Annotated in this window: 42 protein-coding genes (1 of these 42 running past the window's edge); 33 read left to right on the forward strand and 9 right to left on the reverse strand. The window is 66.5% G+C overall.

All coding sequences use genetic code 11. The features are described 5' to 3' along the window. Positions 1-34: 34 nt before the first annotated feature. The 13 genes from BFE01S_RS00005 (at position 35) to BFE01S_RS00065 (ending at position 20,158) form a co-directional block, all read left to right on the forward strand. The gene (locus BFE01S_RS00005) at positions 35-1,204 is read left to right on the forward strand and encodes a tetratricopeptide repeat protein (RefSeq protein ID WP_042336916.1); all 1,170 of its coding nucleotides are present in this window, start codon (positions 35-37) and stop codon (positions 1,202-1,204) included. A 229-nt stretch (positions 1,205-1,433) separates the two neighbouring features. Next, the gene (locus tag BFE01S_RS00010; protein WP_028223813.1) at positions 1,434-2,009 is read left to right on the forward strand and encodes a helix-turn-helix domain-containing protein; all 576 of its coding nucleotides are present in this window, start codon (positions 1,434-1,436) and stop codon (positions 2,007-2,009) included. A 413-nt stretch (positions 2,010-2,422) separates the two neighbouring features. Continuing rightward, entirely contained in the window at positions 2,423-5,161 is a 2,739-nt protein-coding gene (locus BFE01S_RS00015) for a TonB-dependent receptor (protein ID WP_028223814.1), read from the forward strand. Positions 5,162-5,402: 241 nt separating this feature from the next. Continuing rightward, positions 5,403-7,262 carry an extracellular solute-binding protein gene (locus tag BFE01S_RS00020; protein WP_245620995.1) on the forward strand — a complete coding sequence of 620 codons (1,860 nt, stop codon included), beginning with the start codon at positions 5,403-5,405 and terminating at the stop codon, positions 7,260-7,262. Positions 7,263-7,324: 62 nt separating this feature from the next. Then, on the forward strand, positions 7,325-9,250 hold the full coding sequence (locus BFE01S_RS00025) for an extracellular solute-binding protein (RefSeq protein ID WP_028223816.1): 1,926 nt from the start codon (positions 7,325-7,327) through the stop codon (positions 9,248-9,250). Between the two features lie 16 nt (positions 9,251-9,266). Next, positions 9,267-10,319, forward strand: coding sequence for a microcin C ABC transporter permease YejB (locus BFE01S_RS00030; protein WP_028223817.1), 1,053 nt, complete (start codon positions 9,267-9,269; stop codon positions 10,317-10,319). Further along, on the forward strand, positions 10,273-11,388 hold the full coding sequence (locus BFE01S_RS00035; RefSeq protein WP_028223818.1) for an ABC transporter permease: 1,116 nt from the start codon (positions 10,273-10,275) through the stop codon (positions 11,386-11,388). Before BFE01S_RS00030 ends, BFE01S_RS00035 begins: the two co-directional genes overlap by 47 nt. Beyond that, entirely contained in the window at positions 11,388-13,019 is a 1,632-nt protein-coding gene (locus BFE01S_RS00040; protein ID WP_028223819.1) for an ABC transporter ATP-binding protein, read from the forward strand. Before BFE01S_RS00035 ends, BFE01S_RS00040 begins: the two co-directional genes overlap by 1 nt. Beyond that, complete coding sequence (locus tag BFE01S_RS00045) at positions 13,016-14,452, forward strand: TldD/PmbA family protein (protein ID WP_028223820.1); 1,437 nt, start codon at positions 13,016-13,018, stop codon at positions 14,450-14,452. Before BFE01S_RS00040 ends, BFE01S_RS00045 begins: the two co-directional genes overlap by 4 nt. Continuing rightward, entirely contained in the window at positions 14,452-15,819 is a 1,368-nt protein-coding gene (locus BFE01S_RS00050; RefSeq protein ID WP_028223821.1) for a TldD/PmbA family protein, read from the forward strand. Before BFE01S_RS00045 ends, BFE01S_RS00050 begins: the two co-directional genes overlap by 1 nt. 56 nt (positions 15,820-15,875) lie before the next feature. After that, positions 15,876-16,403, forward strand: a complete 528-nt coding sequence (locus BFE01S_RS00055; protein WP_028223822.1) for a GNAT family N-acetyltransferase — start codon at positions 15,876-15,878, stop codon at positions 16,401-16,403. A gap of 5 nt (positions 16,404-16,408) precedes the next feature. Next, complete coding sequence (locus tag BFE01S_RS00060; protein ID WP_042336895.1) at positions 16,409-16,969, forward strand: GNAT family N-acetyltransferase; 561 nt, start codon at positions 16,409-16,411, stop codon at positions 16,967-16,969. A 21-nt stretch (positions 16,970-16,990) separates the two neighbouring features. Then, positions 16,991-20,158, forward strand: coding sequence for a multidrug efflux RND transporter permease subunit (locus BFE01S_RS00065; protein ID WP_028223824.1), 3,168 nt, complete (start codon positions 16,991-16,993; stop codon positions 20,156-20,158). A 68-nt stretch (positions 20,159-20,226) separates the two neighbouring features. On the opposite strand, the gene BFE01S_RS00070 is transcribed toward BFE01S_RS00065, so the two are convergent. Then, positions 20,227-20,817 (reverse strand): helix-turn-helix domain-containing protein, encoded by a 591-nt coding sequence (locus BFE01S_RS00070; protein WP_028223825.1) that lies wholly within the window; start codon positions 20,815-20,817, stop codon positions 20,227-20,229. Positions 20,818-21,555: 738 nt separating this feature from the next. Here BFE01S_RS00070 and leuC point away from each other — a divergent pair. From leuC to BFE01S_RS00165, 18 genes are all read left to right on the forward strand, one after another. After that, complete coding sequence (gene leuC, locus BFE01S_RS00075; RefSeq protein ID WP_028223826.1) at positions 21,556-22,965, forward strand: 3-isopropylmalate dehydratase large subunit; 1,410 nt, start codon at positions 21,556-21,558, stop codon at positions 22,963-22,965. Positions 22,966-22,969: 4 nt separating this feature from the next. Further along, complete coding sequence (locus BFE01S_RS43805; protein WP_156966852.1) at positions 22,970-23,110, forward strand: lipoprotein; 141 nt, start codon at positions 22,970-22,972, stop codon at positions 23,108-23,110. Between the two features lie 85 nt (positions 23,111-23,195). Next, positions 23,196-23,846 (forward strand): 3-isopropylmalate dehydratase small subunit, encoded by a 651-nt coding sequence (leuD, locus tag BFE01S_RS00085; RefSeq protein WP_028223827.1) that lies wholly within the window; start codon positions 23,196-23,198, stop codon positions 23,844-23,846. Positions 23,847-23,895: 49 nt separating this feature from the next. Next, on the forward strand, positions 23,896-24,963 hold the full coding sequence (gene leuB, locus BFE01S_RS00090; RefSeq protein ID WP_028223828.1) for a 3-isopropylmalate dehydrogenase: 1,068 nt from the start codon (positions 23,896-23,898) through the stop codon (positions 24,961-24,963). Positions 24,964-25,299: 336 nt separating this feature from the next. Beyond that, complete coding sequence (gene asd, locus BFE01S_RS00100) at positions 25,300-26,421, forward strand: aspartate-semialdehyde dehydrogenase (RefSeq protein WP_028223829.1); 1,122 nt, start codon at positions 25,300-25,302, stop codon at positions 26,419-26,421. Between the two features lie 263 nt (positions 26,422-26,684). Beyond that, positions 26,685-29,099, forward strand: coding sequence for a FimV/HubP family polar landmark protein (locus BFE01S_RS00105; RefSeq protein ID WP_156966853.1), 2,415 nt, complete (start codon positions 26,685-26,687; stop codon positions 29,097-29,099). Between the two features lie 19 nt (positions 29,100-29,118). Next, on the forward strand, positions 29,119-29,925 hold the full coding sequence (gene truA, locus BFE01S_RS00110; protein WP_028223831.1) for a tRNA pseudouridine(38-40) synthase TruA: 807 nt from the start codon (positions 29,119-29,121) through the stop codon (positions 29,923-29,925). Positions 29,926-29,972: 47 nt separating this feature from the next. Beyond that, positions 29,973-30,653, forward strand: coding sequence for a phosphoribosylanthranilate isomerase (locus BFE01S_RS00115; RefSeq protein ID WP_028223832.1), 681 nt, complete (start codon positions 29,973-29,975; stop codon positions 30,651-30,653). A 74-nt stretch (positions 30,654-30,727) separates the two neighbouring features. Continuing rightward, on the forward strand, positions 30,728-31,921 hold the full coding sequence (gene trpB / locus BFE01S_RS00120; RefSeq protein WP_028223833.1) for a tryptophan synthase subunit beta: 1,194 nt from the start codon (positions 30,728-30,730) through the stop codon (positions 31,919-31,921). A 21-nt stretch (positions 31,922-31,942) separates the two neighbouring features. Continuing rightward, positions 31,943-32,863, forward strand: coding sequence for a DNA-methyltransferase (locus BFE01S_RS00125; protein ID WP_028223834.1), 921 nt, complete (start codon positions 31,943-31,945; stop codon positions 32,861-32,863). A 65-nt stretch (positions 32,864-32,928) separates the two neighbouring features. Further along, the gene (gene trpA / locus BFE01S_RS00130) at positions 32,929-33,753 is read left to right on the forward strand and encodes a tryptophan synthase subunit alpha (RefSeq protein ID WP_028223835.1); all 825 of its coding nucleotides are present in this window, start codon (positions 32,929-32,931) and stop codon (positions 33,751-33,753) included. 104 nt (positions 33,754-33,857) lie between these two features. Beyond that, positions 33,858-34,730, forward strand: coding sequence for an acetyl-CoA carboxylase, carboxyltransferase subunit beta (gene accD, locus BFE01S_RS00135; protein WP_028223836.1), 873 nt, complete (start codon positions 33,858-33,860; stop codon positions 34,728-34,730). Positions 34,731-34,933: 203 nt separating this feature from the next. Then, positions 34,934-36,244 (forward strand): bifunctional tetrahydrofolate synthase/dihydrofolate synthase, encoded by a 1,311-nt coding sequence (folC, locus tag BFE01S_RS00140; protein ID WP_028223837.1) that lies wholly within the window; start codon positions 34,934-34,936, stop codon positions 36,242-36,244. Between the two features lie 84 nt (positions 36,245-36,328). Continuing rightward, a complete protein-coding gene (locus BFE01S_RS00145; RefSeq protein WP_028223838.1) occupies positions 36,329-37,240 on the forward strand; it encodes an SPOR domain-containing protein in 912 nt (303 codons plus the stop codon). Positions 37,241-37,247: 7 nt separating this feature from the next. Next, on the forward strand, positions 37,248-37,742 hold the full coding sequence (locus tag BFE01S_RS00150; RefSeq protein WP_028223839.1) for a CvpA family protein: 495 nt from the start codon (positions 37,248-37,250) through the stop codon (positions 37,740-37,742). Between the two features lie 95 nt (positions 37,743-37,837). Further along, the gene (gene purF, locus BFE01S_RS00155) at positions 37,838-39,385 is read left to right on the forward strand and encodes an amidophosphoribosyltransferase (protein WP_028223840.1); all 1,548 of its coding nucleotides are present in this window, start codon (positions 37,838-37,840) and stop codon (positions 39,383-39,385) included. A gap of 265 nt (positions 39,386-39,650) precedes the next feature. Further along, complete coding sequence (locus BFE01S_RS00160; RefSeq protein WP_028223841.1) at positions 39,651-40,847, forward strand: O-succinylhomoserine sulfhydrylase; 1,197 nt, start codon at positions 39,651-39,653, stop codon at positions 40,845-40,847. A gap of 90 nt (positions 40,848-40,937) precedes the next feature. Beyond that, on the forward strand, positions 40,938-41,795 hold the full coding sequence (locus BFE01S_RS00165) for an MOSC domain-containing protein (RefSeq protein WP_028223842.1): 858 nt from the start codon (positions 40,938-40,940) through the stop codon (positions 41,793-41,795). Between the two features lie 48 nt (positions 41,796-41,843). Here the strand turns inward: BFE01S_RS00165 and BFE01S_RS00170 are convergent, their stop codons facing one another. Then, positions 41,844-42,644, reverse strand: a complete 801-nt coding sequence (locus BFE01S_RS00170; protein WP_042336901.1) for an AraC family transcriptional regulator — start codon at positions 42,642-42,644, stop codon at positions 41,844-41,846. 44 nt (positions 42,645-42,688) lie between these two features. Then, on the reverse strand, positions 42,689-43,030 hold the full coding sequence (locus BFE01S_RS00175) for an FKBP-type peptidyl-prolyl cis-trans isomerase (protein WP_028223844.1): 342 nt from the start codon (positions 43,028-43,030) through the stop codon (positions 42,689-42,691). 289 nt (positions 43,031-43,319) lie between these two features. On the opposite strand from BFE01S_RS00175, the gene BFE01S_RS00180 reads away from it, so the two are divergent. After that, the gene (locus tag BFE01S_RS00180; protein WP_028223845.1) at positions 43,320-44,075 is read left to right on the forward strand and encodes a sensor histidine kinase; all 756 of its coding nucleotides are present in this window, start codon (positions 43,320-43,322) and stop codon (positions 44,073-44,075) included. A gap of 63 nt (positions 44,076-44,138) precedes the next feature. Then, positions 44,139-45,545, forward strand: a complete 1,407-nt coding sequence (locus tag BFE01S_RS00185; RefSeq protein WP_028223846.1) for a hemolysin family protein — start codon at positions 44,139-44,141, stop codon at positions 45,543-45,545. 31 nt (positions 45,546-45,576) lie between these two features. Here the strand turns inward: BFE01S_RS00185 and treY are convergent, their stop codons facing one another. The 6 genes from treY to treS form a co-directional block, all read right to left on the reverse strand. After that, entirely contained in the window at positions 45,577-48,531 is a 2,955-nt protein-coding gene (gene treY / locus BFE01S_RS36820; RefSeq protein ID WP_042336902.1) for a malto-oligosyltrehalose synthase, read from the reverse strand. Beyond that, positions 48,528-50,747, reverse strand: a complete 2,220-nt coding sequence (gene malQ, locus BFE01S_RS00195; RefSeq protein ID WP_028223847.1) for a 4-alpha-glucanotransferase — start codon at positions 50,745-50,747, stop codon at positions 48,528-48,530. The genes treY and malQ overlap by 4 nt, the downstream gene beginning before the upstream one ends. Beyond that, entirely contained in the window at positions 50,744-52,657 is a 1,914-nt protein-coding gene (gene treZ / locus BFE01S_RS00200; RefSeq protein ID WP_028223848.1) for a malto-oligosyltrehalose trehalohydrolase, read from the reverse strand. The genes malQ and treZ overlap by 4 nt, the downstream gene beginning before the upstream one ends. Before the next feature lie 14 nt (positions 52,658-52,671). After that, a complete protein-coding gene (glgX, locus tag BFE01S_RS36825) occupies positions 52,672-54,897 on the reverse strand; it encodes a glycogen debranching protein GlgX (protein WP_042336905.1) in 2,226 nt (741 codons plus the stop codon). A gap of 69 nt (positions 54,898-54,966) precedes the next feature. Then, positions 54,967-57,183: a 1,4-alpha-glucan branching protein GlgB gene (glgB, locus tag BFE01S_RS00210; protein WP_028223849.1), complete on the reverse strand. Its 2,217-nt coding sequence runs from the start codon at positions 57,181-57,183 to the stop codon at positions 54,967-54,969. Continuing rightward, on the reverse strand, positions 57,176-57,671 hold the final stretch of the coding sequence (gene treS / locus BFE01S_RS36830; RefSeq protein ID WP_042336907.1) for a maltose alpha-D-glucosyltransferase. Its footprint extends 2,936 nt past the window's final position; the window shows 496 of its 3,432 coding nt (coding positions 2,937-3,432); its start codon lies off the right edge, out of view; it ends in the stop codon at positions 57,176-57,178. The genes glgB and treS overlap by 8 nt, the downstream gene beginning before the upstream one ends.

Below are 57,671 nucleotides of genomic sequence, written 5' to 3' on the forward strand. Positions count from 1 at the left end.
CCTTCCTGATCGTTTGAAGAAAGCCGCGCTTGCGCTGGCCGTGAGCGGGTTCTCGGCGCTGGCCGTGCTGCCCGTGGCAGCGCACGCGGCGGACGCACTGCGCCCGGACGTGGCCAGGCCGCTGAACGACGCGCAGACGCTGTACCGCGCACACCGCTACCAGGACGCGCTCGCGAAGATCGCGCAGGCTGCGGCCGTGCCGAACAAGACGCCGTACGAGACCTACATGGTCGAGGAAATGCGCGGCGCCGCGGCCATGGCGGCGGGCGACAACGGCGTGGCGGCTCAGGCCTACGAGTCGCTGCTCTCGGGCGGCCAGCTCAAGGGTGCCGACGAGCAGCAGACCACGGCCGCGCTGGCCGGCATCTACTTCCAGCAGAAGAACTACGCGCAAGCGATTCGCGTGGCGCAGCGCTATCAGAAGGCGGGCGGCACGGACCCGCAGATGGCGACGCTGCTGGTCGAGTCGTACTACCTTTCGGGCGACTACGCGAGCGCCACGCGTCTCTTGAACGCGAGCGTCGATGCGCAGGTGCGTGCGGGCCGCGCGCCCGACGAAGCGCAGCTTCAACTGCTCGGCACCTGCGCGCAGCACGCGAACGATCAGACCGCCTATCGCGGCGCGCTCGAAAAGCTGGTGGCGTATCACCCGAAGCAGTCGTACTGGGATGACCTCCTGCATTCGATCAAGAGCAAGCCGGGCTACCTGGGCGCGCTCGACGTGGACACGTACCGTCTGCGCCGCGCAACCGGTTCGCTCACGAGCGCCGACGACTACATGGAGATGACGCAGCTCGCGATCGTTGCCGGCTCCACGGCCGAAGGCAAGCAGATCATCGATCAGGGCTTCTCCTCGGGCGTGCTGGGCCACGACGCGCAGACCGATCGCGAGAAACGCCTCCAGGCGCTCGCGGACAAGCGCGCGCAATCGACCACGGACCAGAACGGCAACACGGTTGCCCCGTTCGATGCCGCGTTCAACCAGGTGTTCGCGGGCCAGGCCAAAGCAGGCCTCGCAACCATGGAAGCGCTCATCGCGAAGGGCGGCCTGCCTCACCCGGATCTCGCGCAACTGCGTCTGGGCGAGGGGTACTACTTCGCCGGGCAGAAGGCGCGCGCGGTTCAGGTATTCAAGACCGTGAAGGGCACCGACGGCAGTGCGGACCTCGCCCAGTTGTGGATTCTGGTGGCATCGAAGTCGTAATGCCGGGTGGCGGGCGGCAGGCATAGCCGCTCGCCGCTACCGAAGGCAGGGTGGTAGACCACAATCTAGAGTAAGGAGTCCAAATCGACTGGGTGCGAATAACCGGTCCCAGGATTTCCGTCAAGAGACATCTGGTTCCGGTGCGCGAAAGCGAGGGGCAGTGTGTCTTCTTTGAGGAAAACAATTTGGCAATATCAAACTAATTTTGACGCGTGGTTTCTGGCTTGCTATGGTTTCGCCACTCGATAACAAGGCAGTTGTAGCAGCAACGATCGGCAGCAGGATTCGGGCGCTGCGCCAGCGGCTGCGGCGCACCCTGCAGGAAACGGCCACGATGGCGGGGATTTCGAAGCCGTTTCTATCTCAGGTGGAGCGAGGACACGCCACGCCTTCGATCGCGACGCTTTCGGGCATCGCCAGGGCGCTGGGCGTCACCGTGCAGTATTTCGTCGAAAACCAGGACAAGGCGCAGGCCGTATCCCGGGGCGACATGCTGAAATTTTTCGGTTTCGCCGGGTCGGCCAACCAGTTTGGCCGGCTCACCAACTCGGGGGCGAACCGGCTGCTCGAGGCGCATCTCGTACGGATGCCCGCGGGCGAAGCGGCATCGGAAGTCGCGACTTCCGCCGTGGAAGAGTTCATGTACGTCATGAGCGGCGAAGTGCAGCTCAAGCTGGAAGGTAAGACATTCGTGTTGCAGGCGGGTGACACGGCGCACTACGAATCGTCGGTGCCGCACGAATGGGTCAATACGGCCGACGAGGAAAGTGTGTTTGTCTGGGTCGGCACGCCAAAGCTGTTATGAGCGGTGCAGGGGGCGGTCCGGGGCAGGTTCCGGATGCCGTAGTTCAGTAGTGCGAATGAAAATGTAAGGTAAGGCATTCCGGGCGGAAAGGTCGTAAAGACGTGGTCGAGGCTCAACAGGGGCCGCCCGGGAGACGTATAAGCAAACGTCGGTTCGAGGGATGATGCAATCCGGTTGTAAGAACGTGAAGTGAATGAGTAGTCCGATTCGAATAGATGTTTGTGTGATGCACCGTGTCGTCGATGTTGCACGGACGAAAGACGTTCCGCAGCGCATGGATCGGCCGGAGGCGGATCCACCTCAGCAAAAAAGGGCGCGGCGCGACAGCGTCGTCAAATCTGGCAGCGGGGTTCACGAGACCTTGCTTCGCATAAACCGAAGTGGGCGTGACTGACGAGTGAGAAGGGGAAAAAGTGAAACAAAGGGTACTGGCGCTAGCCATTCGAAGAATAATCTGGGCTGAAGTAGCCTTGTCCGCGGCCATTGCCGCACCAGCGTTCGCGCAGAGCCAGCCGGCTGCAGGTGGCGGCGCGGCGACACCGGCGGCGCCTGCGGCGATCACCACGGCGCAGGCCGACACGGGTGCTGCGGGCGCAACTGCAGGCACGGCCGGCAACGCGAATGCCGGCGCGGCGGCTGCGACGAGCGACAAGAACGTCAAGAAGCTGCAGGCGTTCCAGGTGACGGGCTCGCTGATCCGCCAGGCGGACAAGACCGGGTTCAACCAGGTCCAGGTCATCAATTCGAAGCAGATTCAGGATTCGGGTGCGAAGGACGTATCCGACTACATGCGCCAGATCTCTGCCAACTCGGCTAATAGCTGGGGCGAATCGACGTCGGACAGCTTCGCTGCCGGCGGTTCGGGTATCGCACTGCGCGGCCTGAGCGAAAAGTACACGCTGGTGCTCGTCGATGGGCAACGTGTCGCGCCGTTCGCATTCGCGGTCAACGGCACCGACCAGTTCTTCGACCTGAACACGCTTCCGCTGGACATCGTCGACCGCATCGAAGTCGTGAAGACCGGTGCCGTGTCGCAGTACGGTTCGGACGCTATCGGTGGTGTGGTCAACATCATCACGAAGCATAACTTCCAGGGCCTGCAGCTCGACGGCAGCTACGGCGGCGCCACTCAAGGCGGCGCGGGCACGACCAAGTTCGGCATTCTCGGCGGCTTCGGCAACCTGACGTCGGACGGTTTCAACGTCACCGCGACGGCGAGCTACTACAAGTCGAATGGCTACACGCTTGCCGATCGCGACACGACCGAGAATCAGGACTTCAGCAACAAGCCGTTTGGCGGCAGCAACCAGCAGCCGTCTTACCTCCTGAACCCGACCACGGGTTTCGCCACGCCCTACGGCTGCACGAATTCCGTACCGTACGGCAACAGCATCATTGCCACGCAGCAGAGCAACGGTGCGATTAGCGGCGGCAACGTGTGTCTGAAGAACGTGGCTCAAGACGTGTCGATCGAGCCGATGACCGAGCGTCTGAACGCCAAGGTCCACGCCGACTTCAAGATCAACGACCAGACGACGGCATACGCCGACATCTGGGAAAGCAACAACACGACCACGGTCAACGATGGTCCTGTCGTCATCAACAACGGCACGACGTACAACCCGGCCACGAATACCGTCAGCCCGAAGATCTTCACGGTGCCGGGCAGCAATCCGTACAACACGACTGGCATCGACCAGGAGCTGTTTGGTTTCTTTCCGACCACGTACAGCTCCACCACCGATGCGAACTTCTGGCGCGCTGCGACGGGCGTGAAGGGCACCTTCTCGACCTACAATCGCGACTTCGACTGGAATGTGGGGTACACGCATTCCATGAGTACGGTGAGCAACACGTACGGCAGCGTGATCAACGCGCCCGCGCTGCAGGCCGCGCTGAATGACGGCTCGATCAACTATGTGAATCCGGCGGCTACGCCGACCGCGCTTCAAAGCGTCCTGACGACCGCGAACAATCTCGGCATTTCCAAGCTCGACGCTCTCGACGCCACGCTCTCGACGCCGAATCTGTTCCATCTGCCGACGGGCGACATCGGCGCGGGTCTCGGTGCGCAGTTCGCGCACGAAAGCGAGTTGATCGAGGAAGGCGCGAACTACGTTAATGGTACTGTGTTCAGCCCGAACCTGCAGGAAGTGGCCGGCGAGCGCAACGTGGCCGCCGTGTACTATCAGGTCGACATTCCGCTGATCAGCAAGATGCTGACCTTCAGCCAGTCGGGCCGCTACGACCACTACAGCGACTTCGGTGGTGCGTTCTCGCCGCGCTTCGCCCTGCGTTTCCAGCCGATCCAGCAGATCACGACCTACGCTTCGTATAGCCGCGGCTTCCGCGCGCCGGAATTCCTCGAGAATACGAATTCGTCGAACATCGGTATCATGGCGATCGGCCCGAACGGCCAGGACGAAAACGTCATCACGAAGGGCAATCCAGATCTGGCTCCGGAGCGCACAAAGAACTACAACATCGGCTTCGAGCTTTCGCCGACGCGTAACACCGACGTAGGCTTCGACTGGTACAAGATTCACGTCGACAATGCCATCGGCACGCAGCTCGACCCGTCGGCTACGGTGTACAACCCGGACGGCTCGATCGGGTACATGGTCAACCAGTATGCGAACCTGGGTTCGTTCGATACCGACGGCTTCGAAGCGACGTTCGCGCAATCGCTGCCGACGAAGATCGGTACGTTCAAGCTGACAACCGACTGGGCGTACGTATGGCACTTCAAGATGAACGGCATTGGCGGCCTCGCTTCGACGGTTGACGGCGCCGGTAATGACCTGACGCTGGCACAGCCGTTCGGCGGTTCGTTCCCGCGCTGGAAGGGCAACACGGATCTGTCGTGGAACTTCCACCACTGGAATGCGGATCTGGAGTGGCAGTACACGGGCCCGTACTCCAACGCACTGGGTCTGAACTACTCGACGGCTTCGTATAGCGTGTTCAACCTGAACGTCGCCTACACCGGCTTCAAGCACTGGACGCTCTACGGCGGCATCAACAACATCTTCAACAAGGCGCCTCCGTACGATCCGATCTGGACCGGCCAGATCGACCAGACCGGTTACGACCAGTCGCTGTACACGTACATGGGTCGCTACCTGCAAGCTGGCGCCACCTACAAGTTCTGATGGCCTGACGCTTAAAGCCTGAAGAACGAGACCGCTCCGGCCTTTCGTCCCGAAAGACGGAGCGGTTTTTTTAACCACGGATTTTCTTCAAGACGTATTCAGACGGTTCGGTATTTCGGCTGGATGGGAAGAAAAGTGCCTTGGCCACAAGCCTCGTCACCGAGTTAGAGCGATGAAGCTACAAGTGATGCTCCAGCCTTCGCAGGCGCTTGCTGAAATAATTGCGCAATGGCGTGCCGCCATGCGCATGGCCGCCGGCGTGGCGGCGCTCGTGACGCTCGCGCTGCCCGCTCATGCAGCGCCGGCAATCGCCCAGTACGACCAGCCCAAATACCCAACCGGCTTCACGCATTTCGACTATGCGGATCCGGACGCGCCGGATTCCGGCACCCTCACGTTTCCGAACTACAACCAGCTGCAAAGCTACGACTCGCTCAATCCCTTTCTGCTGCGCGGCGCGCCCGCACCGGACATCCAGAACCTGATGTTCGACACGCTCATGCAGCGCAGCTGGGATGAACTGGCCTCCGAATACCCGCTGATTGCCGACGACGTGGAAGTGGCGCCCGACCTGAGCTCGGCGACCTTCCACATCAACCCGGCCGCGCGTTTCTCCAACGGCGACCCCGTCACGGCCGCCGACGTCAAGTATTCCTTCGATATCCTGAAGAGCCCGCAGGCGTCGCCGATGTTCAACTCGCAGTTCTCGGTGTTGAAGAGCGCGACGGTGATCGACCGCATGACGGTGCGCTTCGACTTCAACCGCAAGGAACGCGACGCACCGCTGATCGCGGGCGACCTGCCGGTGTTCTCGCCGAAGTGGGGCATGCGTGCCGACGGCACGCGTCCGTCGTTCGACCAGATTTCGAACGTGCCGCCGATTGCGAGCGGCCCGTACCTGATCGAGCAGCGCAAGAACGACAAGCAGATCACCTATCGCCGCAACCCGGACTACTGGGCGGCGAACCTGCCTTCGCGCCGCGGCATGTTTCGCTTTTCGCGCATCACGTTCCTGCTGTATGCCGACATCTACACCACGCTCGAAGCGTTCAAGGCCGGCGACGTGGACCTGAACGTGGAGTACAGCGCGACGCAATGGGCGCGCAAATACGTGGGCAAGAACTTCCGCAACGGCATGTTGAAGAAGGGCGAATTCCCCGACGGTCCCGCGCAGATGCAGGGGCTCGTCATCAACATGCGCAGGCCGATGTTCCAGGACATCCGCGTGCGCCGCGCGCTCGGACTCGCGTTCGACTACGACTGGATGAACCGCATGATGTTCTACGGTCAGTACCGGCGTAACGAGAGCTACTTCGACGCGAGCCCGTTCGCGGCAACCGGCATGCCGAGCGCGAAGGAACTGGCGCTGCTCGAACCGTACCGCTCCGAAGTGCCGGCCGCCGTGTTCGGGCCGATGATCCAGCAGCCCAGCACGCTGCCGCCCAACTCGCTGCGCTCGAATCTGCGCGAAGCGCGCGATCTGCTCGAACAGGCCGGCTGGCACTACCGCGACGGCGCGCTGCGCGACGCGAACGGCACGCCCATGTCGGTCGAGATTCTCGACGACGAGCCGGGCATGGACCGCCTCTATCTGCCCTATATGCAGGCGCTCAACCTGATCGGCATTCACACGACGTTCCGCGAGATCGATGCGGCGCTCTATCAGAAGCGTATCGACAATTTCGACTACGACCTGACGACCTATCTGTATCCGCCGGTGACCATTCCGGGCGCCGAACTGGTGCGCCGCTTCGGCAGCGCGGCGGCGTCGCAGGTTGGTTCGGAGAACTATCCGGGCATCAAGTCGAAGGCCGTGGACGGTTTGATCCAGGACGTGCTCAAGGCGGGCACGCTCGACGATCTGGAGTCGGCAACCCGGGCGCTGGACCGCGTGCTGATCAACTCGTACTACATGGTGCCGGAGTACTATGCGCCCAATACGCGCGTGGGCTACAAAACCGGTTACAGCCATCCGGCCGTGGTGCCCACTTCCTACCAGGATGTGGACTGGCTGATCGACTACTGGTACGACGCGCGCGCGCACGGCGCCGCGGGCGTGGAGACTGCCGCGGCTGCGCGCCCGGCCAGTGCGGCTCAATGAGTGGCTCAAGGAGCGGTTTGATGAGCGGCTCGGTGAATAAACAGGAACCGATGAGGAATCTGATGAAGCGACGCTTGCCGTCCCTGGCGCCCGCAGCCCGCGAAATCGGGCAGCAGTTGCGCGCGGCGGCCCTTGTTCCCGCCGTGGCGGCAGTGGCGTTCTGCCTGTTCGGCACGTTCGCCGCTCCAGTGCAGGCGCGGCCCTCGATCGCCCAGTACGACCAGCCGAAGTATCCGGACAATTTCACGCATTTCGATTACGCGAACCCGAACGCACCCGATACCGGCAAGCTGAACTTCGAAAACTACAGCGAGCTGCAAAGCTACGATTCGCTCAATCCGTTCCTCGTGCGCGGCGCGCCGGCACCGGACATCCAGAATCTGATGTTCGACACGCTGATGCAGCGCAGCTGGGACGAACTGGCTTCCGAATATCCGCTGATTGCCGACGACGTGGAAGTGGCGCCCGACCTGAGCTCGGCGACCTTCCACATCAACCCGGCCGCACGCTTTTCGAACGGCGACCCGATCACGGCCGCAGACGTCAAGTACTCCTTCGATACTCTCGCGAGCCCGCAGGCCTCGCCGCTCTTCAACACGCAGTTCTCGGTCATCAAGAGCGCGACGGTGATCGACCGCCTCACGATCCGCTTCGACTTCAGCCGCAAGGAACGCGATGCGCCGCTGATCGCGGGCGACCTGCCGGTGTTCTCGCCGAAGTGGGGCATGCGCGCCGACGGCACGCGCCCGCCGTTCGACCAGATTTCCAACGTGCCGCCCATCGCGAGCGGCCCGTACCTGATCGAGCGGCGCAAGAACGACAAGCAGATGACCTACCGCCGCAACCCGAACTACTGGGCGGCGAACCTGCCTTCGCGGCGCGGCATGTACCGCTTCCAGGAGGTGGAATTCAAGCTTTACACGGACCACTACACGGCGCTGGAAGCCTTCAAGGCCGGCGACGTCGATGCGCGCATGGAATACTATTCGATGCTGTGGGCGCGCAAGTACGTGGGCAAGAATTTCCGCAACGGCATGCTGGCGAAGGCGACCTTCCCGGACGGCCCCGCGCAGATGCAGGGCCTGTTCTTCAACCTGCGCGAGCCGAAGTTCCAGGACCCGCGAGTGCGCAAGGCGCTCACGCTCGGGTTCGACTACGACTGGATGAACCGGATGCTGCTGTACGGTCAATACCGGCGCACCAACAGCTATTTCGACGCGAGCCCGTTCAAGGCAACCGGCATGCCGAGCGAGAAGGAACTGGCATTGCTCGATCCGTACCGCAAGGATCTGCCGCCGGCCGTGTTCGGCCCGATGATCCAGCAGCCCAGCACGCTGCCGCCGAATTCGCTGCGGGCCAACCTGCGCGAAGCGCGCGACCTGCTCTCGCAGGCCGGCTGGCACTATCGCGACGGCGCGCTGCGCGACGCCAATGGCACGCCGTTCACGGTGGAGATTCTCGACGACCAGCCGGGCATGGACCGTCTCTGCCTGCCGTATCTGCAGGCGCTTTCGCTGCTCGGCATCCAGACGAGTTTCCGCGAGGTGGACAGCGCGCTCTACGAGAAGCGGCTCGACAATTTTCAGTACGACATGACGACCTATATCTACTCGCCGGTCACGATTCCGGGCGCGGAGCTGCTGCGCCGCTTCGGCAGCGCGGCGGCGGATCAGGTCGGTTCGGAGAACTATCCGGGCATCAAGTCGAAAGCCGTGGACGGCCTGATCCAGGACGTGCTCAAGGCCAATACGCTCGACGACCTGGAAACGGCCACGCATGCACTCGACCGCGTGCTGATCAACGAGTACCTGGTCGTGCCCGAGTACTACCTGCCCAACGCGCGCATCGGCTACAAGACCACGCTGGGTCATCCGCAAACCGTGCCGATGTCCTACCAGTACGAGGACTGGATCATCGACTACTGGTATGTGAAGTCGCCGCAGCAACAGGCCGCGAATGCCGCGGCAGCCAGTTCCGCATCACACTGAGCAACGAGGATCACCCATGTTCGCTTACATACTCCGACGATTGATGCTGATGGTGCCGACATTGATCGGCGTCGTCACGCTGACTTTCGTCGTCACGCAGTTCGTGCCGGGCGGCCCGGTGGAGCAGATGGTGACGCAGTTGCGCCACGGCGCGAGCCGCGGCGGCGAAACCGGCAGCGGGGGCGGCGGCTATCACGGCAGCCAGGGCGTGGACCCGCAGCAGATCGAGCAGATCAAGAAGCAGTTCGGCTTCGACAAGCCGCCGCTCACGCGTTACCTCCTGATGCTCAAGAACTACGCCACGTTCGATCTGGGCCAGTCGTACTACCAGCACGACAGCGTCTGGAACGTGATCCGCTCGAAGCTGCCCGTCTCCATCACGCTGGGCTTGTGGACGGTGTTGCTCACCTACCTCATAGCGGTGCCGCTAGGCATCGCCAAAGCGGTGCGCAACGGGTCGCGGTTCGACACCATCACGAGCGCCCTCGTGCTGGTGGGCTACGCGATACCGGGCTTCGTGCTGGGCGTGCTGCTGCTGATGCTGTTTGGCGGCGGCACGTTCTGGCAGCTCTTTCCGATGCGCGGCCTCACGTCCGATAACTTCGACGACCTGAGCACGATCGGCAAGGTGCTGGATTACCTCTGGCACATCGTGCTGCCGGTGACGGCCTCGGTGGTCGGCAACTTCGCCATCGTCACGATCCTCACCAAGAACACCTTTCTCGAAGAGATCGGGCGCCAGTACGTGCTCACCGCGCGTGCGAAGGGGGCGCCCGAACGCGACGTGCTCTGGAAGCACGTGCTGCGCAATGCCGCGATTCCGCTCTTGACGGGTCTGCCCGCAGCATTCGTCGGAGCGTTCCTGAACGGCAACCTGCTGATCGAAACGTTGTTCTCGCTGGACGGCATGGGCCAGCTTTCCTACGACTCGGTGATCCGCCGCGATTACCCCGTCGTGCTCGGATCGCTGTTCCTGTTCACGCTGATCGGCCTTATCACCAAACTCATCGCTGACGTCTGCTATGTCCTCGTCGACCCCCGCATCCAATTCAACCGCCTGGACCACTGAGGCGTCGGCGGCCACGGCACCGGTGGCCTCGGTCTCTCCCTGGCGTCGTACGTGGCTGCGCTTCAAGGCGCAGCGGCTCGGCTACTGGAGCCTCATCCTCTTCACGGGCCTGTTCGTCATCAGCCTGCTCGGCGAAGTGCTGGCCAACGACCGTCCGCTTCTCGTGCGGTACGACGGCCACTACTACTTCCCGATCGTGAAGGAGTACCCGGAAACGCTCTTTGGCGGCGACTTCCCGGCGAAGACGAACTACCTCGATCCGTACATCCGCGATCGGCTTTCGGCGGGCAGCAACTTTGCGATCTACCCGCCGAACCACTTCCATTACGACACGATCGACTACTTCGCCACGCAGCCTTTCCCGGCGCCGCCGTCGTCCACCAACTGGCTCGGTACGGACCAGTTCGGGCGCGACGTGCTGTCCCGGCTGCTGTACGGCTTCCGTCTTTCGGTGCTGATGGCCATGGCGCTCACCGTGTCGGGCGTGCTGGTGGGCGTGCTCACGGGGGCGATACAAGGCTTCTATGGGGGGCGTACCGACCTGATCGGGCAGCGGCTGATCGAAATCTGGGCCTCCATGCCCGATCTGTATCTGCTCATCATTTTCGCCTCGATCTTCGAGCCCACCTTGTGGCTGCTCTTCATCCTGCTGTCGATGTTCGGCTGGCTCGTGCTTTCCGACTACGTGCGCGCCGAGTTCCTGCGCAATCGTTCGCTCGACTACGTGAAGGCCGCGCGCACGATGGGGCTTTCGAACTGGCAGATCATGTGGCGGCATATCCTGCCCAATAGCCTGACGCCGGTGATCACCTTCCTGCCGTTCCGCATGAGCGCGGCGATTCTCTCGCTCACGAGCCTCGACTTCCTGGGGCTGGGCGTGCCGCCGCCGACGCCGAGTCTTGGCGAGCTGCTGCAGGAGGGCAAGAACAATCTCGACGCATGGTGGATTTCGATTTCGGCATTTGCGGCGCTCGTCATTACGCTGCTGCTGCTGACCTTCATGGGCGATGCGCTGCGTAACGCGCTCGACACGCGCTCGAAGGGCTCGGCATTCGGAGGGGGCAAGTAATGAGCAGCACGTTGCTGGAAATCGACCGCTTCTCGGTTCGCTTCGGCGAAAAGGTGGCGGTGCAGGAACTGAGCCTGTCGATGCAGCGCGGCGAGCGCGTGGCGCTCGTCGGCGAATCGGGCTCGGGCAAGAGCGTGACGGCGCTCTCCATTCTCCGCCTGGTCGACCAGGCGAAGCTCTCCGGCCGCATGCTGTTCGACGGCGAAGACCTGCTGCAGAAAACCGAGCAGCAGATGCGCGGCATTCGCGGCGCCGCTATCGCCATGGTGTTTCAGGAGCCGATGACGGCCCTGAATCCGCTCTACACGATCGGCAAGCAGATTGCCGAAAGCCTGCGCCTGCACGAGGGCCTGCGGCCCAACGAAGCGCGGGCGCGCGGCATCGAACTGCTGCGGCGCACGGGCATTCCCGAGCCGGAGCGCCGCATCGACAGCTTCCCGCACCAGCTTTCGGGCGGCCAGCGCCAGCGCGCGATGATCGCCATGGCGCTCGCGTGCCGTCCGCGTTTGCTGCTCGCCGACGAACCCACGACGGCGCTCGACGTGACGGTGCGCCAGCAGATCGTCGATCTGCTGATCGAACTGCAGGAGCAGGAAGCCGCCGATCGCGGCATGGCCGTGCTGCTGATCACGCACGACCTGAATCTCGTGCGCCGCTTCGCGCAGCGCGTGGCGGTGATGGAGAAGGGCGTGCTCGTGGAAACCAACACCACGGAAGCGCTGTTTTCGAATCCTCAGCACCCCTACACGCAGCGGCTGCTCGACAGCGAGCCGAAGCGCGCGGTGGACCCGGTCGAGCCGGACGCGCGCCGCATTCTGGACGTGAAGGGCGTGGCCGTGGACTACCACACGGCCGGCAAGGGCTGGCGCTCGCTTTTCGGCGGCACGAAGTTCCGCGCCGTGCACGAAGCGGATCTGAGCCTGCGCCGTGGCGAGACGCTCGGGATCGTGGGCGAATCGGGTTCGGGAAAATCGACGCTGGCGTTCACCGTGCTCGGTTTGAACCGGCCGGCACAGGGCGAGATCCTGATCGACGGCTTGCCGCTTTCGACGCTGCGCAATCCCAAGTCGCGGCGCGATCTGTATTCGCGCATGCAGGTGGTGTTCCAGGATCCGTTCGGTTCACTCTCGCCGCGCATGACGGTGGAGCAGATCATCGGCGAAGGGCTCGTTGTACACCGGCCGGAGATCGACGCGGCGGCGCGCCGTGCGCGCATCGGCTCGCTGCTCGAAGAAGTGGGGTTGCCGGTGGAATCGATGCTGCGCTACCCCCACGAATTCTCGGGCGGCCAGCGCCAGCGCATTGCCATTGCGCGTGCGCTCGCGGTGGAGCCCGAGCTGATGGTGCTGGACGAGCCCACGAGCGCGCTGGACGTTTCGATCCAGAAGCAGGTGCTCGCACTCCTGACGAATCTGCAGAAGAAGTACAAGCTGAGCTACCTGTTCATCACGCACGACCTGGCCGTGATGCGCGCCATGGCGCATCGCGTGATCGTGATGAAGGCAGGCCGCATCGTCGAGCAGGGCGATACGCTCGACGTGCTGCACGCGCCCACGCATCCCTATACGCAGGCGCTGCTCGCCTCTTCGATGGCGCAGGGTCCCGCTGAGATTTCGGAGAAACTCGCATGATCGACGAGCGCTGGGCGAGCGCAGCGAAGGCGCTCAAGAGCAGTGCCGACTTCTGGTCGCTGCGCGTGGTGGACGAGCAGATCGACGACCACGAAGTGCGCAACGATGTCGTACAGCCGCTGCGCACGGTGCACGAGCGCGGCGCGATGCTGACCGCCTGGGCAGGCGCCGGCGCGGGCTATGCGGCCACGGCCGACCTCAGCGCGGCGGGGCTGCAGCGCGCGCTCGACATTGCCACCGCGCGTGCGCAGGCGAGTGCGGCATACTCGCTGATCGACCATCGCAAGATTGCCCGCCCATCGGGCAGCGGCCGCTACGCTTCGCCGAACGCCGACGCGCCGCTTCTCACGCGCCGCGAATGGCTCGAACGCCTCTCGCACGAAAGCGCGGCGGCGAAGCTGGACGCGCGCATCGTGGAGCGCGTGGCCAGCATGCACATCGCGCAGGCGGACCAGCTCTACCTCACGAGCGACGGCGTGCGCATCGAACAGCGCTTTCGCTTTCTGATGCCGCAACTGAGCGTTGCGGCGCACGCCAGCGGCGACACGCAGGTGCGCACGCTGGGCGGCAACTACGGCACGCTCGCGCAGGGCGGGCTCGAAATTCTCGCGCGCTACGGCTTCGAAGGCTCGGGCGCGCGCGTGGCCGACGAGGCGCTGCAACTGCTTGCCGCGCCCAACTGCCCCTCGGGCAAGCGCGACCTGCTGCTGATGCCGGACCAGATGATGCTGCAGATTCACGAGTCGATCGGCCATCCGCTCGAACTCGACCGCATCCTCGGCGACGAGCGCAATTTCGCGGGCTGGAGCTTCGTGAAGCCGGAGATGTTCGGCAGCTACCAGTACGGCTCCGAACTGCTGAACGTGACGTTCGATCCCACGCTGCGCGAAGAGGCCGCCACCTATGCCTGGGACGACGACGGCAGTGCGGCGACGAAGCAATACCTGATCCGCGACGGCGTACTGGAGCGGCCGCTGGGCGGTGCGCTTTCGCAGCAGCGCGCGGGCCTGCCGGGCGTGGCGAACTCGCGCGCCTCGAACTGGAACCGTCCGCCCATCGACCGCATGGCGAACCTCAACATCGAACCGGGCAGCCAGACGCTGGATGCGATGATCGCCAATATCGAGCACGGCATCCTGATGTCCACGAACACGTCCTGGTCCATCGACGACCACCGCAACAAGTTCCAGTTCGGCTGCGAGTACGGCCGCCTGATCGAAAACGGCAAGCTCACGCAGGTCGTCAAGCATCCTAACTATCGCGGCATTTCGGCGAGCTTCTGGCGCAGCCTCTCTGCCGTGGGCGACGCGGGCACGCGCGAGGTGTTCGGCACGCCCATGTGCGGCAAGGGCGAACCGGCCCAGGTCATACGCGTGGGGCACGCCTCGCCCGCCTGCGTGTTCAGCAACATCGACGTATTCGGAGGCGCCTGATGAACGACGCGCTCTTCACGCGGGCCGGGTCGCCTGCGCGGGTTGACTGGCACACGCACTTCACGACGCTTGCCGGGGCCATCGACCGCCTGGTGCAGCCGGGCGAAACGGCGCTCACGTCGTTCGCGGGCGAACAGTCGGACTTCATTCGCTTCAACGGCGGCAAGGTGCGCCAGACGGGCCAGGTTTCGCAGGGCCGCCTCACGCTGCGCCTGATCGACGGCGCACGCCAGGCGTATTCCACGCTCGACATTTGCGGCGACGCGGACCAGGACCTGCGCGAAGTGGGCGCGACGCTGGAGACGCTGCGCGCGGGTCTGCGCGATGCCCCCGACGATCCGCACCTGCTTTACGACACCACCTCGTGGCAGCGCTCCACGCGCCGCACGGGCCGTCTGCGCGACCCGCACGCACTCGTGCAGGTGGTGGCCGAGTGCGCGCACGGCCTCGATTTCGTGGGCTTCTACGCGGGCGGCATGCTCGCGCGCGGCTTCGCCTCCACGCGCGGCAGCCGCGGCTGGTACGAAGTGGAGAGCTTCAACTTCAGCTGGTCGCTCTATCACCCGGGCGGCCGCGCGATCAAGACGACCTACGCAGGCGACAACTGGGACGACGCCGTTTTCGCCCGCAAAGTGCAGGAGGCCGCAGCGCGTCTGCCCGTGCTCGCGCTCGCACCGCGTGCGCTCGGGCCGGGCCGCTATCGCGCATGGCTCGCGCCCGCCGCGCTCGAAAACCTGCTGGGCGTGACTGCGTGGAGCGGTTTTTCCGCGCGCGCGCAGGCGTCGTCGCTGAGTTCGCTGTACCGGCTGCACGCCGGCGAGGTGGCGCTTGACCCGCGCGTGTCGCTGACGGAAGATCTCGACCTCGGCATCGCTTGCGCATTCAATGAGGATGGCTATCTTCGCGAGAGCGTGCCGCTGATACGCGAGGGGCGCAGCGCCGGGCAGTTGACGAACGCACGCACCGCGCGGGAGTACGGCCTTGCGCCCAACGGTGCGCCGGCGAGCGAGGCGCCTTCGTCGCTTGCCATGGCGGGCGGCGATCTGGCCGAGGCGGATGTGCTTGCGGCGCTCGGCACCGGTCTCTATGTCGGCAACCTCTGGTACGTGAATTACTCGGACCGCATGAGTTGCCGCCTGACCGGCATGACGCGCTTCGCGACGTTCTGGGTGGAAGAGGGACGTATTGTGGCGCCGGTCGATGCAATGCGTTTCGACGACAGTCTGTATGGCCTCCTGGGCGAGAAGCTGGAGCGTGTGGGCGCGCAGCCCGAACTGCTCCTCTCCGACAGCTCGTGGGGCGAGCGCGCAACGGGCGGCATGAAACTGCCGGGCGTGCTCGTCAGGGAGTTCGAACTGACGCTTTAAGGCGTCCTCCCCCTCACGGGCGGCCCGCGACGGCGCGAACAATAAGGAAAAGAACGATGCAGTCGAGGATACCCGAGGAGCTCGTCGTGCGGGCCATGCGCCCAGGCGATGCCGAAGCGTTTCATGCTCTGCAGCAATGCCCGTCCGTGCTGCGCGGGCACGCGCACGCGCCGTACGCCACGCTTGCCGAAACGCGCCAGTGGCTGGAGAAACTTGCCGCGCCCGCCGTTTCCATCGGGGCGTGGGTGGGCGAAACGCTCGTCGGCCAGGTCGAACTGCACCCGCAGAAGATCCGGCGCTCGCACGTGGGCCAGATCGCGATTCGCGTGCACGACGCGTGGCAGCGGCGCGGCATCGGCAGGCACCTGATCGGGCAGGTGCTCGATCTCGCCGACAACTGGCTCGGCCTGCGCCGCCTCGAACTGCATGTGTTCACCGACAACGCAGCGGCGATCGCGCTCTATCGTCAATGCGGGTTCGAAGTGGAAGCGCGCTTTCGCGGCTCGGTGCTGCGCGAGGGCGTATTCGCCGATTCGTTCCTGATGGCGCGTCTCGTTGCGCCCCTGCCGTTCGCCACGGAGTGACCGCCATGCCTCACGACCCGACCCCGTTGCCCGCACGCCTGCCGGCAGGCGCCATTCGCGTGCGCGCCAGCGAGCCGGCCGATCTCGAAGCCATGGCCGCCGTCATGAATATGCCCGGCGTGCGGTTCGGCACGCTTTCCACCGGCTACCGCACGCCCGAAGCGCTGCGCGCATGGTACGACCGCCACTCGCAGGGCTCCATCGTGATCTGCGCCGAATACGAGGGGCGCATCGTCGGCAATGCGGGACTCGAAGTCGGGCAACTGCGGCGCTCGCACTGCGCCACGCTCGGCATCGGCATTCACGACGCCTTCCAGGGGCGCGGCGTGGGCAGTGCGCTGATGCGCGCGCTCGTGGACTACGCGGACGGCTCGCTCGGCCTGCGCCGGATCGAACTGGAAGTGTTCGCCGACAACGCGGCGGCCATCGCGCTCTACCGCAAGTTCGGCTTCGTCGAGGAAGGCCGCGCGCGCGGAGGCTCGATCCGCAACGGCACACTCGCCGACACGCTGTACATGGCGCGCTACGCCGACGCGCCGCCTTTCGCCGAACCTTCATCCTCATAACTTGACCTGACGGACGCGCGCGTGCCCTTTTTCTTCATCAACAGACCGGTTTTTGCGTGGGTGGTCGCACTCGCCGTGGTGGTGGCGGGCATGCTGGCCATTCCCTCGCTGCCGGTTGCGCAATATCCGCGGCTCTCGCCGCCGCGCATCGTGATCGCCACGGAGTTTCCGGGCGCCTCGGCGGAAGAAGTGGACAACAACGTTGCGAGCATCATCGAGGAAAGTCTCGACGGCGCCGAAGGTCTTCTGTACTACGAAACGACTAGCGACGCGCTCGGCAACCTCGAAATCGACGTGACGTTCACGCCGGACACGAATCCCGACATCGCGCTCGTGGACGTGCAGAACCGCCTCAAGCAGGTGGAGGCGCGTCTGCCGCAGTCCGTCGTGCAGCAGGGCATCGACGTGGAGAAGGCGTCCAATACGTTCCTGATGCTCGTGGCGCTCACCTCCACCGACGGCACACGCGACTCCGCGCAACTGAGCGACTACCTGAACCGCTACATCATGCGCGACCTGAAGCGCGCGCCGGGCGTGGGTTCGGCTGAGCTCTGGGATGCCGACGAGGCCATGCGCATCTGGCTCGATCCGATCAAGCTGCGCGAGTATGGCTTCACCGCCGCCGACGTGAATGCCGCCATCGCGGCGCAGAACTCGCCGGTTACGGCGGGCACGCTCGGCAACGCGCCGTTCGTGAACGGCCAGCAGACCACCGAGTCCGTGAGCGTGAAGGGGCAACTGGACACGCCCGAGGAGTTCGGGCAGATCGTGCTGAAGGCGAAAACGGATGGTTCGCTCGTGCGGCTGCGCGACATCGCACGCGTGGAGATCGGGCGCGACGACTATTCGTTCTACTCGCGCCTGAATGGGCGTCCGGCGGCCACTGTTGGCATTCAGCTCGGACCGCGCGGCAACGCGCTCGAAACCTCGAACGCGATCCGCGCGCGCCTCGCCGAACTCTCGAAGCATCTGCCCTCGGGCGTCGCCATCGAAGTGCCGTTCGATACGGCCTACTTCGTGCGCGTGGCGATCCGCGAGGTCGTCATTACGCTGCTCGAAGCCGTGGTGCTGGTGTTCGCCGTGATGTGGCTGTTCCTGCGCGATCTGCGCTCCACGCTCGTGCCGACCGTCGTAATACCCGTCACGCTGATGGGCGCGTTCGTCGCGTTGTACGCGGGCGGAATGTCCATCAACGTGTTCACGATGTTCGGGCTCGTGCTCGCCATCGGCATTCTCGTGGACGATGCGATCGTGGTGGTGGAGAGCGTGCACCGCGTGATGCACGAACGCGGCCTGCCGCCGCGCGAGGCCACGCGTGTGGCCATGAAGCGCATCGGCGGGGCGATTGTCGGCGTGACGGCCGTGCTGACCGCCGTGTTCGTGCCGATGCTGTTCTTCACCGGCAACGTGGGCGGCATCTACCGGCAGTTCGCGGTAGCGATGATCGCGTCGATGCTCGTGTCTTCGTTCATGGCGCTTTCGCTCACGCCGGCATTGTGCGCGAATCTGCTGAGGATGCCGAAACATATGCGGCACGGCACGCGGCTGGCCGGTGCGAAGGGTGGCGTGGCCGGTCACGCCGCGCGCGCGTCGCGCGGCTATCGCACGTTCGTCGCGGCGATGCTGCGCCGCGCGCCGCGCCTACTCGTGATCTATGCCCTGCTGTGCGCGGGCCTCGGGCTGCTCTACTGGAAGTTGCCGCAGGGCTTCCTGCCCACCGAGGACGAAGGCCAGCTTCAGGTGATGATCCAGTTGCCCGCCGGGTCCACCCAGGCGCGCACGTTCGAAGTGGTGAAGCGCGTGGAGGCGATCCTGCGCAAGCAGCCGGCCGTGGGCAACGTGACGAGCGTGGTGGGCTGGAGCTTTTCGGGCAGCGGGCAGAACGTGGCCATGGCGTTCGTGGAGCTGAAGCCGTGGGGCCAGCGCAGCGAAGACGCCGAGACGCTGCGCGATGCGCTCAACGACCAGTTCGGATCGATACTCGACGGCGACGTGGATGCGGAACTGCCGCCGCCCGTGCCCGGCATCGGGCACTCGGAGGGCTTCACCTACCGGCTCGAAGATCGTGGCGGCGTGGGCATGGACGGGCTCAAGGCCGCGCGCGACCAGTTGATCGGTCTGGCGGGCAAGAGCCACGCGCTGACCAACGTGCACTCCGAAGATTTGCCCGACGCGCCGCGCGTGGAGCTCGATATCGACCGCAACAAGGCCTACGCATACGGCGTGCCGTTCGATCACATTGCCGACGTGCTCGGCAGCACGTTCGGCTCGAACTACGTGAACGATTTTCCGGCGGGCGGCCGCATGCGCCGCGTGATCGTGGAAGCCGACGCGCCGACGCGCATGGACTATAGCCAGTTGCTCGATCTGCCCGTGCAGAACACGGCGGGCGGCACGGTGGCGATGTCGTCCATTGCCACCACCCACTGGACGCTCGGCCCCGTGATCCTGAGCCGCTACAACGGCTATCCGTCGCTCGACGTCACGGGGCGCGCCGCGTCCGGCCACAGTTCGGGCGAGGCGATGGCCGAGATCGAGCGGCTCGCGCTCGCGCTGCCCGTGGGCGTGTCGGGAGAATGGACCGACACGGCGTTCGAAGAGGCCGAAGCCGCTCGGCAGACGCCGCTCCTCATCGGTCTCTCGCTGCTCGCGGTGTTCATGGTGCTGGCGGCGCTCTACGAAAGCTGGATCACGCCGCTTTCGGTGCTGCTGGTCGTGCCGCTCGGCGCCATCGGCGCGGTCTCGGCAATGCTGCTGCGCGGGCTGCCCAACGACATCTACTTCAAGGTGGGCATGGTGACCGTGATCGGCCTTGCGGCGAAGAACGCAATCCTGATCGTGCAGGCCGCGAACGTGCGCCGCTTGCGCGGCATCTCGCTCGGTGCTGCGGTGGTGGGTGCGAGCGCGGAGCGTCTGCGGCCCATCGTGATGACCTCGGCTGCGTTCCTGCTGGGCGTGCTCCCGCTCGTGCTTTCGCGGGGCGGCGGCGCGGAGAGCCGGCATTCGATCGGCACGGGCGTGTTCGGTGGCGTGATTGCCGCGACGGTGCTCGGTCTCGTGTTTACGCCGGTGCTCTACTACGTGGTGGCGTCGCGCGTGCGCGGCAAGCACGCGGAGGGCGTGGCGACGCGCGGCCGCGAGGTGCGCGTTTCGGAAGCGGAGGAAGACAACGAAGCAGAACTGCGCTGAGCGCGCAAGAGCCCGGCGGCGGGGCATCCCGCGCCGGACGCGCAGGATATGCCGGACGCAGCGCCCGTCTAGAAGAGGCGCGGCGTGCCTACCCAGACAAGCACGGTTTCCTGGCCGGACGTATTGGTCCACGCATGCGGAACCGTCGATTCGTAGTGCGCACTATCTCCCACGCCGAGCACGAACGACTTGCCTTCGAGCGTGAGCGTCACCTCTCCCGAGAGCACGTGCAGGAATTCTTCGCCCGCGTGCGTGGTGACTTCGCTTGGACGGTCGTCGCCCGGCGGCATGCGCACGAGGATCGCTTCGAGCTGGCGGCCGCCCGAGGGATTCGTCAGGCGTGCGTACAGATCGGTCGAGTCGGCGAAGCCGAAGAACTTGAGGTCCTGGCCGCGGCACACGCAGCCGGCTTCGGTGGGCGTATCCACGAAATAGCTGACCGGCACGCCCAGCGCCTTGGCGATGCTCACGAGCGAGGTGATCGAGGGGCTCGCGAGATCGCGCTCCACCTGCGAAAGAAACGGTTTGGACAACTGCGCCGCCGTGGCGATGTCGTCGAGGGTGCGGCCCTGACGCTGGCGCAACCCGCGGATCTTGCTGCCCACGGAGACGACGCTTTGTGAAACGACGCTGTGTGATTCGACGGCTTTCGAAACCATAACGGAACGTAATTGTCTGAGAAATGCGCTATGAACCGGAAACGTCGCCGCCGGAATGACATGATTATGGCGCGTTCCATTCGAATTTCTGGCCGCTATATCTCCGGCATACCAGATAGCACGCAATTCCCGGTATGCGGCGGAAAATCAGCCGATTACGATTTTAAATGGCAGGGAGTCCCCAAAAGTTTAATTCTAGTTCTCGCCATGTGGGTATGCGAACGAGGGGGATCGGACTCCGGCAGGCCGGGGTTTTGGCCCGTTGACTTGCCGTGCGTGGTGCATGGCTCGTAGTCATGCACCGTGCGAGCATAGCATTAATTGCGTGTCTAAAAAATAACCGGTAAATACGTGCGCCATGGCGTAATAGAAGCGTAACCGGAGCCCGTCGGGTTTGCGGGATCCGCCTCATTGCCGAAGATTGCCGATTGTTCACCGGCAGCAAACGTTTCGCTTAACGCCCCTTGCTTTGTTGCAATAGTCTGACTGAGCGGCGGCGGCTTGCGCAAGCCAGGTGAAATACTCCGCGCACTTTCCCGGAAGAGTCTCCACCCTCTCCCCGGCCCGCTTCTCCAGTGCTCCGCGCGCTGCCGGGTAACGCCGATACAGGTATTGACACTACCACCCAACTCACTGTTTTTTATGGATTTTTTCTGTGATGTCCTGCATGGGGCGGGCCTCGCGTGGCATAATCGTCGAACACCGTAATGCCCGGCAGTCACTCATTCCCCGCATATCATGGCAAAGACGCTCTACGACAAACTGTGGGACTCCCATGTGGTCCACACGGAAGAAGACGGTACGACGCTCCTCTATATCGACCGTCAACTGCTGCACGAAGTCACCAGCCCTCAGGCCTTCGAGGGCCTGAAGCTGCACGAGCGCCCGGTCTGGCGCATCAGCGCGAACCTGGCGGTCTCCGACCATAACGTGCCCACCACCGACCGCAGCCACGGCATCGCCGATCCCGTTTCGAAACTGCAGGTGGACACGCTCGACGCGAACTGCGATGCCTTCGGCATCACGCAGTTCAAGATGACCGACCAGCGCCAGGGCATCGTCCACATCGTCGGTCCGGAGCAGGGCGCAACGCTGCCGGGCATGACCATCGTGTGCGGCGATTCGCATACGTCCACGCACGGCGCGTTCGGCGCGCTCGCGCACGGCATCGGCACCTCGGAAGTTGAACACGTGCTGGCCACGCAAACGCTCCTGCAGAAAAAGAGCAAGAACCTGCTGGTGAAGGTGGAAGGCCAGTTGCCGCGCGGCTGTACCGCGAAGGACATCGTGCTCGCCATCATCGGCAAGATCGGCACGGCGGGCGGCACGGGCTACGCCATGGAATTCGGCGGCTCGACCATTCGCGCGCTCACCATGGAAGGCCGCATGACCGTGTGCAACATGGCGATCGAAGCGGGCGCGCGCGCCGGCATGGTCGCCGTGGACGACACGACCGTGGAGTACCTGAAGAACCGTCCGTTCTCGCCGCAGGGCGCGGAGTGGGATCAGGCCGCGGCCTACTGGAAGACCTTCCGCTCCGACGAAGGCGCGCACTTCGACCGCGTGGTCGAACTGAATGCCGCCGACATCGTGCCGCAGGTCACGTGGGGCACCTCGCCGGAAATGGTCACCTCGATCGACGGCCGCGTGCCCGATCCCGAGCGCGAGAAGGATCCGGTCAAGCGCGATGCGATGGCGCGCGCGCTGCAATACATGGCGCTCGAACCGAACATGCCGATCGAGTCCATCAAGCCGGACAAGATTTTTATCGGTTCGTGCACGAACGCGCGCATCGAAGACATTCGCGCGGCCGCTTACGTCGTGAAGAAGCTCGGCCGCCGCGTGGCGCCGAACATTCGTCTCGCGATGGTGGTGCCGGGTTCGGGCCTCGTGAAAGCGCAGGCCGAGCACGAGGGGCTCGACAAGGTGTTCACCGACGCGGGCTTCGAATGGCGCGAGCCGGGCTGCTCGATGTGCCTCGCGATGAACGCCGACCGGCTGGAGCCGGGCGAGCGTTGCGCCTCCACCTCGAACCGCAACTTCGAAGGCCGTCAGGGCGCGGGTGGCCGCACCCATCTCGTGAGCCCGGCCATGGCCGCGGCGGCTGCCATCGAAGGTCATTTCGTCGATATTCGCAAGCTGGGGTAAGGGTATGAAAGTAACGATTTTCTGGCGTCGCGTGGCGCTCCTCTCGCTGGCCGGCGCGCTGCTCGCGCTAACGGGCTGCAACACGGTGGCGGGTGTCGGCCAGGACATCAGCGACTCCGCGCGCACCGTGCAGCACGCGCTGTAAGCGCGTTCGCCGCATTGCGCGCTCCGGCGCGGCCGGGCGGCGTTCGCGCGCCCGGCTCACCCTGCATCCTTCAGGATCACGGATCATGGATAAATTCATCGTACACACCGGCGTCGTGGCGCCGCTCGATCGCGAAAACGTCGATACGGACGCGATCATTCCGAAGCAGTTTCTCAAGTCGATCAAGCGCACCGGCTTCGGCCCGAACGCGTTCGACGAATGGCGCTACCTCGACCATGGCGAGCCCGGCCAGGACAACTCGAAGCGCCCGCTCAACCCGGACTTCGTGCTGAACCAGCCGCGCTATCAGGGTGCCTCGATCCTGCTCGCGCGCAAGAACTTCGGCTGCGGCAGCTCGCGCGAGCACGCGCCGTGGGCGCTCCAGCAGTACGGCTTTCGCGCGATCATCGCGCCGAGCTTCGCCGACATCTTCTACAACAACTGCTTCAAGAACGGCGTCCTGCCGATCGTGCTCACCGAGCAGCAGGTGGATCATCTGTTCAACGAAACGTATGCGTTCAACGGCTTCCAGCTGACCGTCGATCTCGACAAGCAGGTCGTGCGCACGAGCGATGGCAGCGCCGAATATCCGTTCGAAGTGGCCGCGTTCCGCCGCTACTGCCTCTTGAACGGCTTCGACGACATCGGCCTCACGCTGCGTCACGCCGACAAGATCCGCCAGTACGAAGCCGAGCGCCTCGCGCGCCAGCCGTGGCTGAACAACCGCGTGCTCTGATCGTTTGCCCGAATCCAACGTACAACGAAACAAAACGAGGAATCCCAGCATGAAGATTGCAGTGCTGCCGGGCGACGGCATCGGTCCCGAGATCGTGAAGGAAGCCGTCAAGGTGCTGAACGCACTGGGCGAAAAGTTCGAGATGGAAGAAGCGCCCGTGGGCGGCGCGGGCTACGAGGCGAGCGGCCATCCGCTGCCCGAAGCCACGCTCGCGCTGGCGAAGTCGGCCGATGCGATCCTGTTCGGCGCCGTGGGCGACTGGAAGTACGACTCGCTCGAACGCGCGCTGCGTCCCGAGCAGGCCATTCTCGGCCTGCGCAAGCATCTCGAACTGTTCGCGAACTTCCGCCCGGCGATCTGCTATCCGCAGCTCACGGGTGCGTCGTCGCTCAAGCCGGAAATCGTGTCGGGCCTCGACATCCTGATCGTGCGCGAACTGAACGGCGACATCTACTTCGGCCAGCCGCGCGGCGTGCGCGAAGCGCCGGACGGCCTCTTCAAGGGCGCGCGCGAAGGCTTCGACACGATGCGCTATGCGGAACCCGAAGTGCGCCGCATCGCCCATGTGGCCTTCCAGGCGGCGCAGAAGCGCCAGAAGAAGCTCACCTCGGTGGACAAGGCCAACGTGCTGGAAACGTCGCAGTTCTGGCGCGACATCATGATCGACGTGTCGAAGGAGTATCCGGACGTCGAACTGTCGCACATGTATGTCGATAACGCGGCCATGCAGCTCGTGAAGGCCCCGAAGGCGTTCGACGTCGTGGTGACGGGCAACATGTTCGGCGACATTCTCTCGGACGAAGCGGCCATGCTCACGGGCTCGATCGGCATGCTGCCCTCGGCCTCGCTCGACAAGAACAACAAGGGCCTGTACGAGCCGTCGCACGGCTCGGCCCCGGACATCGCCGGCAAGGGCATTGCCAATCCGCTTGCCACGATCCTGTCGGCCGCGATGATGCTGCGCTATTCGCTGAACCGCGCGGAGCAGGCCGATCGCATCGAGCGTGCCGTGAAGAACGTGCTCGAACAGGGCTACCGCACGGGCGACATCCTCACGCCGGGGTGCCGGCAGGTGGGCACCGTGGCGATGGGCGATGCGGTGCTGGCTGCGCTGTAAAAAAAGTAGCAGGAAAAGGGCATGCCTTCGAGCGTGCCCTTTTTTCTTTATTGGGCTTGATCGCGGTATTGCATGCGCGTCGTAAATAGCGCAAGTTGCGGGTTTTCCCGCGCGAATTAGCGGTTTTCGTGTATATTGTTCCGATGGCGACGATCCCCCAGATCACCTTTATTTCGAAACTCCACGGCACGGCCCGTGCGATTTCGCTCGCCATTACGACGAAAGCCATTACCAAAACGATCACCATTCGTTGATCGCTCGTCGTGCCCGCTCATCTTCCCCGCGCGGCCACGCCGGGCGAGTGAAGCGGGGAAGTGTCCATTTCAAGGGTAAGTCATGAACGTAGGTCTCGTAGGTTGGCGCGGCATGGTCGGCAGCGTGCTGATGCAGCGCATGCAGGAAGAACGTGATTTCGACCTGATCGAGCCGGTGTTTTTCAGCACCAGCAATGCAGGCGGCGCGGCACCGTCGTTCGCCAAAAACGAGACTCGGCTCAAGGACGCCAACAGCGTCGACGAGCTCAAGAAGTGCGACATCGTCATCACCTGCCAGGGCGGCGACTACACGAATGACGTGTATCCGAAGCTGCGCGCGGCGGGCTGGAAGGGCTACTGGATCGACGCGGCTTCGGCGCTGCGCATGAAGGACGATGCGGTCATCATCCTCGACCCGGTCAACCTGGACGTCATCAAGGACGCGCTCGTCAAGGGCCAAAAGGATTTCATCGGCGGCAACTGCACGGTGAGCCTGATGCTGATGGCGCTCGGCGGCCTGTTCCGCGAAAACCTCGTGGACTGGATGACGGCCATGACCTATCAGGCCGCTTCGGGCGCCGGCGCGCAGAACATGCGCGAGCTGCTCGCGCAGATGGGCACGCTCAACGGTGCGGTGAAGGACGATCTGGCCAATCCTTCGTCGGCGATTCTCGACATCGACCGCAAGGTGCTCGCCGCCATGAACAGCGAAGCCATGCCGACGCAGCACTTCGGCGTGCCGCTCGCGGGCTCGCTGATTCCGTGGATCGACAAGGATCTCGGCAACGGCATGTCGAAGGAAGAGTGGAAGGGCGGCGCCGAAACCAACAAGATTCTCGGCAAGCCGGCCATGGGCCAGCCGGGCTCGATTCCGGTGGACGGCCTGTGCGTGCGCATCGGCGCGATGCGCTGCCACTCGCAGGCGCTCACGATCAAGCTCAGGAAGGACGTGCCGCTCGACGAGATCGACGGCATCCTCGCTTCGGCCAACGACTGGGTGAAGGTCGTGCCGAACCAGCGCGAAGTTTCGATGCACGAGCTTTCGCCGGCCAGGGTGACGGGCACGCTCACGGTGCCGGTGGGCCGCGTGCGCAAGCTCGCGATGGGCGGCGAGTATCTGTCGGCGTTCACGGTGGGCGACCAGCTGCTGTGGGGTGCCGCCGAGCCGCTGCGCCGCATGCTGCGCATTCTGCTCGACAAGTGAATCATTTAAACTACGCGGCTAATGACGCGTAGAGACGATGGAAAAGCGCCGCGCCAGCCGCGGCGCTTTTTTATTTTCGTCGGCTGGAGTCAGCGCTCGGGCGTTGACTCCGGTTCCATGCCGCACAGCGGCGGTTACGCACTACCTGTATCTGATTCGTCGACAGCCGCGCGAGCGGTATGCCAGGGCATCTGATGATTGTTCGATTTGATTCTGTTTCCGTCGCCATGAAGCGGCGGGCAGCCCGCGCCGCGGCAGCGGCGGTGTTTTTTGCACTGAGCGGCGTGGCCGGCGCGCAAGGCGGCAGCGCCGCGGCGGCGGCGAGTGCGGTGCCGGCTGCATCGTCGGCAGCGGCGGCGACAGCGGCTTCGGCTGCTGCGCCTGCCGCACCCATTGTCGGCCAGTACCCGGTTCATCCAGGGGAGTCCATCCACGACATCGCCGTGGACCTCACCCAGTCCCACGACAAGGGCCTGCTCGCGAACGTGAGCCAGGCGCTGTTCGATGCCAACCCCGGCGCGTTTGCCAGACACGATCCCAGCCGGCTGAAGATCGGCTCGGTGCTGAATGTTCCGGGTGTGCCGGGCGTGGTGGCCGGCGCTTCCGGCGTGACGGCGGCTTCGGCGCCTGAGGCTGCCTCGGCAGGCGCCACCAGCGCGACTGGCGGCGCTTCCGCGAGTGCGCCGGCTGCCGCGGCTCCAGCGGTTCCCGCCAGCGCGCCGGCCGTTGCTGCGGCAGGTGCCAGCGCCTCCGCGGCCGCCGCGGCCGCCCCGGCTAGCGCGGTATCCGCTGCGGCCGCCAGCGCAGCAACGGGCGCGACAGCCAGCGCGGCGGCCGCCGCATCGGCAGCGCAAGGTGCTGCAATGGCGGCGTCGGGCGCTTCGGCCAGTACGGCTGCGAGCCAGCCGGCCGCGGCCAGCGGCGCGAGCGATACGCATGTCTGGAGCGGCTCGATCGAAGCTGCTCCGGCCAGCGCGGCTTCCGGGGCGGCGCTCGCGCAAGCGTCGTCGCCGCAGGCGGCCGTTCCCGTGTCGAGCCTCCAGCAACTCCTGGCGCTCAAGAACCGCGTCTTGATGGCGTTGCAGAAGCACGGCATCGGCAAGCCCGCGCAGCCTGCGGCCGCGAGCAGCGGCGCGCCTGCCAATGGCGGCCCCGCGCCGAATGCTGCCGTGGGTGCGGCAAGCCCGGCACCGGGCGCTGCGCAGCCGGAACTCTCGCCGGTGCTGCTGGGCGTTGTGGCGGCGATCGGCGTGGTGGTCCTCCTGCTGATCGTGCGTTTGCTGACGCGCAAGCGTAAGAAGCCCGTGGAGACGGCCGATGACGTGCCGCCGACCGTGCCGGACTCGCCGGTCGCGGGCGGTGCTGTCGAGCCGCCGGTAATGAAAACGGCGGAGGTGCCCGCAGCGGCTGTTGCCGCTGGCGTTCCCGCAGCCCCCGCCGAAACCCCGCGCGAGACAGGCATTGCGCCGGCCGCGCCGCAGGCAGAGCTCACGCCTGAACTGCCGCAACTCGACGAAACCATCGATCACGCCACCGACGCCGCCAGTCTTTCGGCTGCCGCGTCGCTCGGTGGCGAAGCGTTGCCGCCCGCGCCCTTCGAAGCTGTAGAAGAGGCGCCGCAGCAGGCCAGTCCCGAGGCGCCGCATACGGACCACGCGGCGCATGACTTCCCCACGCCCACGCACGGCGTGGAGCCCGGCGAACCGGAAACGCTCGCGGACGCCAGCGAAGCCGCCGGCTTTGCCGCTGCCGCCGAACTGGGCGCATCGGCGTTGCCGCCGGAGGGCTTCGGGGTGCAGCCGCCCTTAGGCGAAGCGGAAGAGTTGGTGCGCGCGGCAGAGCCGGACTTGCCCGAGGCAGCGCAAGAGCCGACGCACGAACCTGCGCAAGAGCCGCAGCACGAATCTGCGCAAGAGCCGCAGCACGAACCCGCGCAAGAGCCGACGCACGAACCCGTGCAAGAGCCTGCCGCCGAACCTGCGCCGCCCCCGCATGTCGCCGAGCCCGACCTGCCCACGCTGGACCTTGGCACCCCATACACGGCCCCGGCCCCGGAACTGCACCTGCCCGGCGAACCGGCCCATGCGCCGCAACCTGAAACCGCGCAGCCCGAAGCCCCGCCTTTCGCAGAACCCGCATCGCCCGCAGTTGCCGCAGAAGGCATGAATTACGCAGCCGTACCGCCCGAGTTCCCGCAAGATGCCGTAAGCGCCCTCGGCGGTATCGACATGTCGCTGCCCCCCCGGGTTGCCGATCCAGCAGCAGAGCCGGCCGCCTCGCACGCGCCGCTTTCCACGGAACCGGTGAACTCGCCGGAAACGACGGCAGCCCAGGCCGTGCCGTTCTTCGATCCGCCCGCGCCGCCGGCCGGCGAAGCCATCGAAGCGGGCACCGCGGGTCCGGGCGCCATCGCGGGCCTCGGTGCGCCGCGGTTCGGCGCGCTGACACTCGACTTCGACCTGAACCTGCCGCCCGATTCGGCCGAGCCGCTGCCCGTTTTCACGCCGGAGCAACTCGCACGCATCGCCCGCAACAAGCTCGAACTCGCGCACGAATACATCGCGCTGGGCGATCTTTCGGGTGCGCGCTCGCTCATCAACGAGGTGATCGAATCGAACGATCACGGCACGCGCGCCGACGCGCAGGCGTTGCTCTCGACGCTCGCGCCGCTCTCCTGAGCGGAGCGCGCCAGATCCCATGCGTATCGCGCTAGGCATCCAGTACGACGGCGCCGCGTTCTGCGGCTGGCAATCGCAGCCGCACGGCAAGACCGTGCAGGACGCGCTCGAGCGCGCGCTGCGCGAATTCGCCTGTGTGCCGCTGCAGACCGTGGTCGCGGGCCGCACGGACACGGGTGTCCACGGTCTGGGCCAGGTCGTGCATTTCGACACTGGCCTCGACCGCACGCCGTTTTCGTGGGTGCGCGGCACGAACGCGTTTTTGCCGTCCACGGTGGCCGTGCAATGGGCCGAGCCCATGCCGGAGACCTTCCACGCGCGCTTTTCGGCCTTCGAACGCACCTATTTCTATGCGCTGTACGTGAATCCGGTGCGCTCGCCCATGCTCTCGGGCCGCGCGGGCTGGATCCACACGCCGCTCGACGTGGATGCGATGCGCGAGGCTGCCGCGTGCCTGATCGGCGAGCACGATTTTTCGGCGTTCCGCTCGTCGGAGTGCCAGTCGAAAACGCCGGTCAAGCATCTCCATCAGATCGACATCCGGCCGCAGGGCGACTTCATCCACTTCCGCTTCCGGGCCAACGCGTTCCTGCACCACATGGTCCGCAACCTGATGGGGTGCCTCGTGGCGGTGGGGCGCGGGCGCTACCCGGCGGCGTGGATGGCCGAGGTGCTGGCGGGCCTCGACCGCACGAAGGCCGCGCCCACGTTCATGCCCGACGGCCTGTATCTCGCCGAGGTAGGCTATCCTGACGAGTTCCGGGTACCGGGCCCGCATACGGCCAGCGTGCCGTGGAGCCAGATCTGGTCCGGCGGCGCCGGCTGACGCGCAACGAATTCGCCGTTACTTCGCACAAGTCACCTTTATCTGCCATGAACGCAGCCGATCCCATCGCCACCCAGCACCGCACGCGCATCAAGCTGTGCGGGCTCTCGACGCCCGAAGCGGTTGCCCATGCCATCGACCTCGGCGCCGACGCGATCGGCCTCGTGTTCTATCCGCCCAGCGCGCGCGCGGTGAGTGTGGCGCAGGCGGTCGAACTCACGCACGACATTCCGCCGTTCGTTTCGGTGGTGGGCCTCTTCGTGAACGCGACGCCGCAGTGGATCGGCGAAGTGGCGAGCAACGTTTCGCTCACGCTTTTGCAGTTCCATGGCGACGAAACGCCGGCGCAGTGCGAATCGCTCGCCGCCGTTGCCGGTTTGCCCTGGTTGCGCGCACTGCGCGTGGCGGCCGATACTCGGCAGGGCGATTTGATAGAATCGGCCAACAGTTATTCATCAGCCAGCGGCCTCCTGTTCGACACGCATGTCGAAGGGTACGGCGGCGGCGGGAAGGTTTTCGATTGGTCACTTATCCCCGCAGGGCTCGCGCGTCGGGCCGTTTTGAGTGGTGGCTTGAACGCGCAAAACGTCAGTGATGCGATCCGCCAGGTGCGTCCGTTCGCGGTCGATGTCTCCAGTGGCATCGAGGCGCCGGGCGCGAAGGGCGTGAAGGATCACGCCCGCATGGCGGCGTTCGTGCGCGCAGTGCGCGAAGCGGACGCGGGATAATCCGGGGGCAACCCCCTTGGGCTGGCAGGGCTTCGCGCAATGCGGGAGCACCACGCCGGCCGAGCGAGTGACTTATGTACAACTTACCCGATGAACGTGGCCATTTCGGCCCATACGGCGGCGTGTTCGCAGCCGAAACCCTCATGCAGGCGATCGACGAACTGCGCGACGCCTACGCGAAATTCAAGGACGATCCCGACTTCGTCGCCGAATATCGGCGCGAGTTGAAGCATTTTGTCGGCCGTCCGTCGCCGATTTACCATGCCCAGCGCTGGAGCGAGAAGGTGGGCGGCGCGCAGATTTATCTCAAGCGCGAAGACCTGAACCACACCGGCGCCCACAAGGTGAACAACGTGATCGGCCAGGCGCTGCTCGCAAAGCGCATGGGCAAGCCGCGCGTGATCGCCGAAACGGGCGCGGGCCAGCACGGCGTGGCCACCGCCACGATCGCGGCGCGCTTCGGCATGGAGTGCGTGGTCTACATGGGCGCCGAGGACGTGCGCCGCCAGGCCGCGAACGTCTACCGCATGAAGCTGCTGGGCGCGACCGTCGTTCCCGTGGAGTCGGGTTCGCGCACCCTCAAGGACGCGCTCAACGAAGCCATGCGCGACTGGGTCACCAACGTCGAAAACACCTTCTACATCATCGGCACCGTGGCGGGCCCGCACCCGTACCCGATGATGGTGCGCGACTTCCAGCGCGTGATCGGCGACGAATGCCGCGTGCAGATGCCCGAAATGACGGGGCGCCAGCCGGATGCCGTGATTGCGTGCGTAGGCGGCGGATCGAACGCGATGGGCATCTTTTACCCGTATATCGACGACACTTCGGTGCAGTTGATCGGCGTGGAGCCGGCCGGCGACGGCCTGGAAACGGGCCGTCACGCGGCCTCGCTCGCGGCCGGCACGCCGGGGGTGCTGCACGGCAACCGCACCTATCTGCTGCAGGACGAAAACGGCCAGATTATCGAGACGCATTCGGTTTCGGCCGGCCTCGACTATCCGGGCGTGGGCCCCGAGCACGCGTGGCTCAAGGACAGCGGCCGCGCGCAGTACGTGACCGTCGACGACGAGGAAGCGCTGCAGGCGTTCCACGATTGCTGCCGCATCGAAGGCATCATTCCCGCGCTTGAATCGAGCCACGCGCTGGCGTATGCGGCCAGGCTCGCGCCGACCTTGCCCAAGGACAAGATTCTGCTGGTGAATCTGTCGGGCCGGGGCGACAAGGATATGCACACGGTCGCCGAGCGATCGGGCATCCAGTTCTAGGCGCGGGAAGAGACGCAAGCGATGCGCGACGAGTTCGACGAGCCGCAAGTTCCCGCGCCCGAGGGCGCCCTGACCGGTACGGTTGCCGCGGAGACCTCCGCCGCGCCGCCGCTGGCCGGAGCGCTGCCGGTCGTGCCGGATGCCATCCGGCTCCTGAACCGCGATTTCCTGACCGATGCGGCGAACCTGCCCGATGCCTCGATCGACCTGATCGTCGCCGACCCGCCCTATGGGCTCGGCAAGGACTACGGCAACGACTCCGACATGCGTTCGGGCGAAGATTTTCTCGCCTGGACCTATGAATGGCTCGAGCTGGCCATCCCCAAGCTCAAGCCGAGCGGTTCGCTCTACGTGTTCTGCACCTGGCAGTACGCGCCGGAAATCTTCGTCTTCCTCAAGACGAAGCTCACGATGATCAACGAGATCGTCTGGGACCGGCGCGTGCCGAGCATGGGCGGCACGACGCGCCGATTCACCTCGGTGCACGACAACATCGGTTTCTTCGCGGTGTCGAGGAATTACTACTTCGATCTCGATCCCGTCCGCATCCCTTACGATGCCGTCACGAAGAAGGCGCGTTCGCGGAAAATATTCGAAGGCAGCAGGTGGCTGGAGCTCGGCTACAACCCCAAGGACGTCTGGTCGGTTTCGCGGCTGCATCGCCAGCACGCGGAGCGCGTGGATCATCCCACCCAGAAGCCGCTTGAGATCGTCGAGCGCATGGTGCTCGCGAGCTGCCCGCCGGGCGGCCGCGTGCTGGACCCGTTCATGGGCAGCGGCACCACGGCAGTCGCCTGCGCACGCCAGAAGCGCGAATTCGTCGGCTATGAAATCAACGAAAGTTACTGCGCGATCGCGCGCGAACGCGTGAGCGCGGCAGCGGCTGCTTCGGCCGCCGCGGCTTCCGCGTCCGCCGTGCAGCCCGCTGCGGCAGGCGCCTGATGCGCCGCCGCCGCTGCCGGACGCGATTTGCCGCGCAGTAACCCTTTGAAGCAGAGGACCCTGAAATGTCCCGTATCAAGAACACGTTCGACGCGCTGGCCGCCCAGCGCAAGAAAGGCCTTATCCCGTTCATGACCGCCGGCGATCCCGATCCGGCGCGCACGGTCGAATTCATGCACGCGCTCGCTGCCTGCGGCGCGGACGTGATCGAACTGGGCGTGCCGTTCTCGGACCCGATGGCCGACGGCCCCGTGATCCAGCAGTCGTCCGAGCGCGCGCTCGCGAAGGGCGTCACGCTCAAGAGCGTGCTGGCCGACGTGAAGCGCTTTCGCGAAACCGACCGGACAACACCCGTGGTGCTGATGGGCTACGCGAACCCCATCGAGCGCATGGGCGCCGAGGCATTCGCCGCGGCGGCGAAGGAAGTCGGCGTGGACGGCGTGCTTGTGGTGGACTACCCGCCCGAAGAGTGCGTCAACTTCGCCGAAAAGATGCAATCGTCGGGTATCGATCCGATCTTCCTCATCGCGCCCACTTCGACCGAAGCGCGCATTGCCGAAGTCGGCCGCGTGGCGAGCGGGTATGTCTATTACGTCTCGCTCAAGGGCGTGACGGGCGCCGCGAATCTGGACGTCGCGAGCATCACGAGTAAAATCCCGGCGATCCGGGCGCACGTGCCGCTGCCGGTGGGCGTGGGCTTCGGCATCCGCGACGCGCAGACGGCCGCCGCCGTGGCCGCCGTGAGCGATGCCGTCGTGATCGGCAGCCGTATCGTGCAGTTGCTGGAGCAGGCGCCGCCGCAGGAAGCCGCCGAAACGCTCAGGCAGTTCGTCGCGGGCATTCGAGACGCGATCGACGGCGTTGCGGGCGGTAATCGTCAAGAGCGTTAAGCGAGTTGCCGGACCTGCGGTAAAATCCATTTTTCGCCATGCGCGGTCGGGGTCGGAACCCGGCTCGTCCGCGCCGCGCATCACGAATCAAGGAAGGAAACTCAATGAGCTGGCTCGATAAACTGCTGCCGCCCAAGATCAAGCAAACCGATCCGAAAAGCCGCAAGAGCATTCCGGAAGGTCTGTGGATCAAGTGCCCCTCGTGCGAGGCGGTGCTGTACCGCAACGACGTCGAGGCGAACCTGCACGTTTGCCCGAAGTGCGATCACCACATGCGCATTGGCGCGCGCGAGCGCCTGGACGGGCTGCTGGACCCGGAAGGCCGCTACGAGATCGGCCAGGAAATCGTGCCGGTCGATGCCCTCAAGTTCAAGGACAGCCGCAAGTACCCGGATCGCCTGAAAGAGGCGATGGACGAAACCGGCGAAACCGACGCCATGGTGGTGATGGGCGGCGCGATCCACACGCTGCCGGTGGTGGTGGCGTGCTTCGAGTTCGCGTTCATGGGCGGCTCGATGGGCTCGGTGGTGGGCGAGCGCTTTGCGCGCGGCGCGCAGAATGCGCTGGAGCAGCAGGTGCCGTTCATCTGCTTTACGGCCTCGGGCGGCGCGCGGATGCAGGAAAGCCTGCTGTCGCTCATGCAGATGGCCAAGACCACGGCCATGCTCACGAAGCTCGCCGATGCGAAGCTTCCGTTCATCTCCGTGCTGACCGACCCGACCATGGGCGGCGTTTCGGCCAGCTTCGCGTTCCTCGGCGACGTGGTGATTGCCGAGCCGAAGGCGCTGATCGGCTTTGCCGGCCCGCGCGTGATCGAGCAGACCGTGCGCGAAAAGCTGCCGGAAGGCTTCCAGCGTTCGGAATTCCTGATGCAGAAGGGCGCGATCGACATGATCGTGGACCGCCGCAAGCTGCGCGAAGAACTCGCGCAACTGATGGCCATTCTGTCGCGCCAGCCCGCCGACGCCGTGGCCTGACGCTCGGCCTGGCCCGGCCCGGCCCGCAAGCCGGGAGTGCCTGCGGCACCGTGTCGCAGGCTCCGGCAACCCGGCGATTCCCCCGCGCGCCGCAAGCGAAAGCAAGCGGCGCGTTGTCATTTCCGGGATAATGCCGTTTTTTCCAGCGGGCCCGATGCGCCGCCGTCCGAAGCGGCAGCTGCCCGCATTGCAAGCGATATCCGATGAGTACCTTTCCCACCCTCGATGCGTGGCTCACGCACCTCGAAACTGCGCATCCGGTCGGCATCGACATGGGGCTCAACCGGATACGGCAAGTCAAAGAGGCGTTGCAGCTAAAGTTCGACTGTCCGATCTTCACGGTGGGCGGCACGAACGGGAAGGGCTCGACCTGCGCGATTCTCGAAACGATCCTGCTCAAAGCCGGCTATCACGTGGGCTGCCATACGTCGCCGCACCTGCTGTCGTTCAACGAGCGCGCGCGCCTCGACGGCCAGCAGGCGAGCGACGCGGATCTGCTGCCGCACTTCGAAGCCGTGGAAGCCGCGCGTCTTTCGCTGCCGCAACCCGTTTCGCTCACGTACTTCGAATTCACGACGCTCGCGATCATGCATCTGTTCGCCTCGCGCGGGCTCGATGCGGTGGTCCTGGAGGTGGGGCTCGGCGGGCGTCTGGATGCCGTGAACGTGCTCGATACCGACTGCGCGATCATCACGAGCATCGACATCGACCACACCGAGTACCTCGGCGACACGCGCGAGAAGATCGCCTTCGAAAAGGCCGGCATCTTCCGCCCTGGCAAGCCCGCCATCTGCGCCGATCCGCTGCCGCCGCAATCGCTGATCGATCATGCCGAAGCGATCGGCGCCGATCTGTGGCTCTTCGGCCGCGATTTCCGCTATGAAGGCCAGGCCGGCAGCGAGCGCCAGCAGTGGAACTACGTGGGCCGCACGCTGCGCCGTTCGTCGCTGGCCTATCCGGCGCTGCGCGGGGCCAACCAGCTGATCAACACCTCGGCGGCGCTTGCCGCGCTCGAGGCGATGCGCGACCGCTTGCCGGTCTCGGCGCAGGACATTCGTCTCGGCCTCGCCAACGTCGAACTGCCGGGCCGCTTCCAGGTGCTGCCGGGCAAGCCCGCGGTGGTCCTCGACGTGGGCCACAACCCGCATGCCGCGGCCGTGCTGGGGCAGAATCTGGGCGGCATGGGCTATTTTCCGTACACCTACGCCGTGTTCGGCGCGATGCGCGACAAGGACATTGCCGGTGTGATCCAGCATCTGAAGGGCGAGATCGATCACTGGTGCGTGACCGACCTGCCCGGACCGCGTGCGGCATCGGCGCAACAACTCGAAGCGGTGCTGCGCGAAGCCGGGGTGGAAGACGGCCCGGACAGCAGCGTGACGGGCTACGAATCGCCCGCGGCGGCATTTCAAGATGCGCTAAAACGCGCATCCGAAAATGATAGAATTGTCGTTTTCGGTAGTTTCGTGACCGTTGCCGGCGTGATGGCCTGGCGAAAGTCGCGGCAGCACTGATCTGATCGCACGGCACTTGTTGGGCAGCTGGGCGCTACCAAGCCACGCAGACACCAGGCCAAAGCGGGCCAAAAGCAGCCATACATGGGAATTTTCTCGTTCGGCAAGAAAGACGAAGCGGCGCCCCGACGGCGCGGCGCCGAAGCCGGCTCGGGCCGGCGTAGCAGCCAGAACACGCGCGTGGAGCGGCGCAGCCGCCGGCCGGACCGGTCGGGCGATGCCGAAGCGATGCTGCTCGATCCCACGCTGCCCGAAAAGCAGCGCGCGCGCCGGCGGCTCGTCGGCGCGATCGCCCTCGTGGTGGCGGCTATCGTGATCCTGCCGATGGTGCTCGATTCGCACCCGAAACCCGTGACCGACGACATCGCGATCGACATTCCGAGCCGCCCGGCCACGGCCGACGACAAGAACGCGGCTCGCGACGACGCGGACGACACCCAGGCCGGCGTCGCGCCGGACAACCCCGGTGCATCGGGGCTCGCAGCAACGGCTGCCGCCGCCTCGGCGCCGACCACCCAGACAGCCCAGAACGCCAACACGGCGGCCACACCCTCGAAGAGCGCCGCTCCGGCGCAGAGCCAGGCCACCGCCTCCAGCAAGACCTCGCAGAACACGCAGACCGCCCAGGCGAGCACCGCCCCCAAAACCGCGGCCAGGCCGGCCGCGCCTTCGGCGACGACCCCGGCGGCTTCGAACCAGGAGACCGATTCGGGCAACGGCAACGCGGGCAACGGCGGCTCGCCGGCCACGCCTCCCGGCGCACGTTTCGCGGTGCAACTGGGCTCGTTTGCGAACGATTCGGCCGCGCGCAACTGGGTGACGAAGTTGAAAGCGGCCGGCGTACCCGCATATACCGAACAGCGCAAGCAGCCCGACGGCTCGACGCGCACGCTCCTGCGCGCGGGGCCGTTCCCGGATCGCGCGGCGGCTTCGGAAGCGATTGCGAAGGTGCGCGGCGCCGGTTTGATGTCGGGGTCGAACGGAGCAGCGGAATAAGCCGCCGATGTTCACTGCATTCGACTACGCTGTAATGGCGGTGATCGGTTTATCGGCGCTGCGCGGGGCGTGGCGCGGATTCATCGGCGAAATCTTCGGATTGATAGGGTGGGTGGCCGCGTTTCTCGTGGCATGCCGCTATGTGGAACGCGTGGTGCCGTGGATTCCGGCGCACTGGCCGGGCGGGGCCCTGACGCAGTGGCTGATCGCCTTTGCGCTGATCGTGATTGGCGTGGTGCTGGTGGCGGGCGTGGCGAATGCCCTGCTGGGGCGCCTCGTGCAGGTGAGCGGACTGTCCGGCGTGGACCGGTCGCTCGGTTTGATGTTCGGCCTCGTGCGAGGCGTCGTGCTGGTGCTGATTCTCGTCGTCCTCGGCGGACTGACCGAGCTGCCCCAGCAGGACTTCTGGCGCAATGCGCTGCTGCGGCCTTATGCCGAGCAGGGCGTGCACGAACTGAAACCGCTGCTGCCCGAAACGCTCGCGAGCTACGTTCGCATCTAGCGCAGACAAAGCGCAAGCAGCCTGCCCGCGCGGCGCAGGCCCGGCTCCGGCCGCCCGCCGCTGCTACCGATTCTCGCTTCTTTGAAGGACCTGCCATGTGTGGCATCGTAGGCGTAGTTTCCCGCTCTCCCGTCAACCAGCTTCTTTATGACGCGCTGCTGCTCCTGCAGCACCGCGGCCAGGACGCGGCCGGCATTGCCACCGCGGATGGCAGCACCTTCCACATGCACAAAGCCAACGGCATGGTGCGCGACGTGTTCCGCACGCGCAACATGCGCAGCCTGCCGGGCACGAGCGGCATCGGCCAGGTGCGCTATCCGACGGCCGGCTCGGCGTCGAGCGAAGAGGAGGCCCAGCCGTTCTACGTGAACGCGCCGTTCGGCCTGATCCTCGCCCATAACGGCAATCTCACGAACTGGCAGCAGCTCAAGGAAGAGATGTTCCGCGTCGATCGCCGGCACGTGAACACCAATTCCGACACGGAAGTCCTGCTCAACGTGCTCGCGCACGAACTGCAGACGGCCAGCTCCGGCCTCGAGCTCGATCCGGCGGCGCTCTTCAAGGCCGTTTCGGGCGTGCACAAGCGCGTGCGCGGCTCGTACGCCATCGTCTCGCTGATCGCCGGCTACGGCCTGCTCGCGTTCCGCGACCCGTTCGGCATCCGCCCGCTGTGCATCGGCAAGCTGGAAACGCCGGAAGGCACGGAGTGGATGGTGGCGTCGGAATCGGTGGCGCTCGAAGGCATCGGCTTTGAGTTCGTGCGTGACGTGGCGCCGGGCGAAGCCGTGTTCGTCGACTTCGAGGGCAACTTCCACTCGCAGCAGTGTTCGGCAACGCCGAGCCTGAACCCCTGCATCTTCGAACTCGTGTACCTCGCGCGTCCGGATTCGGTGCTCGACGGCGTGCCCGTGTACAACGTGCGTCTGCGCATGGGCGACTATCTCGCCGAGAAGGTCCGGCGCGAACTGCCCGACGTGAGGATCGACGTGGTCATGCCGATTCCCGATTCGTCGCGCCCCGCGGCCATGCAGGTGGCGAAGAAGCTGGGCGTGGAATACCGCGAGGGCTTCTTCAAGAACCGCTACGTGGGCCGCACCTTCATCATGCCGGGCCAGGCGATGCGCAAGAAGTCGGTGCGCCAGAAGCTCAACGCCATGGGCATCGAGTTCAAGGGCAAGAACGTGCTGATCATCGACGATTCGATCGTGCGCGGCACCACCTCCCACGAAATCGTGCAGATGGCGCGCGACGCGGGCGCGACCAAGGTGATCTTCGCTTCGGCGGCGCCGCCCGTGAAGTACCCGAACGTCTACGGCATCGACATGCCCACGCGCGGCGAGCTCGTCGCGCACGGCCGCACGGACGAGGAAGTGGCGCGCATCATCGGTGCGGACCACCTCGTGTATCAGGACGTCGAAGCGCTCAAGCAGGCGGTGCGCGACATCAATCCGGAGCTCAAGCAGTTCGAAGCCTCGTGCTTCGACGGCGACTACATCACCGGCGACATCACGAGCGCCTACCTCGACAAGATCGAGACCGCCCGCCTCGCGCCGCAGGCGCAGTCGGACCGCGATGCCGCGAGCGAAGCGCTGGAGGGCGGCGCGGCGCGCTCGCAATTGCACCTGCAGTTGTCGGTCGAATAAGCCGCGCGCGACGGGAGGCGCGGCACTTGCGCGTTTCCCGTGTTAGGATGAGGGCTTGCGTCGATTTGATCTCAGCTTGCGGACGCGGGGCAACCCAAAACAGCTAAAGCGAAAGGCATCGCGAACAGGTCGTCAGCCAGTTCGATATCCGATGCCCCGCTGCTGCCCCGAATACCCAAAGCCCGCTTCTGCCGACGCAAAGCGGGCTTTTTTGCGCCTGACGGTCTTGCGGCCCGAAGACATTCGAATGGGAAACAACACGAACATGGACGACACCTTAAACTTCGACACCCTCGCCGTGCGCTCGGGCACCCTGCGCAGCGAGTTCAACGAACATTCGGAAGCGCTCTACCTCACCTCGAGCTTCTGCTTTTCGAGCGCCGCCGAAGCGGCCGAGCGTTTCAGGCACTCCGAAACCGGCTACACCTACGCGCGCTTCACGAACCCCACCGTGACGATGTTCCAGGACCGGCTGGCCGCGCTCGAAGGCGGCGAGGCGTGCATGGCGACGGCTTCGGGCATGGCCGCGATCATGTCGGTGGTGATGTCGGCGTTGCAGGCGGGCGACCATATCGTGAGCTCGCAGAGCATCTTCGGCTCCACGCTCGGCATGTTCTCGCAGATCTTCAGCAAGTTCGGCATCACGACCACCTTCGTCGATCCCACCGATCTCGATGCGTGGAAGAACGCCGTGCGCCCCGAAACGAAGATGTTCTTCCTCGAAACGCCCTCGAACCCGCTGACCGAAGTATCGGACATCGAAGCAATCAGCAAGATCGCCAGGGCGGCGGGCGCGCTCTTCGTGGTGGACAACTGCTTCTGCAGTCCGGCGCTGCAGCAGCCGCTCAAGTTCGGCGCGGACGTGGTGATGCATTCGGCCACCAAGTTCCTGGACGGCCAGGGCCGTGTGCTGGGCGGCGCGCTGGTGGGCTCGAAGCAGTTCATCATGGAGAAGGTGTTCCCGTTCGTGCGCAGCGCGGGCCCCACGCTTTCCGCCTTCAATGCGTGGGTGCTGCTCAAGGGCATGGAAACGCTCTCGCTGCGCGTGGAAAAGCAGTCGGCCAACGCGCTCGAAATCGCGCGCTGGCTCGAAGCGCATCCGGCCGTGGGCCGCGTGTTCTATCCGGGCCTCGAATCGCATCCGCAATATGCGCTCGCGAAGCGCCAGCAGAAGGCGGGCGGCGCCATCGTCTCGTTCGAACTGAAGGGCGACACGCCCGAGCAGCAGCGCGAGAACGCCTGGCGCGTGATCGACAACACGAAGGTCTGCTCGATCACCGGCAACCTGGGCGACACGCGCACCACGATCACGCATCCGGCCACCACCACGCACGGCCGCATCACGCCGGAAGCGCGCGCGGCGGCGGGCATCACCGAGGGCCTGATTCGTCTCGCCGTCGGCCTCGAGAACGTGCAGGACATCCGCAACGACCTCGCGCGCGGGCTGGACGCGAAGGCCTGATCGCGCCGCTTCGTTTCGTTCGCACTGCGTCACAAGTGCTGCGGGCCGCGTGTAGCGGCCCGTTTTCGTTCATTGCCGAGGTTAGCTGCCATGCCCATCATTCGTGCGTTGTTCGTTTATCCCGTCAAATCGTGCGGTGCCATTGCGCTTGGCGAGGCGCAACTCGAAGCCGAGGGCCTGAAGTGGGACCGCCACTGGATGGTGGTGGACGAGACCGGGCGCTTCGTGTCGCAGCGCGAGCAGGCGGCGATGGCGCGCATCGTGCCGGCGTTCGTCGAAGGCGGTGTGGAGCTTGCCATGGCGGGCATGCCGACCCCGCTCACGCTGCCGTTCGAGCCGGGTAGCGATGCGCACCGCGTGACCGCGACGGTCTGGAAGGACACGTTCGAAGCCCTCGACGAGGGCGACGCGGCGGCGCGATGGTTCTCGCAGGCGCTGGGCGTGCCGGTGCGGCTCGTGCGTTTCGCGCCCGACGTCACGCGTCTGTCCAGCAAGAAGTGGACGAACGACGAGGACGTGCCCACGCAGTTCGCCGACGGTTTCCCGCTGCTCGTGACGAGCGAGGCCTCGCTGGCCGACCTGAACGCGCGCCTTGCGCAAAAGGGCGCGACGCCCGTGCCGATGAGCCGTTTCCGCCCGAACATCGTCGTGGACGGCGAGGGCGCCTTCGACGAAGACTTCATCGAAACGATGTCGATCGAAAGCGGCGCCGTGGTGCTGCGCTTCGCGAAGCCATGCGCGCGCTGCCCGATCACGACGATCGATCAGCAGACGGGGGAGCGCGACACGCAATGGCCCACGGAGCCGCTCGACACGATGGTGGGCTTTCGTGCCGACCCGCGCGTGGACGGCGGCCTCACGTTCGGGCAGAACGCCGTGGTCGTGGCGGGCAAGGGCAAGCGCGTGGCCGTGGGGGCCGAAGTCGAATGGGAGTGGCGCTTCGAGTAGCGCGGGCTGCGACCTTATTGAGGCGCTACTGAGGCCGCCATTGAGGCGCTACTGCGGCAGCGTGCGCCACTGCCCCGGTGCGAGCCCGAAGCGCCGCGTGAAGGCATGCGTGAACGCGCTTTGATCGCCGAAGCCCACCTCCAGCGCCACGTCGATCAGCGAGCGGCGCGGATCGGCGAGCAGCGTGAGCGCCGTGTCGAGCCGCAGCCGCTGCAGGTAGCGGTGCGGCGTTTCGCCGAACGCCTCCACAAAAAGCTGATGAAAGCGCCGCATGCCGAAGCCGCAGTGCGCGGCGAGATCGGCCATGCGCAGCGGCTCGGCCAGATGCGTGCGCAGCCAGCGGTCGATGCGCGCGAAGTCGAGGCCCGCGGCCGCGTCGAACGCGGCGCCGCCGGCAATGCCTGTTTGCGCGATCACCGCGGCGCACAGGCGCGCCGAAGCGTCCCAATGGAAGCGCCGCGCGCGCCCGTCGCCGCTGTCGGGCGACGCTGCTGTCTGCGCCGCGCGCTGCGCGATCTGCCGCACGAGCCCGGTGAGCGCGGGATCGATGGGAACGGCGCGCGCGGCGTCGAAGAGCCGTTCGGGCACGGCGAGCGAGGCAGCCGGCAGGTCGAGCACCAACTGCCGGTTCTCGCCGATGCCCGCATAGTCGTGCCGCGCGCCGGCCGGAATCAGCCAGGCGGAGCAGCAGTCGATACGCTCGCCCACGCCGTCCACGGTCATCTCCATCGCACCGTCGAGCCCGAGCACGATCTGGTGAAAATCGTGCAGATCGGTTTCCTCGATCGCGCCGTAGCGGCGCAATTCGACGCCGGGCGCGGTGACGGGGGCATGGTGATGCGGATTCATGGGCGGCAGCGGGCGGGCAGCAGCGTCTTGCGCAGAGGCTGCGCTCAGACCTCGAGCAGTTCCACTTCGAACACGAGCGTGGCGTTCGGCGGAATCACGCCGCCTGCGCCGCGCACGCCGTAGCCGAGTTGCGGCGGGATCGTGAGCTTGCGCACGCCGCCCACCTTCATGCCCTGCACGCCTTCGTCCCAGCCCTTGATGACCATGCCGCCGCCCAGCACGAAGGCGAACGGGTCGTTGCGGTCCTTGCTCGAATCGAACTTCTGGCCGTCCGTCAGCCAGCCGGTGTAGTGCACGCTGACGGTCTGGCCGGCCGTGGCCTCGGCGCCGGTGCCTTCGGTCAGGTCCTCGTACTTGAGGCCGGATGCGGTGGTCACGATAGACATGGGAAAACTCCTGAATCGGATGGGATGAAACCGGTATTGTAGGCGTTTCTTGCGGCGGCCCGAGCTATGGGCACGCAGTTGGCACCGCAAGTTGGCACAGCAGTTGGCACCGTAGTTGGCGCCACAGTAAGCGCCGTAGTCGGCATCCCGGTGGGCACAAGACGTGCGCGTCACGGCGTGCGCGTCACCGGCAGGCGCTTCGACGCGCCTGCCTATAATGAGGGCTCGCCTGGCCCGGGGTGGCCGGGCATAAGAGTGGGCCCGCGAGGGGCGAGAAACGAGGACACCGATGGCGTCGAATTCCGATTCCCGATCTGAGCGCATCGCAAGGCTGTGCGCCGAAACCGCGCTGTTCATGCGCGATCACGTGCTCTCGCGCGTGTCGCACGATCTGCGCAGCCCGTTGAACGCGATCCATAGCTGGGCCTATGTGCTCGAGCGCAAGATCGACGCCGTGGATGCGGCGGCGCAGCGCGCGCTGGGCGGCATCCGCACGGGCGTCGATCAGCAGGTCCAGTTGCTCGAATCGCTCGTGGACAAGACGCGGGCACAAACGCGCAAGCTGGCGATCGAGCGTGCGCCGTTCGCGCTCGATGCGCTGATCGACGAAACCGTCGACGACGTGCGCACGGCGCTTGCCGATGCGCGGGGCGTCACGCTGGCCGTGCAGGGCACGCCCACGGGCGCGACGTTCGACGGCGACCGCGAGCGCATCGCCCAGGCGCTCTGGCTGATGCTCGTATTCGCGGTGGAGACGAGCGCGCGGGGCGCGGGCGTGACGCTCGAGGCTGGCGCGGCCGCCAACGCCGCCCAGTTCGACGTGAAGTGGCACGCGACGCCGCAAGCGCTCGCCGACGACGCGGCGGCGCATCTGCTCGAACCGTTTGCGCGGGTGCAGGCGGGCGAGCTGCAGGAAACCGGGCGCCATGCCTGGGTGCTGGCGCTATGCCAGCGTGTGGCCGAGGCGCACGGCGGGAAGTTCGAGCAGACGCCGCTCGCGGAAGGCGGGGCCGCCGCGCTGAGTTTGAGCCTGCTCGCGGGATGATCCGGCAGCGAGGGGCCTGGCGCCGCTTATACTGATCGCTTCGCCACCCCGGAGCCTTCTGTCTTGATCCAGGTTATCGCCCTCGTCGGCGCGCTGCTGCTCGTAGCCCTCAACGGTTTCTTCGTGGCCGCCGAATTCGGCCTCGTCAAGCTGCGGCAGACGCGCGTGCAAAGCCTCGCGGCGCAGCACGGCCTGCGCGGCAAGCTGCTTGCGAAGGTGCACGGCCAGCTCGATGCGTATCTGTCGGCCTGCCAGCTCGGCATTACGCTCGCGTCGCTCGGCCTTGGCTGGATCGGCGAACCGGCTTTCGCGAAGCTGCTCTCGCCGCTGTTCGCGCTCTTCGGCGTGCAGTCGCCGGAAGTGATCCACGCGATTTCGCTCGTGTTCGCCTTCACGGTGATCTCGTTCCTGCATATCGTCGTGGGGGAGCTTGCGCCGAAATCGCTGGCGATCCGCGAGTCCGAAAAAGTTTCGCTGTGGACGGCCGCGCCGCTCTATGGCTTCTACTGGGCCATGTATCCCGCGATCTGGGCGCTCAACCGCAGCGCGAACGCCGTGCTGCGTCTCGCGGGCCTTTCCTCGGGGCACGGCTCGGATTCGCACTATTCGACCGACGAACTGAAGCTCATTCTGCGCAGCCGCCGCGCCGCGGCCCAGGCCGAAGCCGATGCGCGCGCCGATGGCGCTCACGGCGCGGAAGGTGCGAACGGTGCCCGCCTGCCTGCGCTGCCCGCCGCGGCGAGCGCCTATAGCGCCGACGAATGGAACACGCTCGCGCATTCGCTCGACTTTTCGCGCATGACTGTGTCGGACCTCATGCGGCCGCTGCACGAGATGGTGGGCCTGCGGCGCGATCTGCCGCTCGCCGAGAACATGCAGATCGTCGCGCGCCATCGTTTCAGCCGTTATCCGCTGTTCGAGGACGCCGCGGGCGAGCGCGTGGCGGGGCTCATTCATCTGAAGGATCTGTTGCTGGCCCGCGAGGCGGGCCACGCGCTCGACGATCTCGGCAAGTTCGTGCGCCCGGTGCAGTACGTGAAGCCCGAGGCGCCCGCGCTCGCGCTTTTCCGGCGCTTTCGCAAGGGCGCTCCGCACTTCGCGCTGGTGGGGCGCAAGGGCGCGCGGCCCAATGGTTTCCTTACGCTCGACAATCTGCTTGGCGCGCTGGTGGGCCAGATTCACGACGAATTCCATCAGGCCGATACGGACTGGACGCGCATGGACGACGGTACGCTGATGGGCCGCGGCAGCCTGCCCGTGGTGTCGCTGGAGCAGGCGCTCGGCATCGACATCGACGAAGGGCGCGCGGAGTCGGTGGGCGGTCTCGTGATCCACGCGCTCAACGATCTGCCCACCGAGGGGCAGCGCGTGTCGTTCCCGCATTTCGACATCGTCGTGAAGAAGATGAAGGGACCGCGCATCGTGCTCGTGCGCGTCTATCCGCAGGGACTGGTGGACGAGGGCGGTTGAGCGGGCCGTTCCGGCGCGCTCAGGTTCGTGCTCAGGGCTGCGTTCCGGCCCGTCCAGGGGCGAGATTCGACAGCACGGCCACGGGCAGCGCCGCGAGCACGTCGCGTACGAGCAATCGATTGCCCTCGCTGGCGGTTGTGGTCGTGTCGCTCAGCCAGTCGTGCCACTGGGGCGCGGCAAGTCCCTCCGGCAAGACGATCGCGGTATCGCCCCAGCGCTGGGGCGCGACGAGCGGCACGTCGCCCTCCAGCCAGGCGGCGGCGAGGCGCGTGCCGACGATTACCGCGCACGAGTCGCGATGGCGGCGGGCGAAAGCGATCACATGCGCCGCCCCTTCGCCGCGCACTTCGAGCGGCACATAAGCGCCTTCGCGCAGCAATTCCGGCGCGCGAGCCCGCAAGGCGAAGAGGCGCCGCAGCGTAGCGAACTTCACCCGGCCGTCGCGCCAGTGCGCGAGTTTCGCGCTGGGCGGTTCGTCGTCGATAGCCGCTGCGCGCGCCGCGTAATCGACGGGCCGGCGGTTGTCCGGATCGACGAGGCTGAAGTCCCATAGCTCCGTACCCTGGTAGAGATCGGGCACGCCCGGCGACGTGAGGCGCAGCGTGGTTTGCAGCAGCGCATTGAGCGCCCCGGCGGGCGCGATGCGCGCGACGAAGCCGGCGAGTTCGTGCAGGAAGCCGTCGCGGTGCTGCGGGGCGAGGATGTCGAACAGAAATGCCTGGCAGTCCGATTCATAGGCTTCGTCGGGCGAGAGCCAGTTCGTGCGCAGCTTCGCCTCGCGCAAGGCTTTTAGTTGCCACTGGGCGATGCGCTCGGCCAGTGCGCGCACGCCGGCTTCGTCGCCGGGGTCGAGGTCGGGCGGCCAGCAGCCCACGAGCGTCTGGTAGAGCATCGCTTCGGCGGCGGGGCCCGGCGCCCAGTCGGTGCTGCCCGCACGGTCGTTGCGGCGGTGCGGCAGATTCAGCGTGGACCACGCGCGCAGGGCCGCGCTCCAGTCGGCGGGCAGCTCGCTCAGCACGGCGAGGCGCGCGCGCACGTCTTCGCCGCGCTTGTGGTCGTGCGTTGCCGTGGCGAGCAGTGCGTAAGGCGCGTGCTTTTGACGCTCGGCATTGGCGGCATGGAAGTCTTCGACACTGCGGGCGAAGTCGTCCGGGTCCGCGCCCACTTCGTTGCGCGAGAGCAGGCGGCCGTAGCGATAGAGCGCGGTGTCCTCGTTTGCCTTCGCCGCGAGCGGGGCGGTGAGTTGCGAGAACAGCGCGAGCGCGGTGCGTTGCGCGATGAGCGCGTGGCTCAGCGGTGCGTTTTGCGGGCCGCCGTTGCCCGCACCTTTGGCGCTTGCCTTGATCGCGGCGTTATGCGCGGTGTTTTGTGATGCGCTTTGTGCCGCGGTCTGCGTGCGCTGCGGCTGAGGCTGCGGGTTCGGGTTCGCTGCCGCTGCCGCCGCGTCGCCCGCTTGCGCAGCCGTATCGGGAGAACGCGCGCCCAGCCATGCATCGACCTGATCGAGCACGGCGCGGTTCGCGCGCGGCAGGGCAGCGCGCGCCGCATCGAGCGCCACGCTGAAATAGCGGTTGTCGATTGGTCCGCGCAAGCCGTTCGCGGGATAGATGCGATAGACCGGGCAGTGCATGGCAAGCTGCGCGACCACGCGATGCACGCTCGCGTAGGTGTAGTCGCGCGTGGCGGTTTGTTCGCGCGCGATGCGGTGCAGCGCGCGCGCGGCGTGATCCAGTTCGGCGGCCAGATATGCGGCGAGTATCTCGCGGCGCGCTTCGAGCGCTACCTGCGCAAACGAAGCGTCCGATCCGCTGATCGCCGCCCACGTGTCCCCCAGCGGCGCGGCGCCCGCCGGGTCGTGCAGCAACGCGCCCACGTCGTTCATGAAATCGTAGCCCGTGGTGCCCTGCACGGGCCAGTCGGCGCGCAGCGCCTCGCCGCGCGCCAGAATCTTTTCCACCACCACATACGGCAGCGTCGCGCGCAGCGGCACCAGTCGCTGGCGCAGGCGCTCGCAGTATTCGCGCGGATCGGCGAGCCCGTCGATGTGATCGATGCGCAGTCCGTCGATCACGCCATCCGCGTAAAGCCGGAACACGAGCTTGTGCACGGCCTCGAACACGTCGTGCCGCTCCACGCGCACGCCGGCCAGCGCGCTGATGTCGAAGAAGCGCCGCCAGTTCACCTCGTCGGTGGCGGTGCGCCACCAGGCGAGCCGGTAATGCTGGCGTTCGAGCAGGCGGTGCAGGCGCTCGCGCGGCACCGGGTCCGCACCCGCATAGCCTTCCAGCAGGGAATCGATGGCGTCCGTGCCGTTGCGCTTGACGAAGGCGCGCAGCGCGTCGCGCGCCGCCGCCGCGCGCGGCTGGTCGTCGGGCTGGGTGGTGAGCCCCTGGAAGTGCGCCGCGAGCGCGTCGAGATCGGCGCGATTCGCCGACTGCAGGAGGGCCGCATAGTCGGTCGGGCAGACCGGGCACACGTGCGGGCCGTAGGCCACGACAAAGCGCCCGTCGCGTGCGTCGAACTTCAGTTCGATGCGGCCCGAAGCCAGTTCCTCGCCGTACTGCGCGCCGAGAAATGGCATCAGCACCTTGCCGCGCAGCGCGGGGTCGGGCGAATGCCAGTCCACGTCGAAATGGCGCGCGCAGGCGCTATGCCGCCCCCACTCGAGGATGTCGAGCCACCATGCGTTGTGCGAGCCGCCCACGCCCATGTGATTGGGCACGACGTCGATGACGAGGCCCATGCCGCGCTCGTGCACCGCGGCGGCGAGGCGCCGCAATCCCGCTTCGCCGCCGAGTTCGGCGCTCACGGTGCCGTAATCGACCGTGTCGTAGCCGTGCATCGAGCCGGGCTGCGCGGTCGTGACCGGCGAGGTGTAGAGGTGGCTCACGCCGAGCGCCGCGAAGTAGTCGAGCTGCGCGAGCGCGTCGTCGAACGTGAAGGTGTGATTGAGCTGCAGCCGCAGCGTCGCGCGGGGGTAGGTCATGGCGTCGGGCCTGTGGGCGGCGCGGCGGGCGTGCCGGAAGCGGTGGGATCGGCCTGCGGCGCCGCGGCGTCCGTGACGGCTTCGCGCGCGCGGACCACCGTTTCCACGCGCGCGGCAAACGCCGGGTCCGCGTAGAGCAGATCGACGGGAAGCGGCAGGCGCTGGCGCCAGTTCGGGTGTTCGTCGATGGAGCCGGGCAGGTTGGGCTGTTCCGCGAGCCCGAGCAGGTCTTCGAGCGGACAGGTCGCGAGCGGGCTCGCGGTGGCGGCCACGTAGCCGAGCGCGCCTTCGACCGGCGCGCGCTCCGGCGGCGGCAGTGCTTCGTCATGCGGGGCGAAGCCCGCTTGCTGGAGCGCCTGCCAGAGCGCCCGGCGGTCCACGTCGCGCTCCGCATGGGCGAGCGCGATGGGGTCTCGGCCGTCCGCGCGCGGCAGCGTCTGGCCGATGCGGTGGCGCCAGTCGATATCGAGTCCGCGCCACCAGCCGGCCACCGTGGGCAGATCGTGCGTGGTGGTGGTGGCGATGCCGTTCGTGTCCCAGCGCGGGGGCGCGAGAAACGCGTTGCCGTCGCGTTCGAACCAGAGCACGCGGATGCCGTAGAGCGCGTGCGAGGCGAGCCGCTCGCGCAGGCCGGGCGGCACGGTGCCGAGGTCTTCGCCGATCACGATGGCGCGATGTCGCCACGATTCGAGCGCGATGAGCCGCACGAGGTCTTCGAACGGATAGCGCAGATACGCGCCGTGCTTCGCGCTCTCGCCTTCGGGCACGAGCCACAGGCGCCGCAGGCCGAGAATGTGGTCGATGCGCACGCCGCCCGCGTGCACGAACGCGGCGCGCAGCATGTCGATGAAGGCGCGAAAGCCGCTGTTGTGCATCGCGCGCGGCGAGAACGTGGTGAGCCCCCAGCTCTGGCCGGCCTGGTTGAAGATGTCGGGCGGCGCGCCGACCGAAACGCGCTGGAGCATGTCCTGCGGCAGCGACCACGCGTGGCTGCCCGCGCCGTCGCAGCCCACCGCGAGATCGGCGACGAGTCCGATCGCCATGCCGGCTTCGCGCGCGTCCTGTTGCGCGCGCCCGAGCCCTTGTGCGGCGAGCCACTGCAGAAAGCGGTGGAAATCGACTTCGCGCCGGTTGGCGGCCGCGAACGCGGCCACCTCGGGGCTGCGCGGATCGCGCAAGCCGGCCGGCCAGTCGCGCCAATGTGCCGATCCGCCGGGGCTGGCCAGCATCGACGCCTGGAGCGCTTCGAAGCGCGCGTGATCTTCGAGCGATTCGCCGCCGCGCGCGCAGAAGGCTTCGAACGCAGCGGCGCGCGGCGAATCGCTCGCGCGCTCTTCCTTCTCGAAGCGTTCGAAGAGTGCGCGCAAGACCTGGAGCTTGAGCGGCACCGCGCGTTTCCAGTCGATCTGCGGCAGCGCTTCGAGCTCCTGCAACGCGGCTTGCGCGTGGACCGCCGCACAGGCTTCGTGCGCCGCCTGGGCGCCGAAGGTCGCTGCCGGGTCGATGTGGGCGACGTTCAGCCACAGCCGCGAGGAGGGCGCATAGGGGCTGAAATGGCCGGGCAGCGCGCTGAACATCGCATGCGTGGGGCTCACGGCCAGCGCCTGCGCGCCGTGCCGCGCGCTGTGCACCGCGAGCGTGGCGAGCGCCGTGTAGTCGCCGATGCCGCCGTCGCTCTTGCGCCGCAGCCCGTAGAGTTGCGCGGCTACGCCCCAGAGTGCGGGCACCCGGCCGGCCGCGCCGTGACGCGCGCGCCAGGCGTCGGCGATGGTGTGGCAGTGCGGTGGCGCCACGGCGAGCGTGAGGCGATGGTCGTTCACGAAGAGCGTGTGATAGCCGAGCTCGCTGAGCGGCGCGAGCAGGGCGGTTTCGCCCTTGGGCGACGTGAAGCGGCCCTCGATGCGCTCGCCGCTCTCCAGTTCGATGCGGTAGTGGCTGCCCGAGCGCACGGCCGAAGCCGGCAGCGCAATCGCGCTCTCGTATTCTGCCGTGACGAGCGGCGGCAGGCGCCGCGCCGACTGCTCCGCGTTGAGGAGCGCCGCGCTCTGGCGCAACTGTGCCGCGCTCGCGCACGGCAGTCCCGCGCAGGCGAGCAGTGCTTCGAGCGTGCTGTCCGGCACGCGCTGCATGACGCCATGCGCATCGGCCCATTCGACTTCGAAGCCGGCGCGCGCAGCGAGGCTCGCGAGCGTTTCCGTGCGGCGTGCCGTATTCATACGGGCTCCTCACGGTGGACGATGCGCGCGTCGTGATGGCTCGCGTACTCCGGCACGTCGCCGGTTAGCCACGCGAGGGTGGCGCAGGCCGGCAGCACGCCGTTGGCGATGCGGTCGCGTGCGCGCGGCGGCGTTTCGAACACCACCATGCCGTCCGGCTCGTGGTCCAGCGGCACGCCTTCGTGGCCGAGATTCAGCGCGATCGTGAGCACCGCGCCATCGGCGAGACGCCAGCGCGCGACGAGCGCCGCGAGGTCGTTGCCCGCGTCGTCGGCGAGCACGGTGGCGCCGAGCGCGCGCGCATGGCGCAGGCGCGGCATCAGCAGACGGGCGCGCACCGCAAGCGCCGACTTGTAGAAGTGCAGCCATTCGAGCCGCTCGCCGTCGAGGCGCGTATCGAGCGCCGGCGACGCATTCACGAAGGTTTGCCGATCGTTGGGATCGGGGATCTGCTCGCGCCGCGCGGGATCGGCGAATGCGCCGAACGTCGCGAACTCGCGGCGGCGCCCTTCGCGCACCGCATCGGCGAGCGTGCCCGTGTAGGCCGTGAAGTACTGGAACGGCTGCGTGGAGCCGTATTCTTCGTCCATGAACAGCAGGGGAATCTGCGGCGTGAGCAGGTAGAGCGCCGTGGCCGCGCGCAGGGCGTCGTCGTTGCGGGCGAGCGCGCGCAGCCGCTCGCCGAAGGCGCGGTTGCCGATCTGGTCGTGGTTCTGCAGGAACACCACGAAGGCCGTGGGCGGCAGATGCGCGCTCGGCTCGCCGCGCGGCTGTCCTTCGTGAACCGGCGACGGCTCGCCCTGATAGGCGAAGCCTTCGGCCAGCACGCGCGCGAGCTGGCGGATGGGGTGCTGCGAGAACGCGCGATAGTAGCCCTCGTTTTCGCCGGTCAGCAGCACGTGCAGCGTGTGATGGGCGTCGTCGTTCCATTGCGCGTCGAAATGGCATTCGAGCAGATTCGCCGCGTTGTGCTCGTTCTCCAGCACGAGATGCACTTGACGGCCGCTTTCCACGCGCGCGTGCACCTGGTCGGCCAGTTCGCGCAGCCAGGGCACGTTGCCGATGGCATGCGCGGCGTCGATGCGCAGCCCGTCGAAGCGGTACTCCGTGAGCCAGTAGAGCGCGTTGTCGCAGAAGAAGTCGCGCACTTCGAAGCGGTCGAAGTCGAGCGCTTCGCCCCACGGCGTTTTCACATCCGCGCGGAAAAACGGCTTCGCGTACTGGCCGAGCCAGTTGCCGTCCGGGCCGAAGTGGTTGTACACGACGTCGATGAACACCTGGAGGCCGAGGCCGTGCGCGGTATCGACGAGCGTTTTCAGTTCGTCGGGGCTGCCGTAGGCCGCGTGCGGCGCGTAGGGCAGCACGCCGTCGTAGCCCCAGCCGCGCTCGCCCACGTAGTCGTTCAGCGGCATCAGTTCGACGGCGGTCACGCCCAGTTCCGCCAGTGCCGGAAGCCGTTCGGTCACGCCGCGATAACCGCCCAGCGTGCCGACGTGCAATTCGTACAGCACGGTCTCTTCCCAGGGGCGGCCCAGCCACTGCGCGTGCTGCCAGGCATAGGCGCGCGGATCGAGCACTTCGCTCGGCCCGTGCACGCCTTCGGGCTGGAAGCGCGAGGCGGGGTCGGGCACAGCCTGGCCGCTCTCGATGCGATAGCGATAGCGCGTGCCCGGCCCGCAGGGCGCTTCGGCCTCGAACCAGCCGTTGCCGGTGGGCGTCATGTCGAGAGGGGCGGGCGGCGCCGCGCCGTCGGGCATGCGTTCGAACACCACCTGGGCCGTGCGCGACGAAGGCGCCCAGAAGCGAAAGCGCGTGCGCGGCTGCGCGCGCGATGCGCCGGTGAGCTGCGCGCCGAACGGCATGCAATGCATGTAATGGTGCGCGTGAGGACGGGTTGAAGTCGCAGACATGACGATTCCTGTTGCTATCCGGCCGCCCCGGAGGGTGCTGCCGTTCCTGGGCTCGTGCCGGGATTCATCCTCGGATCGGGCGGCGGCGGTGCATCGTCGCGCAGGGCCGGCTCGTGCACGGCCGCTTCGTGCGCGTTCTTGCGCGTGGGCCACGCGCACAGCACCGCGATGGTGTGCGCAGCCACTTCGAACGTGGCGCCGGGCAGCCTGTGCGGCGCTGCCTCCGGATGCGCGCTGTCGAGCAGCACGTCCCACTGCATGGACGGCGCGGGCGCCGAGAACGCAATCGCGGCGGGCGCGGCGTTCAGCATGATCAACAATACTTCTATTTCGCCGTCGAGGCCCGGCCCCGCACGCCGCATGACGAGCGCGCGGCCCTCGGGGTCTTGCCAGGCTTCGGGCGAAAGCGCTTCGCCGCGCTCGTCGAACCAGTCGATGTCGTGCACCTCGGGCAGCACTTCGCGCTCGCCGAACAGAAAACGTGTTTCGCGCAGCAAGGGATGATCCCGGCGCAGCGCGATGGCGCGCGCGGCGAAGGCCGTCATCGCCTCGCCTTCCGGGGAGGCGGCGAGCGTCCAGTCCACCCACGAAATCTCGTTGTCCTGGCAGTAGGCATTGTTGTTGCCGCGCTGCGTGCGGCAGGCTTCGTCGCCTGCCAGCAGCATCGGCGTGCCGAGTGCGACGAACAGCGTGGCAAGCATCGAGCGTGCCACGCGTGCGCGCGTATCGACGATGGCGGGGTCGTCGGTCGCGCCTTCCGCGCCCCAGTTCGCGCTCCAGTTTTCGTTGTGGCCGTCGTGGTTGTCTTCGCCGTTGGCCTCGTTATGTTTGCGATCGTAGGCCACCACGTCGGCGAGCGTGAAGCCGTCGTGCGAGGTGACGAAGTTGATCGACGCCCAGGGGCGCCGCTTGCGTTTGTCGAAGAGGTCCGCGGAGCCCGTGAGCCGCGCGGCGAGTTCGGGACGCTGGTGCGGGTCGCCGCGCCAGAAGCGCCGCACGCTGTCGCGAAAGCGGTCGTTCCATTCGGAGAAGCCGGGCGGATGATTGCCGAGCTGATAGCCGCCCGGACCCACGTCCCACGGTTCGGAGATTAGCTTGCATTGCGAGAGTACCGGGTCCTGGCGCAGCGCGTCGAAGAAGCCGCTGCCCGGGTCGAAGCCGTGCGCCTCGCGGCCGAGCGTGACGCCCAGGTCGAAGCGAAAGCCGTCGATGCGGTAGGAATTCGCCCAGTAGCGCAGCGAGTCGGTCACCATCTGCAGCACGCGCGGATGCGAGAGGTTCAGCGTGTTGCCGACGCCCGTGTCGTTGATGAGGTGGCGCTCGTCGCCGGGCACGACGCGGTAATAGCTGGCGTTGTCGAGGCCGCGCCACGAGACCGTGGGGCCGGTTTCGCCGCCTTCGCAGGTGTGGTTGTAGACCACGTCGAGAAAGACCTCGATGCCGGCCGCGTGCAGCTGGCGCACGGCAATGCGCATCATGTCGGGGTCGTAGCCGCCCAGGTACGAGGGCTCCGGCGCGAAGAACGCGGCGCTGTTGTAGCCCCAGTAGTTGCGCAGGCCGCGCTCCACGAGAAAGCGTTCGTTCATGAACGCATGCACGGGCAGCAGTTCGACGGCGGTTACGCCCAGCTTGTGCAGATGATCGATGAAGTGCGGGTTCGCGAGCCCGGCGAAGGTCCCGCGCGTATGCGCGCGCAGGTCGTGGCGCAGGATCGAGATGCCGCGCAGATGCGTTTCGAAGATCACGGTCTTGTCCCAGGGCACGTGGGGGCGCACGTCCTGCGACCAGTCGAAGGTGTCGGCCACCACCATCGCCTTGGGCATGGCGGGCGCGGAGTCGCGGCGCTCCAGCGAAAGGTCGGCGCGGTTCGAATGCACGCGGTAGCCGTAGAGCGTGTCGGACCAGCGGAACTGGCCGACGAGGCGCCGTGCATAGGGGTCGAGCAGCAGCTTGTGCGGATTGAAGCGATGCCCCTGCTGCGGCTGGTAGGGGCCATGCGCGCGCAGGCCGTATACGGTGCCCGGATGCGCGCCGGGCAGGTAGCCGTGCCAGATTTCGTCGGTGCATTCCGGCAGTGCGTAGCTCATGCGTTCCTTGCGCCCTGTGCGGTCGAAGAGGCACACCTCGATGCGCCACGCGTGAGCCGAAAACACGGCGAAATTGGTGCCGAGCCCGTCCCACGTCGCGCCGAGCGGCCACGGCGAGCCCGGCAGCAGGCGGTCGGGCATGCCGTTAGCCATGGCGCCGCCCCTTTCGTTGTTCTTCGTATTGCATCGTTATCCTGATGTTTTTCTTCGAGGGCGGTTTCGCTATCTGCGCAGCCGGAAATAGAGCGTGCCGAGCGGCGGCAGCACGAGCGCCGCCGACTGCGGCTTGCCGTGGCTCGCCACCGGTTCCGTTTCGATCTGGCCGCCGTTGCCCATATTCGAGCCGCCGTAGATCGAGGCGTCCGTGTTCATGACCTCTTCCCACTGGCCCGGCTGCGGCATGCCGATGCGGTAGCCGTGGCGGGGCACGGGCGTGAAGTTGCACACCGCCACGATCTCGCGGCCCGAGCCGTCCACGCGCCGCCACGCAAGCACGCTGTTTTCGCTGTCGTCGGCCACGAGCCATTCGAAGCCGCCCGGCTCCGCGTCCAGCACGTGGAGCGCCGGCTCGCCGGTGTACAGGCCGTTCAGGTCGCGCACGAGCGTTTGCACGCCGCGGTGCAGCGGATCGTCCAGCAGATGCCAGTGCGGCGCGCCGTCGTGGTCGAACTCCGCAAGCTGCCCGAACTCGCCGCCCATGAAAAGCAGCTTCTTGCCCGGATGCGCCCACATGAAGCCCAGATACGCGCGCAGGTTCGCGAAGCGCTGCCAGCGGTCGCCGGGCATCTTGCCGAGCAGCGATCCCTTGCCGTGCACGACCTCATCGTGCGAGAGCGGCAGCACGAAGCGCTCCGACCACGCGTACACCATGGCGAAAGTCATTTCGTGATGGTGATAGCGGCGGTGGATCGGGTCTTCGTGCATGTAGTGCAGCGTGTCGTGCATCCAGCCCATGTTCCACTTGAACTGGAAGCCGAGGCCGCCGTCTTCGGGCCGCGCGCTCACGCCGGGCCACGCCGTCGATTCCTCGGCCACGGTGATGACGCCGGGCCGCTGCGGCACGTACTGCGTCTCGTGGTTCAGGCGCTTGAGAAACGCGATCGATTCGAGGTTTTCGCGCCCGCCATACATATTCGGCACCCACTCGCCGGCATTGCGCGAGTAGTCGCGGTACAGCATGGAGGCCACCGCATCCACGCGCAGGCCATCGACGTGATAGCGCAGCAGCCACGCAAGCGCCGATGCGATCAGGAACGCACTGACCTCGCGGCGGCCGAGGTTGTAGATCATCGTGTTCCAGTCGGGGTGATAGCCTTCGCGCGGATCGGCGTGCTCGTAGAGCGCGGTGCCGTCGAAGTCGATCAGGCCGTGCGCGTCGTTCGGGAAATGCGCGGGCACCCAGTCGAGTATCACGCCGAGCCCCGCTTCGTGCGCGCGGTCCACGAATGCCGCGAAGTCGAGCGGCGAGCCGAGGCGCGCCGTGGGCGCGAACTGCGCGAGCGGCTGGTAGCCCCACGATCCGCCGAACGGGTGCTCGGCCACCGGCATCAGTTCGAGATGCGTGAAGCCCATGCCCTGGGCGTAGGGGATCAGGCGGTCGGCGAGCGCGGTCCAGTCGGGGGCCGGGGCGTCGGTGCCCTGGGTCGGCAGCCACGAGGGTGCATGCACTTCGTAGATCGAGAGCGCGCTGCGCACGCTCTGCCGTTCGCCGCGCGTCTGCAGCCAGTCGTGGTCGCGCCAGGCGTAGTGATCGAGCGCCTCGACGGGGGCAACGATCGAGGCCGTGGCGGGCGGGTTTTCGGTTTGCAGGGCACAGGGGTCGGCTTTAAGCGGCAGTACCTCGCCGCGCGCGCCGAGAATCTCGTACTTGTAGCGCGCGCCCGCCGCCACGCGCGGAATGAAGAGTTCCCAGACACCCGCTTCGAAGCGCAGCCGCATGGGATGGCGGCGGCCGTCCCATGCGTTGAAGTCGCCGACCACGGAAACGCGCCGCGCGTTGGGCGCCCAGACGGCAAAGCGCACGCCGGGCACGCCGTCGCATTCCAGCGGCCGCGCGCCCAGGCATTCGAGTACGGCATACGGGTCGCCGTCGGCGAGCCGGCGCAGCGCTTCTTCCGAAAGCTGCGGACCGAATGCATAGGGGTCCTCTACTTCCTGCACCACGCCTTGCCAGTCGATTTCGAGCCGGTACGGCACGGACTCGGCAACCGGGCCCGCAAACAGGCCCGCCGGGTGAATGCGCGTGAGTTCGGCCAGCGTATGGGCCCGGTCGCGCGCGAGCACCCGGACATGGGAGGCATTGGGCAGCCACGCCCGCACATAGGGCGTGCCGTCGATCGCGTGCGGGCCCAGCACCGCGAACGGATCCGCGTGGCGGGCGCCGGCGAGGGCGTCGATATCGTGCGCGGAGAGGCCCGCATCGCTCGCGTGGTCAGCCATGGGCACCTCCTGCGGGATGCGATCCCGTCGGCCCCAGCACGCGGCTCGCGAGCGCAGCGAGTCCGCGTACCGGCAGGCCGAGCCACGAGGGGCGGTTTGCCGCTTCGTAGCGGATTTCGTAGGCCGCTTTCTCGATGAGGAAAAGGTCGAGCAGCGCCTGCTCGTGCGAGGCGCTCACGAGCGGATGCGGCGCGTCCGCCACGGCGGCGCGGTAGTGGCTCAGGAACGCCTCGGCGGCATTCACGCGAAACCGCTCGAAGAGCGTGCGCTTGCGGTCGGCCGTTTGTTGCGGCGCGCTCTCGGTGGTCGATTGCGCGGCGGCGCCCGCATAGGAGAGCGAACGCAACAGACCCGCCACGTCGCGCAAGGGGCACGCTTTCGCGCGCCGGTACGAGAGCGCCCGCGCGGGCTCGCCTTCGAAGTCGATCAGATACGCATCGCCTTGCGCGAGCAGCACCTGGCCCAGATGGAAGTCGCCGTGGATGCGG

The organism is Paraburkholderia ferrariae NBRC 106233 (assembly GCF_000685035.1).
GTDB lineage: Bacteria > Pseudomonadota > Gammaproteobacteria > Burkholderiales > Burkholderiaceae > Paraburkholderia > Paraburkholderia ferrariae.

What these genes read in the sequence shown, in the direction of transcription:
- BFE01S_RS00010 (WP_028223813.1), top strand. Translation starts at nt 1,434, where the DNA reads ATGGTTTCGCCACTCGATAACAAGGCAGTTGTAGCAGCAACGATCGGC.
- BFE01S_RS00020 (WP_245620995.1), top strand. Translation starts at nt 5,403, where the DNA reads ATGCGCATGGCCGCCGGCGTGGCGGCGCTCGTGACGCTCGCGCTGCCC.
- BFE01S_RS00025 (WP_028223816.1), top strand. Translation starts at nt 7,325, where the DNA reads ATGAAGCGACGCTTGCCGTCCCTGGCGCCCGCAGCCCGCGAAATCGGG.
- BFE01S_RS00030 (WP_028223817.1), top strand. Translation starts at nt 9,267, where the DNA reads ATGTTCGCTTACATACTCCGACGATTGATGCTGATGGTGCCGACATTG.
- BFE01S_RS00035 (WP_028223818.1), top strand. Translation starts at nt 10,273, where the DNA reads ATGTCCTCGTCGACCCCCGCATCCAATTCAACCGCCTGGACCACTGAG.
- BFE01S_RS00040 (WP_028223819.1), top strand. Translation starts at nt 11,388, where the DNA reads ATGAGCAGCACGTTGCTGGAAATCGACCGCTTCTCGGTTCGCTTCGGC.
- BFE01S_RS00045 (WP_028223820.1), top strand. Translation starts at nt 13,016, where the DNA reads ATGATCGACGAGCGCTGGGCGAGCGCAGCGAAGGCGCTCAAGAGCAGT.
- BFE01S_RS00050 (WP_028223821.1), top strand. Translation starts at nt 14,452, where the DNA reads ATGAACGACGCGCTCTTCACGCGGGCCGGGTCGCCTGCGCGGGTTGAC.
- BFE01S_RS00055 (WP_028223822.1), top strand. Translation starts at nt 15,876, where the DNA reads ATGCAGTCGAGGATACCCGAGGAGCTCGTCGTGCGGGCCATGCGCCCA.
- BFE01S_RS00060 (WP_042336895.1), top strand. Translation starts at nt 16,409, where the DNA reads ATGCCTCACGACCCGACCCCGTTGCCCGCACGCCTGCCGGCAGGCGCC.
- BFE01S_RS00070 (WP_028223825.1), bottom strand. Translation starts at nt 20,817, where the DNA reads ATGGTTTCGAAAGCCGTCGAATCACACAGCGTCGTTTCACAAAGCGTC.
- leuC (WP_028223826.1), top strand. Translation starts at nt 21,556, where the DNA reads ATGGCAAAGACGCTCTACGACAAACTGTGGGACTCCCATGTGGTCCAC.
- BFE01S_RS43805 (WP_156966852.1), top strand. Translation starts at nt 22,970, where the DNA reads ATGAAAGTAACGATTTTCTGGCGTCGCGTGGCGCTCCTCTCGCTGGCC.
- leuD (WP_028223827.1), top strand. Translation starts at nt 23,196, where the DNA reads ATGGATAAATTCATCGTACACACCGGCGTCGTGGCGCCGCTCGATCGC.
- leuB (WP_028223828.1), top strand. Translation starts at nt 23,896, where the DNA reads ATGAAGATTGCAGTGCTGCCGGGCGACGGCATCGGTCCCGAGATCGTG.
- asd (WP_028223829.1), top strand. Translation starts at nt 25,300, where the DNA reads ATGAACGTAGGTCTCGTAGGTTGGCGCGGCATGGTCGGCAGCGTGCTG.
- truA (WP_028223831.1), top strand. Translation starts at nt 29,119, where the DNA reads ATGCGTATCGCGCTAGGCATCCAGTACGACGGCGCCGCGTTCTGCGGC.
- BFE01S_RS00115 (WP_028223832.1), top strand. Translation starts at nt 29,973, where the DNA reads ATGAACGCAGCCGATCCCATCGCCACCCAGCACCGCACGCGCATCAAG.
- trpB (WP_028223833.1), top strand. Translation starts at nt 30,728, where the DNA reads ATGTACAACTTACCCGATGAACGTGGCCATTTCGGCCCATACGGCGGC.
- BFE01S_RS00125 (WP_028223834.1), top strand. Translation starts at nt 31,943, where the DNA reads ATGCGCGACGAGTTCGACGAGCCGCAAGTTCCCGCGCCCGAGGGCGCC.
- trpA (WP_028223835.1), top strand. Translation starts at nt 32,929, where the DNA reads ATGTCCCGTATCAAGAACACGTTCGACGCGCTGGCCGCCCAGCGCAAG.
- accD (WP_028223836.1), top strand. Translation starts at nt 33,858, where the DNA reads ATGAGCTGGCTCGATAAACTGCTGCCGCCCAAGATCAAGCAAACCGAT.
- folC (WP_028223837.1), top strand. Translation starts at nt 34,934, where the DNA reads ATGAGTACCTTTCCCACCCTCGATGCGTGGCTCACGCACCTCGAAACT.
- BFE01S_RS00145 (WP_028223838.1), top strand. Translation starts at nt 36,329, where the DNA reads ATGGGAATTTTCTCGTTCGGCAAGAAAGACGAAGCGGCGCCCCGACGG.
- BFE01S_RS00150 (WP_028223839.1), top strand. Translation starts at nt 37,248, where the DNA reads ATGTTCACTGCATTCGACTACGCTGTAATGGCGGTGATCGGTTTATCG.
- purF (WP_028223840.1), top strand. Translation starts at nt 37,838, where the DNA reads ATGTGTGGCATCGTAGGCGTAGTTTCCCGCTCTCCCGTCAACCAGCTT.
- BFE01S_RS00160 (WP_028223841.1), top strand. Translation starts at nt 39,651, where the DNA reads ATGGACGACACCTTAAACTTCGACACCCTCGCCGTGCGCTCGGGCACC.
- BFE01S_RS00165 (WP_028223842.1), top strand. Translation starts at nt 40,938, where the DNA reads ATGCCCATCATTCGTGCGTTGTTCGTTTATCCCGTCAAATCGTGCGGT.
- BFE01S_RS00170 (WP_042336901.1), bottom strand. Translation starts at nt 42,644, where the DNA reads ATGAATCCGCATCACCATGCCCCCGTCACCGCGCCCGGCGTCGAATTG.
- BFE01S_RS00175 (WP_028223844.1), bottom strand. Translation starts at nt 43,030, where the DNA reads ATGTCTATCGTGACCACCGCATCCGGCCTCAAGTACGAGGACCTGACC.
- BFE01S_RS00180 (WP_028223845.1), top strand. Translation starts at nt 43,320, where the DNA reads ATGGCGTCGAATTCCGATTCCCGATCTGAGCGCATCGCAAGGCTGTGC.
- treY (WP_042336902.1), bottom strand. Translation starts at nt 48,531, where the DNA reads ATGACCTACCCCCGCGCGACGCTGCGGCTGCAGCTCAATCACACCTTC.
- malQ (WP_028223847.1), bottom strand. Translation starts at nt 50,747, where the DNA reads ATGAATACGGCACGCCGCACGGAAACGCTCGCGAGCCTCGCTGCGCGC.
- treZ (WP_028223848.1), bottom strand. Translation starts at nt 52,657, where the DNA reads ATGTCTGCGACTTCAACCCGTCCTCACGCGCACCATTACATGCATTGC.
- glgX (WP_042336905.1), bottom strand. Translation starts at nt 54,897, where the DNA reads ATGGCTAACGGCATGCCCGACCGCCTGCTGCCGGGCTCGCCGTGGCCG.
- glgB (WP_028223849.1), bottom strand. Translation starts at nt 57,183, where the DNA reads ATGGCTGACCACGCGAGCGATGCGGGCCTCTCCGCGCACGATATCGAC.